Here is a 57,369-nt window from a genome sequence, read left to right on the forward strand (position 1 = left end):
CCGAGTGAACAATTGGATCAATCTTCAACATGTAGCCTTGGTCTTGGAGATCCTTCACCATTGCTTTACGGGCTTCGAAACGATCCATCCCTTCATATTTACCAGCATTCTCATTCATCGATGCATCTTCATTCATCGTATTGAGTTCTGGTAAGTTATGTCGCTTGCCGACCTTAAAGTCGTTTGGATCATGAGCTGGTGTAATCTTCACCATCCCAGTTCCAAAATCAGGGGTAACATAATCATCAGCAATGATTTCGATTTCCCGATCAACAAGAGGAACCCGAACGTGCTTACCGACCAAGTCCTTGTAACGTTCATCATGCGGATTAACTGCAACGGCTTCATCACCAAACATGGTTTCTGGCCGCGTCGTTGCAATTTCAATGTAATCCTTGCCATTGAAGGTCGTTCCGTCAGTAAATGGGTACTTGACGTGATAAAAGGCACCTTTATCATCTTTGTGGATAACTTCAATATCCGAAAGTGCTGTTCGGGCTTGCGGATCCCAATTAATAATGTAGGTCCCCCGGTAAATCAGCCCTTTATTATACAAGTCAACAAAGACTTTCCGGACAGCCTTGTTTAAGCCTTCGTCCAGGGTGAACCGTTCCCGATCGTAATCAACGGAAATGCCCATTTTAGCCCACTGTTTGTGAATAATGTCAGCATATTCGTCCTTCCAGTCCCAAACTTGTTGCACAAACTTTTCCCGTCCAAGGTCATATCGGGAAATACCCTGTTCACGTAACCGTGCTTCCACCTTCGCTTGAGTAGCAATCCCGGCGTGATCCATCCCTGGCAGCCACAAAACATCGTAGCCTTGCATCCGCTTCTGACGAATAATAATGTCTTGAAGCGTTGTATCCCAGGCATGGCCTAGGTGAAGCTTACCAGTGACGTTCGGCGGTGGAATAACAATGGAATATGGATGGGCCTTTTTATCGCCACTTGGCTTAAAGAAGCCATTTTCATCCCACCATTGATAACGCCCGTTTTCAACGGCGGCTGGATCAAATTTGGTTGACATTTCTTTCTTATCTGCCATAATCTAACTCCCTTTCATAATGGTAAACAAAAAGCCCGTCCTATAATAGGACGAGCTTACTCGCGGTACCACCTAAATTAAGATGTTGAAATAACACCTTCACTCTTCATTAGATAACGGGAATGACCCGGGCTAACCTACTACAAAAGTTCAATTAACCTGCTCGCGAGCTACTATCAAGATCACTGGACCCTTTCACCGACTAGCCCTCTCTGTAAATACGATCTCTCATTTCTCGGTCTCTGCTTTAATGCTGTTATCATACGCTACTTTGCCAAAAAGCGTCAAGCCTTTATCGCAACTTTTTTAGTTCGGCTAAAGCCGTCTCATAATCTGGCTCATCCGTTAGTTCATTGACAATTTCACGGTAGACAATTTTACCATCCTGGTCAATAACCCATACTGAGCGGGCGAGCACTCCTTCATCTGGAATTAACAAATTCATGGCATAGCCAAATGACTGCTCATGGTCCGAAACTAATTGGATATTTTTCACACCCTCAGCCGCACACCAATTTTGTTGTTCGGCAACTGGATTAGTAGAAATGGTCAAGAAATTAACTCCGGAAAAATCATCCATCTTTTGATTAAACTTTTTCGTTTGTAAGCTGCAAACTGACGTATTGATATCCGGAACAACGCTTAATAGGGTCGGCTTGCCAAACAGAAAACGGGTCTTGACCTTTTGGTTGTCACGATCAAACACCTTAAAGTGAGGTAATTCTTCACCAACGACTGGTGGATTACCAACTAACTGCCGTTTTTCACCATTAATTGTAATTTCCATGAAAGTTCACTCCTTTGTAGCTAACTAACTTGAATTATCAATAGTATACCAAAATTCCATTAGAATTCACTAACCAATCATATATAATTGATAGCCAAAGAGAGGAGTCATGAAAAATGCAAATTATCGCACTATGCCTGGTAGTTATTGTTGGGGTTGAACACCTGGGCATTATGCTTTTGGAAATGTTTGGCCGACCAACGCAACAGGCACGGGCCTTTGACCTCAACCTTGAGTTTATTGAACAAGCAGAAACCCAGGTAATGCTTAAAAACCAAGGGATTTATAACGGAATGTTAGGCTTGGCATTATTGATCAGTTTTTTGACTTTTAATGGCCGTTACTTACTGACAGTTCAATTACTATTTCTAGCCATTATTGTAATCGTCGCCTTATACGGCGGTTGTACCGCCACACGTAAAATCTGGTTAATTCAGATGTTACCGGCCCTTCTAGCAGCCATCGCTGTTAGTCTCTTGATTTAAAATGGATCCCCTTGCGGGAAAGCAACAATGGGCTCCAACATCCGGTAAAACCGAATGTTGGAGCCCATTGTTGTACTACGCTGTTCGTGTTACAGCGATCTTTCAGGGATTATGTTACAACCCCAATTATTAAATTTAAAGAAGTTCAGCAAAGACATCTTCGTTTTGATTCAAAAACTCTTCCCCTGCATGAATTCTCGTAATCTTAATTCCAGCTAAGGCGCGTTGCATCAAACCATCAATGTCTAAAACCTGTTCATACTTTTGTGCTCGATCAATGCGTGGCTTCGTTTTTGGTGAAGGCGGTGTGAAAACAGTACAACAATCCTCATAAGGAAGGATCGATAAATCGTAAGTATCGATTTCTTCAGCGATCTTAATAATTTCCGTTTTATCGTAAGACAAGACCGGACGGAGAACAGGTAGATTCGTGACCTCTTCAATCGTTCGCATACTTTCCATCGTTTGCGAAGCAACCTGCCCTAACGACTCACCATTAAAGATCGCCAGACCCTTCCGACGATTGGCTAGTTCCACCGCTAGACGCAACATGAACCGTCGCTGAACTGTCATCAAATAGCCTTCGGGAACCTTTTCCTTAACGGTTTCTTGAATCTCAGTAAATGGCACTTCGATAAAATTAATGCTTCCACAATAATTGGCTAACTTACCTGTCAACTCTTTTGCCTTTGCCAACGCTTGTTCACTAGTGTAGGGTGGACTATAAAAGTGAACCATTTCTAGTGAAACACCCCGTTTCATGGCCAAATAGGCAGCTACAGGAGAGTCAATTCCCCCAGAAAGCATCATCATTCCCTTGCCAGCGGTGCCAACCGGCAGGCCACCAGCACCTTTAATCACTTCACTACTGAGGTAGATTCCATCCAAACGAATCTCAACCCAAACAGTCACTGCAGGCTGATGAACATCAACCTTCAACAACTCAGGGAAGGCCTCTAATAAATCAGCCCCCAACTGACGGTTCATTTGAAAAGTATCCATTTCAAAATGATGGTCACTGCGTTTAGTTTCCACCTTAAAAGTTGTTGGTTTCGAAACTTGATCAGCAATTAATGCAGTCGCTGCCTTGACCACTGCAGAATAATCCTTAGCAACTTTGACCACCGGTGAAAAGGTTTGAATTCCAAAGACCATCTTTAAATGATCCATTACTTGGACACTATTCTCACCGTTGAGAATTACGTGCAGTCGATCGGCTTTGGGATGAACCTTAACGTTTGGGAATTGATGCAAGGCATCCCGAACATTGGTCCCTAAGCGCTCAATAAAATGGCGCTTATTATGTCCCTTGGTGGATAATTCACCATAACGGACCATAATTTCATCGTATTGCATAACAGCCTCCTAATCGATAATTTTCTTAAAACCAGCATAAAGTTCATCAAATACCTGGTTAAACTTTTCAGCCTCTGCGAGCGTATTTTGATCACCTAAGCTAATCCGGACAGCACATTCAGCCACGTTTTGTGGTACTTTCATTGCGGCTAGTGTGCTAGCTTCAGTATCCTTCTTTGATGAGCAGGCACTCGTCGTGGAGAGGTAAATTTCGTGTTCTTCAAACGCATGAACGACCGTTTCCCCACGAACCCCAACGATCGCAAAACACAACACATGAGCTGCAAAGCCATCATCAGCTTTTGAAAAAACTTTGACATGAGGAAATTCGCTCAGGTGCTGAATGATCTTTTCTTTAATCGTCTTTTCACGCTGTACCGTTGCCGCTTCATTTTCCTTCATTAAGCGAATTGCTTTAGCCATCGCGGCATCACCAGGAGTGTTTTCGGTACCACCCCGCAGCCCTTGTTCTTGGCCGCCACCATCAATTAGTGGGGCAATTTGCCGACTACTCTTTTTATAAACAAAGCCAGTGCCCCGGGGAGCATGAAACTTATGACCAGAAAAGGTTGCAAAATCAACGCGGTCGCTGAAGACAATATCATCCAATCCCTTACCAATTGCCTGAACCGCATCCACCATAAAGTGAATCCGGGGATGGTCTTTCAGAATTTCTCCGACCTCAGCAATCGGTTGAATTGTCCCAATTTCATTATTCACGGCCATAATGGAAACCAAAATGGTATCAGGACGAATGGCGGCCTTAACGTCTGCTGGATTAATGCGTCCTTCGTCATCCACTGGTAGATAAGTAACTTCAAACCCGAGTTGCTCTAATTGGTGCATTGAATTTCTAACCGCCGCATGTTCAACGGAACTCGTAATAATATGCTTACCAAATTCTCGTTTGGCCAGTGCAGTTCCTTTAATAACCCAATTATCACCTTCACTACCACCACTCGTGAAGATAATTTCTCCCGGTTTGACGTGGAAAAGTTGCGCGATTTGTTGACGTGACTGTTGAAGGAGGTTCCATGAAGTTTCACCCAGTTGATGTAAACTTGATGGATTCCCCCATATTTTTTGGCTCACAGTATCATACGTTTGTAACACTTCTGGGCTCACTTGGGTCGTCGCACTGTTGTCAAAATAAATCAACCTGTCGTCCTCCTCTAAAAATCAATAATCATCGTTCGATTATAACAGACTTAGCTTACTAATGGTAACTAAAAACGATTTACACCGTTTTTTATGGTGCAAATCGTGACTAACTATTTTTGACACTTTGATAGTAGTCCTGCTCGATTCGTTTGAACGAACCTGCTTCAGCCTCTTCCAGGGCTGTCCCAATTGTTTCCAAAGCCGTTGAATACTCGTTCCTTTCAAACAAATCCTGGGCCTTTTGGATTGCCTTATCAATCGTCTCGTTATCAGTGCTCAAGCGGTTGGCATATTGGATCAGCCGTTCCGTCAACGCTGCACTGTCGCGCAGGTTATCCGTTTTCTCCTGCAGATTTTCTAAATCATCCTGAACAATCAGCAATTGTTTAGTAATATCTTCCATATTAATTTGTGGTTGATTCATCGCTTCAGAAAGCTTACTAATTTCATCACTTACAACAAAGAAATAATCCAAATAATCTTGTGGAATACCGGGAAGATTCAAAGCTTCTACATGCCGTTTAATGGTCCGAATTTCTGTGATAAATTTTTGCAATGCCTTACGGGCCCGTGTCTCATCAGTCTGCAACCCTGCAACGCCATCATTAACACTCTGTTGTTGCTTCTCTATTTCCGTAAGGTTCTCTTCTAGTTCTTGATAGTGTGCGCGGATCACACTATAAACTGCCGTCTGCTCCTTAATCGATTGAGTGTCATCCTGACATTGTTTGGCAATTTCTTTCAATTGTTCATCTAATTGCCGAGTATCTGCAATTTCGTCATTATTCAATGTATAACTATTACTCAACCGCTGTAATTCAGTCATTAGAATCATGTTTTGCTTTTGAGCATGTTCCAGATGTGAACTGATCTTTGGCTGATCCTTAAGTACGTAAGGCTTTGCATCAATTTCCTGTTGCATGACCTCGTAAAGATGATCAATTTTTGCCGCTAACTCTTTATTGGCTGCTTTAACGGGTTGGGGATTCAGATTAGCCAATTTTTTTAAAGCCATTTGTCGTTCTGACTCTAGATCATCAATCTGTTGTTCCAAATTCTCTTCAGTAAAGTGATAATGAGCCTTAACTAAATCTGCATAACCAGACTTCAATTCCTTTAATTGATCCGGAAAGATGGCATAAAGCGGCCGATATAATTCAGGAATTTCATCAATCATGGTTTGGAAATCACTTGTTTGTTCCTGTAAATCATTCAACAGTTCCTGGGCCGCCTCATGATCACCCTCATGGGTAACTTCGGAAAAATGTTCATACTTTTTTTCTAAGTTAACGAGGCGTTGCTGTAGTTCTTTTTGGCTCTCCCCATAATCAAATGCCTTTTCATCCAAGATTCGGCCAAATTTATTATATTGTTGTCGTAATTCTTTAATTGCGTTCGTTTGTGTTTCCACTGCTTGATTAAGTTGATCAATACTAGCTTCCAACTGCCGTTGAATTGTTAGCAAATGATCAACTAATTGACGCAAGTCATTAACATCAGAACTGGTATTGAGCACATTTTTGCTATGAAGATTACTTTGGATCTGCTTGACTAATTTTTCAGCCTTTTGATAGTCAGGCATAAACTGTTTATCATACTGCTCGCGAAGACTGGTGAACTTTTTTAATGATTCACCCATTAAACCTTCCAGTCGTTCAGATGACAATTCCTCTTCTAATTTAGTCTGCTCTAACGTTTTAATTTGCTGGTCTAACCCTTTCACCAGTGTCTGCACCCGCCGCTGATAGAAAAAGATCACCACCAGGACAATCAAAGCAATGACAAGAATTCCAATTAAAATTTGCAACATATCAAAAACCTACCTCAACCCAGATTAATTCAGAATGAATTTTCAAATTTTATTATAGCATAAAAGACATTATGGAACTGTTTGTTCTTTATTACTAGGTAAAAAAGATTTTGCCGACATTTTCAAAAATTCACAATCTCTCATTGACTACGCATTAGTATTTATAGTAAGATATTTCTTGTGTAAAATAATGCAGCAGTGAGGAGCAAGCTCGTCAACATAGTAATGCCATCATGGTGTTTCTAGTAACCCAGCTGCGAGGGCGAACGATCCAATTACTATGCACGAATGTGACCTTACAATCGGCTTATTTTACTCCAACAAATTATATTGGAGGAATTTATTTATGTCTCGTTATACTGGTCCAAGTTGGCGTTTATCACGTCGTCTTGGTGTTTCACTTTCAGGTACTGGTAAGGAATTAGCTCGTCGGCCATACGCTCCTGGTGACCATGGAAATGATCGTCGTGGCAGCTTATCCGAATACGGTACGCAACTTCGTGAAAAGCAAAAGCTGCGTTTCATGTATGGTTTGACTGAGCGTCAATTCCGGAACCTCTTCAAGCGCGCTGGTAAGATCAAGGAAGGTACTCACGGTACTAACTTCATGGTTCTGCTTGAACGTCGTCTTGACAACATGGTTTACCGTTTAGGTTTGGCAACTACTCGTCGTCAAGCTCGTCAATTAGTAAACCACGGTCACATCACTGTTGATGGCAAGCGTGTTGACATTCCATCATACGAAGTCGCCGTTGGCCAAGTAATTGGTGTTCGTGAAAAGTCCAAGGATTTAGACATCATCAAGAACGCTGTAGATGCAGTTGTGGCTCGTCCTTCATACGTTGACTTTGATGCCGACAAACTTGAAGGTAAGTTGGTTCGTCTTCCAGCACGTGAAGATATGAACGCTGACATCGACGAATCACTTGTCGTCGAATTCTACCACACCCTGTAATATCAAATATATTACATCCAAAGATCGGGATCCTTTCCCGATCTTTTTTGTTACAATTGTTCTAGTACTTCAAAGGAGGTCGGCTTGTATGGCAGATAATAAATCAAATATTGACCAAAGAATTCAAAATAGTGTTTATGGGACACCCAAAATCAAACCTGATGAACAGCGGCGCTATATGGGAACTTTCCGTGAACGAGTTTGGCTGACCATCACGGTCGCCGAAGCAAAACAACGTGACTGGTCCAACGAATTGCAAACAGAACTAACGGCTCATCCTGATAGTTTAGTAATTATTAACGGCAATATTAGTGATCAATTTACTCGGCCATACTTAATGGTGGCAAACACCACTAGCACCCAGTTTACAATCAAAACCGGTGCTGAAACTAAAACGGCTGATGACAACTTCGCGGTTGTGGTGACTGACCATAAGGCCGTCTACCAATCACCAGTTGATGTCGCCAAAAAATACGGCCACTCCCAACCAGCTTCTGACGAAACCAGCACCCCGACCCAACCATCATTTTTCAAACGACTTTTTCATTTAAAATAATAAGGAGGATTCACTTTGGAACCACTAGCGTACCGAATGCGGCCTCGAAATCTCGCAGAAGTTGTTGGTCAACAACACCTCGTTGGCGAGGGAAAAATCATTTGGCGAATGGTCAAGGCAAAAATGCTTTCATCAATGATTTTGTATGGGCCACCAGGAACTGGTAAAACTAGCATTGCGAGTGCCATCGCTGGCTCAACTAAGTATGCCTTTCGTAAATTAAACGCTGCCACTGATTCAAAGAATGATCTCCAGGTGGTTGCCGAAGAAGCAAAGATGAGTGGCACCGTGATCCTTTTATTAGACGAAATTCACCGCTTAGATAAGGCGAAGCAAGATTTCCTTTTACCCCATCTAGAAAGTGGCAAAATCGTGTTGATTGGTGCCACAACAGAAAATCCATATATTAATATTAACCCGGCGATTCGCAGCCGAACCCAGATCTTTGAGGTCCACCCTTTGTCGATTGACGATATGAAAATCGCTATCGACCGGGCAATTATTGATCCAGAGCGGGGGCTCGGCAATTTGCCGATTTCAATCGATGATGACGCAAAAACCCAACTGGTGACCGCTACTAATGGCGACCTCCGGAGCGCCTTAAACGGACTGGAATTAGCGGCTAAATCCACACCACAAAGCGCAGCGGGAAAAATTCACCTAACCCTCCCGATTATTGAGGAAAGCGTTCAAAAGCGCAACCTTGTCGCTGACAAAAATGGCGATGGCCATTATGATACCGTTTCTGCCTTTCAGAAATCAATTCGTGGCAGCGACGTCGATGCTGCCTTGCATTATCTCGCACGATTGATCGATGCTGGCGATCTGCCAAGCATCGCTAGGCGGCTCAGCGTTATTGCCTATGAAGATGTTGGTCTCGCAAATCCGCCGGCATGTGCTCGGACGATTTTGGCCATTCAAGCAGCCGAACGACTTGGCTTCCCGGAGGGGCGAATTCCCCTGGCAAATGCAGTAATTGAACTTTGTCTGTCGCCCAAGTCAAATTCTGCCATGTCAGCAATTGATGCCGCTCTGGATCGTCTCCATCAGGGCCATTATGGGAATATCCCCAACCACCTGAAGGATGCGCATTATAAGGGCGCTAGTCAATTGGGACATGGTAACAACTACCAGTACCCACACGACTTTCCTGAAGATTGGGTCCGCCAGCAATACCTTCCAGACCCAATCAAAAATGACCGCTACTACCAGCCAAAGGATAACGGTAAATTTGAGGCCGCTTATGGTCGGCAATACCGCGCTCTTTTGAAAGCACAACGTCACCCAAAGTGATTGCAGATTGGTGATCATTATGCTACGATTTACTTAGGGAAATTCTGTTGTGTACGCTTTGTCCATCTCGCAGGTTTGCCTTACAACCATTTGTATCGGGATCAATGTTAGTATTGTGGACAACATGCCTTTTCACTCGGTAGTTGAAAGTAATACGCTAGATCCCACCTGTCTTAACTACAGGTCAACACTGTCGGATAAATAACGGCATAAACGGAGTTTTCTTTTAATTGATTATTAATGGGATGTCAGTTGCTGGCATCCTTTTTTGTTTTACGGATGCTTCTAAAATGGTGTAGAATGATAGTATCAATGTACAGGAGGTTGTTATCATGGTTGTACAACAATACCGGCGGATCCTGGTTCCAGTTGATGGATCTGAAGAAGCCGAATTAGCTTTTAAAAAGTCTGTGGCGGTTGCCAAGCGAAATGGTTCAGAAACCGAATTACACCTACTCCACGTAATCGATACCCGGGCTTTCCAAAACATTTCTAGTTTTGACAGTTCAATGGTTGAACAAGTTACTAAAACTGCTAAGGAAACGTTAGATGAATACATCGACTACGCTAAGAAGCAAGGCGTTGACCACGTCAGCTACACGATCGAATATGGTGCCCCAAAGACCATCATTGCTCGTGATGTTCCGAAAAAATTAAACGCTGACCTAATTATGATCGGGGCCACTGGTTTAAATGCCGTTGAACGGATCTTAATTGGTTCTGTCACCGAATTTGTTACTCGGACTGCCGTTTGTGATGTCATGGTCATCCGGACGAATCTTGACAATCAACCAGTCCCAGTTTCCAAGAAAAAATAACTAAAACTGCAAACGCAAAAGAAGCGCAACTACTGGGGTTGCGCTTCTTTTGCGTTTTATGTTCAGTTAGTCTAACCAATTTTCTCTGTTAATTCACGATCATCCGCTGCAATGGCGACATCACGGGCAATTTGCAAGGATTCACTAGCTGCTTGACGTTGACCACCAACAATTTGGGCCTGGGAAATCAAGTAATAGTAGTTGTCTAATAAGAAGAAAGATTCGTTTTCACGGCAGATCTTAATCCCGCGCTTAGCCATTTCAATGGCATCTTTCCATTGCTTCAAATTGATATACAATTCAGCAATATTACGGTAAATCACTTGCCACTGCCGTTGGCCACCAGTCATTTGCTTCTCATCAATCAGATCCACAGCCCGTTGAACAAATTTCAGAGCTCGAGCCCGATTACGCAACTTTTCGTAAGCCATTGCCATGCCCACTGTCGTCAACGCCCAATAGATATTCGCACTCATGGTGGAGAACTGCGTTAAAATTAATTCAAAATTGAAAATTGCTTCATCAACCTGGTCGGTTTTAACTTGGTACATCCCTACTAAGTAGTAATAACGCTGCTTATCAAACTCGTTTTCAAGGTTTTTGACGCGAATTTTCGCGAGCATCTGTTTAGCCGTGTCAAACTCCTCATGAACAATTGCATTCTCAATTTGATCAAACGTATTCGTCATCGAATTGTCATCGTCTTCGACAATGTCACTAACGTTAATGTCCAACCGTGCACAAATGGCGGTCAAAATATTCATTTTAGGAATCCGATCCTGCTTTTCCATCAAACTAATCGTTGCTTGAGTACAAATACCTACAGATAAGGCAGTTTGCGATAAGCCACGTTTACGTCGAATATTACGTAGTTTTTCACCCTTTAGTTTCATAGTACCCTTCCTCACATTAAATTATCTTGCGATTACTTTTCAAGTAATCTGTAATCAGTAGATTTCATATAAATGCCATATTAGTCCCTGAAATAGTGAACCATTTAATTAACCATTTTTAATTTTATAACTTTACTTGCGATTTGTTAACCCTATTTTTGATATTTAATCTTTTAATATTAAAAAATCAAATGATAAGTGTTAGCGACCGACAATTATTAAAAATTAAGACTACGATTATATATAATGATAATCGTAGTCTTAATTTTTAATAATTTTAATCATCTGTTAATGATATTCTTTTTTCCCAACGTGTTCCTCACCTAACTCTTTAAATGAGTACTTAATCTTAGAACGCCGGTTAAACTCGTCAATCCCTAGTTGAATTAACTTGTCAATTAACTCGGAATATTGGATCCCAGAAACACTCCACATTTGTGGGTACAGACTAATGTTAGTAAATCCTGGCAACGTATTTGGTTCGCCCAGATATGGCACATCGTTTTCATCAACTAAGAAGTCAATCCGTGCTAAGCCTTTCATATCAAGTGCTTTATAAGCCTTCAGAGCCATGTTGGTGATTTCCTCAGTTAACTTCTCTGGCAAGATTACTGGTAAGTCAAACACCACTCCAGAGGCGTCAACAAACTTGTTTTCATAATCGTAAAAGGCGTCACCCTTTGGCACGCGGACCCCACCTAATTTGGAGGCAATTGGCTTTTCATTCCCCAAAATAGAAATCTCTACTTCCCGGGGGTTAACAATTGCTTGTTCAACCAAGACTTTATAATCGTAAACAAATGCATCCTTGAGCGCTGCGCGGTACTCTTCCTCATTCGTAACCTTATGAATTCCTACCGATGAACCTTGCTTAGCCGGTTTAACAAAGACAGTGGAGCCAAGTTCATTCACAATAGCGTCCCAAGTATACTGAGCTTGATTTTCAGGAGTTACCAAGACGTAAGGGGTGTTCCGAACCCCTGCTAAATCCAGAATCCGCTTAGTATAGTCCTTGTCAAATGAAAGTGCACTGGCCGTGATTCCAGAACCAACATACGGTTTTTTTAACAACCGGAATAGGCCTTGAACCGTGCCATCTTCACCCAAATTACCATGAATAACGGGGAAGAAAAAGTCAATTGGTCCAGCACTCTGCAACGCTGCTAATGGTGCTAACGGAGAATCTAAATCCATTTTGGCATAAGCTTCTTTGACCACTTGGTCTTCTGGCTCACCATCAAAAATGCGCTGAGAATCTTCATTGTTGAGCAAAATACCGTCTTTAGTGAACATAAAGACCTTAACATTGTATTTGTCTCTATTCATCCCATCATAAATATTGTGGGCGGAGCGCTTTGAAACATCATGCTCTGATGAATTGCCACCAAAGAGTAATGCCACGTTCAGCTTCTTTGCTGTCATAAAAAATACCACCTATTAATTTAATTAATTTCAACCGAGTACATTTCTGTACGTACACCGAAACATAAGTATAACATATTTCAATAAAACTTTGCTATGTCTTATGAAAGATTTAATGTAGTGTTACGGACTGACGGACCTTTTTGGGTAAATCACCATTTAAAAGCAAACTTTGTATTAAGTGGCGGTAATTAAAGAGCCCAAACCATTTTTCTTTAGCAAACAGATCAAAATCGTTAAATTGGTCCCGCCAATTGTTGATTTCTGCAATAAAGTAATTTTGATAAATCTCATGTTGGTTGAATAATTTCACCAAAAATTGGGCAATACTTTCATTTTCCCCCATTGCTAGTAAACCTTCTGATTGACGATAACTTTCCACGAGAGTCGTCATTAAGAAAATTTTATCACCCCGAACCAACTCTTCGTGTTCACATAGTTCAGAAAATAACCTTGCTAGGCGATCAAATAAATGGACCCAGCCAACCCCATTGACATAGGCACGCGTATCTTTTTCAAAAACCGCCATTAATGCCACAACATCAACCAATTGATTTAAGTCTTCGCGTGTCAGATAAAAATACCCAGAGCGATCTGCAACTAGGGTTAGAGTTAACAAAGCCAGGGCTTCTGAGCGACCAAACGCTGCTTGATTAGTTGGCTCATCAATATGGTCCAACAACACCTCGGGTTGACTAAAATAATGATAGAGTTGCTGTAATTGCTCATCGGAAATTAAATTGTTTTCGCAAGCAACTTGTAAACAGGAAGTTAACAGCTGCCGAAGCGTAAAATCATCTGAGGTATGTCCATCCATAATCATGTTTGCTAATTCATCCGTAAACGCCGGATGCTTTTGAGTATCCGCGCTGGTTACAAAATCGAAAATTTGGGCCCCTTGACGATTATCTAAATTATTAATGGTAACGGGAGTCGCCTTCTGACGATCATACTCCGGAAATGGGATCAACTGGTGAACTTGTTGAAAGGCTTCTAAATAAATTTCCCCGCGGGTAAGCTGTTGATGAAGAGTTTGTAATTGGTGATAAACAGGTATAAAATCTTGATTCACGATTTCCTCCCCTTTCCAAACTAAAGGCTCCAAAACAATGAAAATGGCCTCAAGCGATCGAATTAGACGAATGCTTGGGACCATTTTTATCTTGTTAGCCCGTTACTCTATTAACGAAATTAATGTGTTACTAATTCCAAAATCCAATCCTGGGATGTCAGATCCTGGCTATTCAAACCCGCTACTGCTTGATTAACCGCAATCACCTGACCGTCCACTGGTGCCTTGCTGGTACCAATCCACTTGGCGGCCTCGATACTAATACACGGCATTCCCGCCTGTAGCTGTGCGCCAACATCTGGAAGATCTAAAAAGTAAATTGGTCCTAACTTGTCTAATTCCTCTTGTGGTAATTTTAACATGATCTTCTGACCACTTTTAACTACTTTCCAGGGATTTTCAAATTGCACCATTGATTAATCCTCTAGTGAAACTCTTGGTTACTGCTGAACATATATGAATGATGGTGGTAGCGCATTGACATAATCATCCCGATCCCGATCAAGTTTCCGATCAAAGAAGATCCCCCGGAAGAGATAAACGGTAACGGAATCCCAGTCAACGGTAACAAACCAATATTCATCCCGATATTTTCAAAAACGTGGAACAGGATCATCATAATAACCCCCGTTGACACATAGGCATAAAATTCATTTTTAGTATCAAAAGTTACCCTGATCATCAGGTAAATGAGCAACAGGTAAATTAAAATTAATAAAATACTACCTAAGAACCCAAAGTTTTCACCAATTACCGAGAAAATCATATCTGATTCACGAACTGGGACATAAACGTGGGAATTGTTAAAACCAGTTCCCGTAATGCCCCCTGAACCGACGGCCTTAATACTTTGCCATAATTGATAACCCTGATTAGTAGTATCCTTGGAAGGATTTAACCAGGTATCAACCCGTTCAAATTGGTAAGCTTGGAAACCAATTTGCTCTAAAATATGACGACCGACAGTACTTGTCACCATCGCTAATGCACCACCACCAACAACTGCACCACCAATCGCAACAGGAGCAAGAATTCGCCAAGTAACCCCTGAAACCAGTAACATCCCAGCGAAAATGGCGACGAAGACCAACGAGGTCCCGAAGTCATTTTGGAATTTTAAGGAAACCAGAATCGGTAACAACCACAGTATCATAGTGCCGATCAAATTCCAGTCATTACGAACTGAATGGACACTATACTCACTATTGTGAGTAGTAATCACCCTTCCCATCATCAAAATGTAGGCTGGCTTCATAATTTCAGAAGGCTGAAAAGTAAAGGGACCAATTGCAAACCAACTTTTGGCACCCGTGCTGGCATAATACGAACGACTGTAGAAAATTAGGATGGCGTACATTAAGAAGATCCCAATCCAATAAATAATTGGTGCAATTTTCCATAGTTGTTCTGAATCAAATTGCATAATCACGATCACCAAAATCGTCCCAATCACGTACCACGCCAATTGAGTCACCACTTGGCGAACTACACTAACCTGTTGGGTATCATGCGTCCCGGCAACATAGATTGAAGCCAGACCGATTAACGCTAACAAGAGGACACAAAAAACAATGCCCCAGTCGATCCGTGACTCAACGTCTTCGCTTTGCGAACGCTGCATAAAGCGACAACTTCCTTTCTATCTGAATCACCAACTAATGTTGGTGCAAATGATATTGTTGAAGAATGATCTCCAGTCCTTCTTCTTGAGATTGAGCGTTAAACCGCTGGTTGCCATCGAACAGGGTTGCCTGAAAACGACTGTCAACTGCGATCACTTCGCCAATGAGACGTTTACCAATAAAAATTTGTTGGAGTGGTTGATTGTTTCTTTCGAGATCTTTGACATTAACCTCAATATTTTTTTCTTTCTTTGACACTTTTTCACCTTTACCTATTCAGATAACTTTTAAAAGTAAAGTGAAGAGGAACTGGGTCGAAGCCGCCCTTTGCAAACGGATGGCAGCGTAGTATTCTCGCAAACCCCAGTAAGGCCCCCTTCATTCCAAACCGTTGCAATGCTTGAACCATGTATTCCGAACATGTCGGTTCATACCGACACACCTTGAATGGTCGGCGAATTGATATATTGTGTTGATAACAACGAATCAGTTGAATTAATGTATCAACCATTATTTTCGCCGAGAAAACCAGCTGGTTTTCGCACCCTTTTCACTGGCATTCTTCTGCATTCTTTCAAGCATTTCTCCGGCACCTTTCGCAACGTTATCCAGTGGATCTTGAGAAACCACGACCGGAACCCTTAAGTTTTCGCTAAACAATTGGTCAATGCCATTCAATAATGAAGTACCACCAGTCAGTATAATTCCGCGATCGATAATATCGCTTGCTAGTTCAGGTGGGACAGTTTCCAAAACAGAAATTGCCGCTTTCACAATTTGTTGTAAAGTATCGTGAAGGGCCTCTTCAATTTCGTTTTCATCCGTTTCAATTTGACGTGGCATCCCGCTCGTAACATCGCGGCCACGAACATCCAGTTTCTTTGGATCGTCAACGGGTAAAGCAGTTCCTAACTTAATTTTGATTTGTTCAGCTGTATGTTCACCAATCACTAAACCATGCTTATCTTTAATGTAATTGGCAATATCAGCATTGAGCTTATCACCGGCCATTCGGATTGATTGACTGGTAACAATGTCTCCCAACGAAAGGACGGCGATGTCACAAGTTCCACCACCCATATCGATTACCATGTTACCGCTGGGTTTAAAAATATCTAAACCTGCCCCAATGGCCGCCACTTTGGGTTCGTATTCTAAGTAAACCTTGGCACCACCAGATTGTTCAGCCGCCTGAATAATCGCCTTGCGTTCGATTTCGGTAATATTAGTTGGTGCGCAAATCATGATATTAGGCTTTGACATGACCCCTTTTACACTCAGTTTACCAATGAAGTATGAAAGCATTTCTTGGGTAACGTCAAAATCTGAAATGACACCATTTTTCAGTGGGCGAATGGCGCGAATGTTACTTGGGGTTCGGCCAACCATCCGGTAAGCCTCAGAACCTACTGCTAACACCTTGTTGGTATTAGTATCAATCGCAACAACAGATGGTTCATTTAAGACAATCCCCTTGCCCTGAACATAAATGAGGACATTCGCTGTTCCAAGATCAATTCCGATATCTTTTGCCATAATTTTCTCCTTCGTCTTGAATAAATCGTTTGATATTATACCACAACCAGTTTACCAGTGCGTGACGATCTCTACCGTGCACAACACTCAGTCAAAACTCAATTGCATTTTTGCTCCTAATTCAATTAACCGATCAATCAAATGCATAAAACTCCCTCCAGCAACTTCAGCGGGATTAATGGTCGTCACCTGTTGGGCGACCAATGCATTCATCAATGCAAGTAAACCCATAACTGATGAGTTGGTGTTAATTTCCCGAGGAAAGTCCGTGACCGGTCCATCAATTGTTAATCGATCATCACCATAATTCAATTGTTGATGATGATCAGCGAAGACACAGCCCACCATGTTGAGTTGATTGGCCGTAAAACCATGAATGGTCGTTTGGCCTTGCGCGCTCATTTGTAGAGCAATAAGCCCCATCTTCACGTAATCATCAACTTGACTATAGAAATCTGTGGCAATGTCAATTGGTAACAATAGTTTGGTACCGATTACCCGGATTCCGTTATGCTGAACCACGACTGTGTTACCCATGGCCTCAAGGTGATGAATTAACGCTATCTGGTGTTCCTGACGAGCACCGCGAACCAAGATGTCACCAGCAGTCAATGCTGCCGAAATCATGTATATTCCTGCTTCTTCTTGATCATCTAAAGCATAATAATCTGTTGAGTGCAAAAAGGTAACGCCTTGAACCCGAATTGTGGAGGTTCCGGCGCCATGAACCCGTGCACCCATTTTATTAAGTACTTTGGCGAGCTCAACTACGGCCGGATCATGGGACGGATTTTGCAATACAGAAATTCCTTGTGCCATCGTTGTGGCCATCATCAATGCTAATGTGATGATCAAATCGGAGCCAGCTAAGTCCACTTGGGTGCCAGTTAATCTTTCAGCATTAATTTGGGCTCCCTCATTATCCAACTCAACAGTTGCACCGAATTGCTTAAAAAGCGTACAAAGTTGATTAATTTGCGTTTCGTATTCAGGATTAACGCCGTTATCAACCAACTGAACCCGATGGCATCGCGCCAAAATGGCTCCTGCGGCCAATAACAATTGACCACTAATTTTAGTTGTCTCAATCGTCGGCGTGGCATCCATTTTCAGAACCCGCATATGACGATCATAATTAATGACAACATTTAATGATTGTAAGAGCTGGTTCATCGCAATTACATTGGTAGTTGCGGGTACATTATCGATAATTACAGTTCCCTGAGTCGACAAGAGACTAGCAGCTTGAATTGCCATGATTGTCTGCTGATCACCGCTGAGCTCAACGTCACCAGTTAACGATTGATGCCCCTTCACTACTAACTTAGTCATACTATCCTCCTTAATCTAGCGAACCATGTTCATCATTCCACGTAACACCACAAAAAATTCTGCAAAAAACGTTCCACAAGCCCATCCAATGGCAATCGATAATAGAACGATCATCACCGGTAAACCACGCGGTGGGTGACGGAAAAAAGTATCAATGTGAAAAGATTGCAGTGCACGAAATGTAATAAAAATAAACATTAATTGGCAGATTAAGACGAATACTGATTGAGTTCCGTTGTATTGCATTTGTGCGCCTCCTAAACCGTTTCATCATAACATATGATTAACCTTCAATCTTGAATCTGCATCTAAGTTTAAGATTAAATTAAAGGTAAAAAAAGAAGCTGAGAAATAATTCTCAGCTTCTGTTGTTTAACGTTCATTGGAAACACGCAACCGATTAACCGCCCGTGCAAGGTGAACCTGCGCCCGAGATAATTCATCGGGGTCATTCACTTCCCGTGCATGCTTAATCGATTGTTCAGCACGTTCCTTAGCATTCTGTGCCCGTTGAACATCAATATTTGCTTGCAATTCAGCACTATCGGCAATTATTTCGGCATCCTTGCCGTTAAATTTTACATAACCACCATTAACGGCGACAAACGTATCATGGTCACCCGTATCAGCATGTAAAACTTTTAATTCACCGATCTTTAACGCAGCAATCAATGGAAGGTGATCAGCCATTAATCCTAATTCACCAGTTTGCGTGGTAACGATTAACATCGTACTCTCCGCATCATAAACGGTGCCATCAGGAGTGATAATGCTAACGTGGAAAGTTGCATCAGCCATGAGCATCCCTCCTAATCCTTAACTGCTGAGTCTTCTTGCATCTTCTTGGCCTTTGCCTTAACGTCGTCAATATTACCAACCAAACGGAAGGCTTCTTCAGGAAGGTCATCATACTTTCCTTCAAGAATTTCTTTAAAGTCCTTCACGGTTTCCTTCAAAGGAACATAAGCTCCTGGAGTCCCCGTAAATTGTTCAGCAACACTAAAGCTTTGTGATAAGAAGTTTTGAATCCGTCGTGCACGAGCAACAATTGTCTTTTCTTCGTCGGACAATTCATCCATCCCTAAGATTGAGATGATGTCTTGGAGTTCCCGATAACGTTGTAAGACGTGTTGAACTTGCGTGGCAACTTCGTAGTGTTCCTTACCAACAATTTCTGGAGTTAAAGCAGTTGAAGTTGAAGCCAATGGGTCAACCGCCGGGTAAATCCCAATTTGGGTCAACCGCCGTTCCAGGTTAGTCGTGGCATCCAAGTGAGCAAAAGTGGTTGCAGGAGCAGGGTCGGTGTAGTCATCGGCCGGAACATAAACCGCTTGAATTGAGGTAATGGACCCCTTCTTGGTTGATGTAATCCGTTCCTGCAACTGACCCATTTCAGTAGCCAACGTTGGTTGATAACCAACGGCTGATGGAATCCGCCCTAACAGGGCAGAAACTTCGGAACCAGCTTGGGTAAACCGGAAAATGTTGTCGATAAATAGCAACACATCTTGGCCCTTAACATCACGGAAGTATTCCGCAATTGTCAACCCAGTCAAGGCCACCCGCATCCGGGCACCAGGTGGTTCGTTCATTTGACCATAGACCATGGCCGTCTTATCAAGAACACCGGAACCCTTCATTTCGTAGTACATGTCGTTCCCTTCACGACTACGTTCACCAACACCGGTGAAAACGGAAATCCCATTGTGTCCTTGGGCAATATTATGAATTAATTCTTGAATTAAAACGGTTTTCCCAACTCCGGCACCACCAAACAGACCAATCTTACCCCCACGAACGTAAGGAGCTAACAAGTCAATAACCTTAATCCCAGTTTCAAGGATTTCGGTTTCATTGTTTAAATCATCATATTTTGGTGCATCCCTGTGAATTGGCATTCGTTGTGCATCAGGTCCAAATTCAGGACCTCCATCGATTGGTTCACCTAAGACGTTAAACACCCGTCCGAGAGTATCGTCACCCACTGGTACACTAATTGACGCACCTGTGTTTTCGACATCCATACCACGTGTCAGACCATCAGTACCGTCCATGGCAATTGTTCTAACAACTCCATCACCCAATTCCAGGGCAACTTCGACTGTTAAAGTTTTGTCATCAGCTTCCTGAATCTTCAAAGCAGTATTGATCTCTGGGAGTTTTTCGTCTGCGGGAAATTCAACATCGACAACTGGTCCAATTACTTGGACAACTTTACCAGTAGTACTCATGTATTTCCTCCCCATTTACGAATTATTCTTGTGCTGTCATCCCACCAGTGATTTCAGTGATTTCGGTGGTAATGGCAGCTTGACGTGCTCGATTATATTGCAACTGCAAAGTTGAAATAATATCATCAGCATTATCAGAAGCGGACTTCATGGCGTTAGCACTCGAAGCGTGTTCAGACGTTTTAGCATCTAAGATTGCTCCATAGACTAAGCTATTAGCATATTGGGGAACCAATGAGCTAATCATGTCAATCAATCCTGGCTCGAGTTCGTATTCAGACTCAATATCATTGGTAACTGCTTTCTTAACTCGCGCATCTTCATGTTCTTCTAATGATTTAACGGAAATTGGTAAGAATAACTCCGTTCGGTCATGCGAAACCATTCGATTAACAAAATGGCTGTATGAGATATAGAGTTGATCATAAACATGGTCTTCAAACATTTGAACGGCCTTCTTAACAATCCCCTCAACTTCACGATATGTGGGCACGTCACTCACACCCGTGTCTTCAAAGACAACGTTCATGCCTTGCTTTTTGAAAAATTCTGTACCAGTTTTCCCAATCGTCAAGAACACTGTGTTGTCTTTGTTGAGGCCATTCTTTTTCATCATATCCAACGTAGATTTAATGACATTACTATTGTAACTGCCAACTAAACCACGATCTGATGTCATTACTAAAATACCGACCTTTTTTACCGGGCGTTCATCAAATAGCGAGCCAATATCCGCCGCTATTTTTTCTGTACTTTCCTTGTTTTTGAGAGTGGCAATATGAGATTTGACCAGGCTTGCCAAAATTGCCTTAACCTCATCCGCATAAACTTGATAGGTCTTGGTATGGTTTTGAACTTGGTTCAACTTTGCCGTAGAAACCATCTGCATCGCCGTTGTAATCTGCCGCGTGCTCCGCGTTGATTCCAACCGCCGTTTAACTGCAGCTAATGATGCTGGCACTAAATCTCACCATCCTTTCTTCAAACGTCAGTATTTAGTTTTCAGCCTCTTCTGTTGCATCTGCTTCATCATCTGCTGATGCTTGCTTCTTTTGGTCACTTGTTTCAAAAGTATCTTTGAAAGTACTAATTGCTTTGTCTAAATCGTCACCTTCTGGTAACTTCCCAGTAGACTTAATTTGATCATACAAATCTTGGTGGTTAGCACGCATGTAAGCCGCTAATTCACTTTCGAAACGTAAAATATCGTCAACAGGAAGGCTATCTAAGTAACCGTGTCCTAAAGCATACAAAGTAACCACTTGTTGTTCTACCGGTTGTGGTTGGTGTAAGCCTTGCTTTAACACTTCAACCGTCCGTTCACCACGAGCTAACTTGGCTTGGGTAGCGGCATCCAGGTCAGAACCGAATTGAGCAAACGAAGCCAATTCATTGTAAGAAGCAATATCCAAACGAAGTGTCCCAGAAACCTTCTTCATGGCCTTTACCTGAGCGTCACCACCAACCCGGGAAACGGAAGTCCCGGCATCAATGGCTGGCCGTTGACCAGCATAGAATGAGTCAGAATCCAAGAAAATTTGTCCATCAGTAATGGAAATAACGTTCGTTGGAATATAAGCAGAAACGTCACCCGCTTGGGTCTGAATGATTGGTAAGGCAGTCATGGAACCGCCACCCAAGTCATCAGACAGCCGTGCAGCACGTTCAAGCAACCGTGAGTGAGTATAGAAAATATCACCAGGGTAGGCTTCACGGCCAGGCGGCCGCCGCAAAATCAAGGACAATTCACGGTAAGCATCCGCTTGCTTGGAAAGATCATCATAAATGATCAAGACATCCTTGCCATTGTACATAAACTCTTCACCCATTGCGGCACCAGCATATGGTGCAATGTAAAGCAATGGAGCAGGGTTCGATGCGGAAGCAGACACAACAATTGTGTAATCTAGCGCACCATAACGACGAAGGGTTTCAACAGCAGAACGAACCGTTGATTCCTTTTGACCAATTGCGACATAAATACAAATCATGTCTTGGTCTTTTTGGTTAATAATTGTGTCAATCGCAATTGATGTCTTACCAGTTTTCCGGTCACCAATGATCAATTCACGTTGGCCCCGACCAATTGGTACCAAGGCATCAATAACTTTAATCCCGGTTTGGAGCGGTTCAGAAACACTCTTCCGTTCCATAACGTCCGGCGCTTTTCTTTCAATTGGACGTGACTTGTCAGTTTTAATATCACCAAGCCCGTCAATTGGGCGACCTAAGGGATCTACAACCCGGCCAAGCAAGGCATCACCAACAGGAACTTCCATGATTCGACCAGTTCGCTTCACTGTATCTCCTTCACGAATTCCTGTGTAATCACCTAAAACAACGATACCAACGTTGTTTGCTTCGAGGTTTTGGGCCATCCCATAGACGCCATTATCAAATTCGAGCAACTCACCAGCCATGGCATTTTCCAAGCCATCAGCCCGAGCAACACCATCACCTACGTAGGTTACAGTTCCAGTTTCTTCAACAGAAATCGAATCTTGGTAGTTGGCAAGTTGCTTTTTGATGAGTGAACTGATTTCCTCAGTTTTAATGCTCATACAAATCTCACCTCTTCAAGTACAAAACAACCTAATTCATCAGTAAACGACGCATTTGATCTAATTTGGTCTTTAAACTGCCATCTAATGTTTGACTGCCGACCTTCACAATCAATCCACCAATAATTTCAGGATCCACCGTCAAGTTCAAGTCAACATCATTGGCCCCCAAACGTTGGGCCAAGGCATTTGACAATTTAGTACGCCTATTTTCATCCAGTTGCACGGCAGAGACGACATCAGCATGAACCCGTTTGTGTGCTTGGTCATACTGTGTTTCAAACTCATCAATGATTGCAACCATTTCGTCCATCCGGCCATAGTCAAAGACCATCTGGATCAAATTGGAGACTAGCTGAGAGCTATCCTTTTTCAATTCGTTCACCAGGTCTTCTTTTTGGCTTTGACTTAAATTGGTTCCACTGAGGGCACGTTGTAACCCCGCGTTCTGTTTAAAAACAGTCCGCAGTGCAACGAGTTCTTGGTAAGTTTGTTCTAGTTGGTCGTCAGTATTTGCGAGGGCAAATAAGGCCTTCGCATACCGTTTGGCAACCGTCTTCTTATCAAGACTCATTTTTTACTCAACCCTTCAATATATGAATCAATTAACTCTTGTTGATCGTCAGCATTTAACTGCTTATGGATCAACTTAGCAGCAATCTCAAGAGATAGGTTTGCAACGTCATCTTTTGCGCCTTTCAGTGCCTCTTGACGTGCTTGTTCAGCGTCACGTTGTGCTTGTTCTTGAATTGACTGAGCGTTTTGGTGAGCTTCATCAACAATTTGGTCTCGTAAATGTTCACCATTCTTGCGCGCATCATCAACAATTTGGGTGGCTTCTTGCTTGGAACCATTTAATTCGGCTTGACGCTGTGCAGCGAGTTTAGCGGCCTCCTTACGATCCTTTGAAGCACTATCAATGTCATCTGCAATTTTGTTAGCACGCTTTTCCATCATTTGAGTAACTGGTTTCCAAGCAAAGTGCCATACCAAAAGTGCCAAAATAATAAATGAAATTAGGTAGAATAGCATATCACCCATGTACAAACTATTTGATTCAGCAAGAACTAGCATTCATGACACCTCCTTTCCTATTCTTTAAATCATTTTGAATGGTTACTACTTGTTCATCACCAAGAAAGCAACAACGATCGCCAGAATTGGAACCCCTTCGATCAAACCAACACCAATGAACATCGTCGTCCGTAATTGACTAGCGATTTGTGGTTGGCGAGCCATTGAATCAATAGTGTGAGAAATAACTAAACCATTTCCGTAACCAGTAGCGAGCGCTGCACAAGCGGCAGCGATACCAGCAGCAATTGCACCCATTTTGGAGTACCTCCTTATAATCCTATATATCTAATCCCCAGAAACCTTCCGAGAAATATAAACCGTAGTTAATGTTACAAAGACATAAGCTTGGATTGAACCAATAAACACTGAGAATCCTTGCCAAATCATTTCAACTGGCAGACTAGCAATGATTGTTGGCCATCCGTGCGAGAAAGCCATTTGACCGAGCAGTCCAAGCAGCAGTTCACCCGCATAAATGTTCCCGAAAATCCGCAAACCAAGAGTTAAGAAATTACTTACTTCTTCAATTAGATTAATTGGCAACATAATTGCACTTGGTGAAACAAAGCCTGCAAAATATCCTTTAACTCCCTTATTAATTAAACCTGCAAAATGAGATAGCACAATGACCATCAGTGAGAAGGTTAAGGTAATTACCGGATCGGCTGTCGGACTTTTAACCAGTTCGTGGCCGTTCCAACCAACTTGCAGGATCAACCCCAATTGGTTGGCAACAAAAATGAAAATAAACAAAATGAAAATAAAGTAGCTATACATGCCACCAATGTCGCGGTCCATTTGGCCACGGACGATTCCATTTGTAAATTCAATTAACCACTCTAAGACGTTTTGCCCACCTTTTGGTTTCATTTGAATATGTCGAGACAATCCAAATAAAAGAAAGAACACAATTGCACAAACTACTAGGCCTGAGATCATGTTAGTGATATTAAACGTCAAACCAAACAGGTTAAAAGTATAAGCATCACCGCCCATTTATATTCCACCTCTTTTCCTCATAACATAAAAATAAGGTCTGTAAGCTGGGCAACCCATGATGATCACTCAAATTACAGGCATTAATATAGCATCTTTTTTTGGAAATTTCAACGGCCTTTAAAGCGGTTTCGGCGTTGTTATATCAAGAAAAACGCACTTTTTAAACGTTTATAATCTAATTTTCATTTTGCCGTTCGCTCGCCGCCTCTTGGGGCAGGATTAAATTCAAAGCAATGCCCAAGACTGCGGCTACCGCTAAGCCTGAGAACTGGTATTGGCCAAGCTTTAAGTAGGCATTCCCGATTCCGATTACCAAGATTGCTGAGGCAATCATCAAGTTTCGTTTCTTATTGAAATCAATCTGGTCATCAATCATCACTCGCAGACCACTAGAAGCAATTGTTCCAAATAATAGGAATGAAATTCCCCCAATCACTGGCGAAGGAATCGTCTCAATCAACGCGCTTAATTTACCAACAAAACTAAAGAAAACAGCGAATAACGCAGCACCAGTGATCACATAAACACTATGGACTTTAGTGATTGCTAAGACACCAATATTTTCACCATAACTGGTTACTGGCGGGCCACCAACGAATCCGGCAATAATGGAAGCTGTCCCATCCCCCGCAAGCGTATGATTGAGGCCCGGATTCTTGAAGTAGTTGCGTTCAGTCAATTCATTCAGGACCATGATATGTCCCATATGTTCAGTCATTGTCACAAAGGCAATTGGTGCCATGCTTAGAATTGCTCCCCAATAGAATTGGGGGCTGTAGTTCAAAAATGGAATCTGAAATTGGGGTAAGCTAAACCAATGGGCACTCATAACCGGCCTAAAGTCTACAATGCCAAACAAAACGGCAACTCCATAGCCAAAGACAATTCCCATTAGGATTGGGATCAGTCCTAAAAAGCCTTTGAAGTACATATTAAAGGCAACAGTCAGCAACATTGTAATCATCGCCACCGCAAAAAATCTTAAATCATAATGGCCATTGTTGATTGTTGCATCCTTGGCAGCTGTACCAGCTAAAGAAAGACCAATCACCACAATTACCGGCCCAACAACAATTGGTGGTAGAATCCGATCAATCCATGCAGAACCAAAGAAGCTTACGATTAACGAAACAATTAAATAAACACACCCGACGGCAATCGTGCCTTGGGCAATTCCAGGATAACCAGTGGTTTTCATTAATGCCATCATCGGCACAACAAATGAAAAACTTGACCCCATGTATGCCGGAATTTTATGCTTGGTAATCAAAAGATAGATTAGCGTTCCAACCCCTGAACTAAATAACGCAATTCCTGGGTTCAGTCCCACTAAAATCGGCACCAACACGGTTGAGCCAAACATTGAAAACATGTGTTGTAATGATAAGCCAACCCATTGTGCTGGTTTTGGACGCTCATCGACATCGAGCACTACATCACGTCTTTTTGCCATTATGCTAGTCTCCCTTCAAAAAAATCCCTGGAACCACAAAGGTCCCAGGGATTACGCAAAATTTGCCTAGCATCGGCTAGCAATGATATTTTAACGCACCTTTGGGGCCTCTCTGGACCCAATTAAAGGTTTCTTTCAATTGCTTGTATCATACTGACTTTATCAGCGGTTGTCAACACCATTTTGATAATTCCAAATTACAAATTCAGTGGTCAAAGGCACAGTCACAATCACGCCAATAAAGGAGATTAACACGGTCACTACTTCCGCAACCAAAATTTTGTTATTAATAATAGTTGCCAAGGAGTAGTTAAGTCCGACAAACCAAATAAGCAGTGCCATCAAGTTACCTAAAAACCCCATCAATAGCGTATTGAGGGTTGTACTAATAATCTGTTGACCAATTTCACGACCGCTTTGCCGAAGCTCTGCTGAAGCAATTATGGAATCACTTTGGTGAGTAATTTCACTGACCCCACTAGCGATGGCAATTGCCGCTTCCGCTACTGCCCCAAGACAACTTAGAATGGTGGTCATGACCCCTAATTTAACATAATTAATTCCAATTAAAATCGACATTCCTTCCAGCTCACTACTATTTTCGGTACTAAAGCCGGTCGCTTGAACGAAATGTTCCATCACCTGAGTGACTACAATGATCAGCACCATTACAACTACCGCTGCCTCAAACGCACTCAGACTAATTTGTAAATCTTCAGTTCCTATAAAGATCGTTGTTGCTAAAATTAATAATCCCATAATCACCGTCACAATTAGTGGTTCAGCATGGAGAGCAACGAGGACCAAACTAATATAAAAATAAATAAAATTCAGGAGAAGACCCAAAAAGGATAGCCACCCCTGCTTACCACCAATGATGATCATGAGCACCAGCAAGACTAGCCCTAATCCGGTAATTGTTCCCACTTTGATCACTTCCTCGCTAGATAATACCCTGCAATCGCACTAATAATTGGCACAGTCATGACAATACCAATCCCGGACACCAGGCTCTGGGCAACTCCTAAGCTCATCGCCATCCGAAATATGTATCCCCACGAATTACCATTCCGCAACATCAAAACTGCGTTAGTAAGGGTTGAAAAAAGAAAAATCATTAGTAGAACATTTGCCAGGGGCCCCATCACCGTTTTGCCAACGTCGCGACCTGCCAAGAAAAGTGTGTGCCATTTGACATGCGGACGCAGATCTTTGATAGCAAATTGCGTTGCCAGGATATCACTAGCTTCGTCCATCACGGCTCCTAAACAACCAATGATGACTTCGCAGATGTAAAGGAGCCGATAATTTTGGGTCACGTATTGCATAGCTTCGTAATAGAGTCCCTTCTCCCCCGTAAGAGTGCTGACTAACAGAAAAATGAATACCGCAATGCCAACCCCAACAGTCGTCGCCAAAAGTGAAGCCCAGGTTTGGCGTCCCCACCCGAACGTTATTAACAACGTCATCAAGGCCATTAAAAAGGCGACGCTTGCAAAGATAACCACCATTTCCTGAGCTTGAGTCTGTAAATCAACCTTAATGGCGACGAAGAATAATCCAATATTAAGGATTGCGGTAAAAAACGCATTTAAACCTTTCCTGCCCAGCAAGCCGATCAATAATAGCAACACGACCAGGCAAAGGGCGACTACCGCAGAATCACGTTTTAATCCAGTAACGTTCCCTGTCAGACGTTGGCTTTTACCAGTAATTTGTGACAATAAAACGTGTTGACCAACACGGTAGCGTTGATCCATCCCGCCTGACTTCGTATAGGTATTGACCGCCGCAATTGTTTTACCACGGTAACGGCCATTCAACACCTTGATCCGGAGGCGCTGTTTAAATTGATAATCAACATTATTAAACTGATCCGTTGCTTTTTCACGGTTCACAACGGCCGCATGTTCAATCCGGCCAACCGGTTGTTGGTATAACTGCTGATTATTAAAAATAAGGGCAACGAGGCTGACGCCAATCATCAGTAACAACAGTGTCATCCGCTTAGACAGTTGCCACCAGTTTCTCAATTTCCACATTTTCAGATCTTCTTTCGCTTAATCATCACCATTGTACCCGATTTTTCAAAAGGCATTCTCATTTCAAAAGATCTTTACACAATCACAACCATTCGTGTTTTGCACTGAAATGTTTTAAAATAGCTTGTAACAGAATCTTGAATGAAGGAATGAAATGAATGGAAAAGTACCATCTATACGTTGTTCGACACGGCCGAACCTTCTTAAACAATTTCCATCGCCTCCAAGGGTGGATCGACTCCGAATTAACTGAATTAGGCCAGCAGCAAGCAATTGCCACTGGCCAGGGTCTCCGTCAAATCCCGTTTAAACTAGTAGTTTCATCAGACCTCCACCGGGCTGTCGAAACTCGTGACCTGATTGTCCAACAGCTAAACCAACAGCCGGCCAAAATTAGTACAGATAAAGCGTTTCGCGAGGTCTTTTTTTCCTCCTTTGAGGGGCTACCCGCAGACGAGGTTTTTCAAAAAATTTGCCAGCGTTATGGTTTTACTAGCCAGGACGATATCATTGCAAAAAAAGGCTTTGCAGAAGTGCGCAGGATCATGCAAGACGAGGATTTAACCCACCAAGCAGAACTCTACCCCGAGATTATCAACCGGTTCCGAACTGGTCTTTACCATATTACCCAAGCTGTTCCGCAGGGTGGCAATGTGTTGATTATTTCCCATGGGGCCTTTATTCGAACCATTGCTGATTTTTTGGGGACCAATATCATTAACAACTTCCCTAGTAACGCCGGAGTGACAGAGCTGGCCATGACGGTCCCAGGTGATGTTCGAATGATTGAATATAACCGGCAATTTTAAATAAAAAAGATTCAAGTTTTTCAACTTGAATCTTTTTTATTACTTAGTACCAAACAGGCGGTCACCGGCATCACCCAAGCCTGGCACAATGTAACCATCTTCATTTAAGTGATCATCCAAACCACAAGTGTAAAGGTCAACATCTGGGAATTTCTCCCGAACAGCTTTAACCCCTTCTGGAGCAGCAACTAAACAAGCAAACTTAATGTTCTTTTCAGCACAACCACGTTTCTTGAGAGCTTCGATCGCCATGATCGCGGAACCACCAGTTGCCAACATCGGATCAACCACAAATAGTTGTCGCTCTGTAATATCATTTGGCAACTTAACGAAGTATTCATGAGGTTTCAAAGTTTCTTCATCACGGTACATCCCAATAAAGCCAATTTTAGCTGCGGGAATTAGCTCGGTCATTCCATCAACCATTCCTAGCCCCGCACGGAGAATTGGTACAATTGCGACTTTCTTCCCTGCCAGTTCCTTTTTCGTAGTCTTGGCAATTGGTGTTTCGATTTCGACATCCTTTAATGGCATCGAACGGGAAACTTCATATGCCATCAAAGTGGCTAATTCCTTAACGGTTTCCCGAAAGGCTTTGGTACCAACATTTTTGTCGCGGATCATTGTTAATTTATGTTGAATTAATGGATGGTCTAAAACTTCAAACTTTCCCATGGTTAATACACTCCTTTATGTTTCTCAACCATTGTACCAAAAACTAGACCATTTGTTAGACCTTCGGACCATTTTATCTTATTTTTCTCTGGAAAGCGCGTCGATAAAATGAGCCCCACCCGCCGATTTATTCAAACGATTCATGTAGGCTAAGCCAAGTCCACTGGTAGGAAAAGCTTGGGTTACGATCGCTTTCACATTCTGTTCGTCATCAAAATGGCGTAATCCATCAAAAAGCCGTGCACTGGCATCATTAATACCGTTACCAAGGGAGAATGGTTCGGCATTACTTGGTAATTGAAGCCCCGTTAAAATATTTTGCTCCGCCATTACCCCGACTGGAAAGGCCTGTTGCTGAAGCCATCGCATAACAGCGGACCAGTCATCATCAGGATCAACAATGTAGACCTGGGCATTTGGCGCATAGTGTTTGTACTTCATTCCTGGTGCCTTTGGAGTTTCGTTTTTGCCAACGTGATGATGATTCAAATCAATTGAGCCAACGACACTTTCAATGTCGGCTTTAGTAACTGCACCTGGCCGCAAAATCACTGGTTGATTAGTTGACATATCAAGAACCGTGGATTCAACACCCACTTGAGTCGGCCCATCATCCAAAATGCCAAAAATTTTTCCTTTTAAGTCGTGGTAAACATGTTGAGCGGTCGTCGGACTGGGCTTCCCAGAAGTATTTGCTGATGGTCCCACCATTGGCACCCCGGCTTCTTTAATCAGCTCCAAAGTTGGCACCGAATTGGGAAAACGAAACGCCACTGTTGAAAGCCCACCAGTCACGGTCTTAGAAAGGGCCCCGGGGTTAATTTTCAAAATAATCGTTAAAGATCCCGGCCAAAATTGTGCCATCAGTTGACGTGCTTTATCTGGAATTTCAGCCGCATACTGTTCAACCATTGCCACGGACGCAACGTGAACAATTAGAGGATTATCGCTTGGGCGTCCCTTAGCCTGATAAACCCTCTTAACCGCTGTTTCATTAGTTGCATCGGCTCCTAATCCATAAACCGTTTCTGTTGGAAACGCCACTAACTCTCCTGCTCTAAGGGCGGCAGCAGCCTCTTGAATTTGATCTTTTTGAAAAATTTTAGTTTCCATGCTCTTCACCTTGATTATTTATCAAAATTCCATGCTTTAATCATCCGCATCCGGTCAGCCAAATCATGTTTGGTTTGAATCGTTGCCGTTGGTTGCAATCGGTAAAATAGGCGTTGAATCGATTCTTCTTGATCATAGCCCGTCTCCCCAAATAATACACCATCAGGATTTAAATGCGCATCAATTTCGTGAAAAAGACGATGGTAAAATCCAAGCCCGTTTTCCGAAGCAAACAGCGCCAACGGTGGTTCGTACTTAACCACCGCCGGATCTATCACATCTAATGCATTTGGTGATACATAAGGTGGGTTGGTCACAATTAAATCAAACCGTTCACCCGTTAATTCAGCAAAAAGGTCACTTGTTACTTGCCGGAGGTTGGTTCCATGCAATCGTTGATTAGCAGTAGCCACACGCAAAGCACTTGCCGAAATGTCACTTAAAGTGACCTGCCAGCGAGGGCGTTCTAAAGCCAACGTAATCCCGATCACTCCACTACCGGTCCCCAAATCCAACACTTTTAGGGGCTTTTTCTCTGGCATCTCAGCCAACACCCACTCGATTAAATCCTCAGTCTCAACTTCTGGAATGAGCACGTCACTGTTTACAACAAAAGTTCGGCCAAAAAATGGGGCCTTTCCCACAACATACTGGGTGGGCTCATCTTTGGCAATCCGAAGAATCGCTGCTTGATAACGTTGTTTTTCGTCATCAGACATTATTTCCCGATTATGCATCAACAGGTCAGCATCACTCCACCCATGGATCATCATCAAAACAAAACGTGGCGCATTGGGATCCCGATTAAGCTTTTTTAAAAAAGAAGAAGCCCATCGCTGGGCTTGAAAGTATGTCCAATTACTCATTCCGTAATTGCTCCAATTTCTTAGTTTGGTCTGCGATAATTAAGGCTTCGATGATTTCATCCAAATCACCATCCATAATCTTATCAAGCTTATTCAAAGTCAAACCAATCCGGTGGTCAGTCACCCGGTTTTGGGGGTAGTTGTAGGTACGGATCCGTTCAGACCGATCACCCGTACCGATGGCATCTTTCCGCTTTTGGTCGTACGCACTCTGTTCTTTTTGTTGGTAGTAATCGTAGACCCGGGCCTTCAAAATCCGCATCGCCTTCGCACGGTTTTGCTGTTGTGAACGTTCATCTTGCATGGCCACAACAATTCCTGTTGGCAAGTGTGTCATTCGCACGGCAGAAGACGTCTTGTTGATGTGTTGTCCACCAGCACCAGATGAACGGTAAACGTCCACCCGAATGTCCTTAGGATCCAAATCAATTTCGACATCTTCAGCCTCAGGCATCACGCCAACGGTCGCCGTCGAGGTGTGGACCCGACCTGCCGATTCAGTGACTGGCACCCGTTGAACACGGTGCGCTCCATTTTCAAACTTTAATTTGGAGTACACCTTATCACCAGTAATCATGAGCACGATTTCTTTAAAACCACCAACCTCGGTTTCAGTTTTGTCAACCACTTCAACGTTCCAGCCTTGGTTTTCAGCATAGTGCAAATACATATTGTAGAGGTCACCAGCAAATAAGCTGGCTTCGTCACCACCAGCAGCCCCACGAATTTCCATGATAATGTTTTTATCATCATTAGGGTCTTTGGGAATCAAAAGGACCTCTAACTCTTGAGCCAGTTTCTCCTGTTCGTCCTTTGAAGAAGCTAGTTCTTCCTTGGTCATTTCGATGAGTTCATCATCCTTGGTATCCCGCAGAAGGTCCTCATCATCCTTGATGGTTTGGGTTACTTTTTGGTATTGGTGATACTTCTCGACGGTTTCACGGAGACTTCCTTCTTCTTTGGAAAGCTTCATGAACCTTTGACTGTCAGCAATGACTTCTGGATCACTGATCAATTCATTTAATTCATCATAGCGGTCAGCAACCGCTTGTAATTTATCAAAGATTTCTTCCATTTCCATTAGTCATTCTCCTGTTCGCGATTTAATTCGGGGTGAAAATAGTGTTTACGGCAAACTGGGTAGTATGATTCATTACCCCCTACCTGAATTTGGTCACCCTCATACACCGGCTGACCGTCATGAATCCGTAAGTTCATAATGGCTTTGCGTGGGCAGAACCAGCAGATTGTTTTCATTTCCTCAATTTTGTCTGCATAAAGTAGTAAATACTTTGAGCCTTCAAATAATTCGTTTTTAAAATCGTTTTTGAGTCCAAAGGTCATAACAGGAATATTGAGTTCATCAACAATCTTCGTCAATTGCATCACATGCTGCTTAGTCAGGAATTGGGCCTCATCTATCAACACACAGTAAATTCGGTGCTGAGTCAGTTTTTCCTGCACCAATTGATAGATATCTGTATCATTCATAATTGGCGTCACCCGCCGTTTGAGGCCGATGCGACTAGCAATAATGCCTCGACCTGACCGTGTATCAACCCCACTAGTGAGCAATTCGACAGGTTTATTTTGCTCTTCATAATTATGAGCCACTTTTAAAATATCAATTGATTTTCCGGAATTCATCGCGCCATATTTAAAAAATAACTGCGCCAATATTTTCACCTTTTTCTCATGAAATAGTACTGTTCAATTATAGCGGAAAAGACCAGCTTTTTGAATAGGTAATCTTGACAAAGCACTTTCGACTGGCACTTACATTTTCTTTAAGGGAAATCGGGACGCTTTCTTTTTATAACAAGAACGTTTAAAATGGTGACTTATAAAAGTATATTGTGGAAGGAAAAAATAACATGTCAATTCGAAGCTCATTTGCAGAATTTGCAGGACGATCCAGTTATTGGTTCTTACATAATGTTTTTCATGGGGGAAGTTCATTACCAGGAAAAATCACCCTCAAGCTGGATCCAAATATTCTGAGTGAATTTGCCAAAAAGTATGATTTGGTGATTATTACCGGTACCAATGGAAAAACTCTCACCACTGCGTTAAGTGTCCGGGTTGCCCGTGAAAAATACCAAGACGTTGTCACAAATCCTTCAGGATCCAACATGGAGCAAGGAATTGTCACTGCATTTATCACTGCCCCACGGGCTAAGCAAAAGGGGTTGGCAATCCTGGAAGTGGACGAAGCAAATGTCCGGATGGTCACCAAACACATCCGGCCGATTGCAATTGTCATGACGAACCTTTTCCGTGACCAAATGGATCGGTACGGTGAAATTTACACAACCTATGACAAAATTTTAGCAGGGGTGAAGCTTGCTCCACAGGCTACCATTATTGCTAACGGTGACGAACAAATCTTTAACACCAAGGATTTACCAAACCCCGTGATTTATTACGGTTTTGCCAATGACCATCAAGATGATTTGCGGGCACCAGCTAACACTGACGGCTTGCTATGTCCGAAGTGTCAACACATTCTTCATTTCCATAACCTCACTTATGCCAGTCTTGGTGAGTATTTCTGTCCTCATTGTGGTTTTCACCGTCCAGAATTAACGTACAAAGTCACAGCTTTAGGCAATATGACGCCAACCTCCTCTAAATTTGAGATCGATGGTCACCAGTTTGAAATTGGTGTTGGAGGGCTTTACAACATCTACAATGCTCTGGCAGCCTATTCGCTGGGCCGTTTCCTTGGCATTACCCCAGAACAAATTCAGCACGCTTTTGAAGCTGATGAACATGTTTTTGGGCGGCAGGAAATCATTGATGTCGATGGTAAAAGGGTCACCCTGGTTCTCGTTAAAAATCCAGTCGGCCTCAATCAAGTGATCGATATGGTGTTGACTGAGCCCCAACCATTTAGCTTCGGCTTTTTATTAAACGCTAACTATGCTGACGGAATTGACACCAGTTGGATTTGGGATGGGAACTTTGAAAAATTAAATGATTCACGAATTAAGGCCTTCTTTACCGGTGGTGAACGTTACAAAGATATTTCAACCCGTTTAAAGATGGCTGGCATTGACCAACTGCAAGAGGAACCAAACCTGACCAAAGTGATTGACCTGATCAAAGAATTACCAACGGACAACGTCTACCTGCTTTCAAGTTATACTGCAATGCTCCAACTTAGAAAAGAATTATCTGAACGCAAGTACATTCAAGGAGGCATGGATTAATGGCAAAATATCATTTACATGTTGCACATCTCTATGGTGACCTGATGAATACCTATGGTGATATCGGCAATATTATTGCTCTCAAATATTATGGTCGCCAGATGGATACCGAAATCACTGCCGAAGTCGTCAGCATTGATGACGATTTTGACCCGACCCGTTTTGACATTGCTGTATTTGGTGGTGGTCAAGATTTTGAACAATCGGTAATTTCCAAAGATATTCCCAAAAAACGGGCTGGAATGGAACAATTTATTAATGACGGAAAACCATTTCTTGCCATTTGTGGTGGCTTCCAACTTTTGGGTAAATACTATGTCGATGCCAACGGAGACAAAATCCCTGGCGCCGGCATCCTCAGTCACTACACCGTAACTCAAAGCAATCAGCGTTCCGCCATGCAAAACCAAACTCGCTTTATCGGGGACATTATGATCAAAAATGAAGAAACCGGTGACCTGTATCACGGTTTTGAAAATCACAATGGGCGCACTTTCTTAGGTGACGATGAAAAGCCTCTCGGCATTGTCCAACAAGGACATGGCAATAACGGTGAAGATCAAACAGAGGGAGCAATTTACAAGCATACTTATTGTTCCTACTTCCATGGTCCAATTTTAACCCGGAATGGCAAGCTTGCTAAACGAATGCTGCTAGAGGCATTACATAATAAATACCCAAATGCCGATCTTGCTCAGCAGAAATCCCTAGAAATCAAGCCAACTTTCTAGGAGGTCAACGCAATGTCATCGATTTTTGTGACCATTATTACCGTCATTTTTATTGCTGAATCTTTTTGGGAATTTCGCCTCTTCAGTTTTCTAACCAATCAGGCGACCAAAATTCAAAATACAAGTGAACGCGAAAAGTTAGCCCGGGCGCTAAAACTTGACCGGCGCTGGAACTGGGCATCCTGGATTTTGATTTTTATCATTTTCATTACCCCATCCGCCACTTACCTGCCACTAGTATCACTCCTCTGCTTACTAGAAACTCTGATGGTAATGCGTTTGGACCGTGTTAAACGGCGTTATTTCAATTAATTAAAGCAGTGGCCTGTGAGGGATAACCCTCACAGGCCACTGCTTTTTATTGATCTTTTTCCATTAAATAATTAGCCATAATTCGTCCCCGGTAATTAAGGTAATCATCATTATCAGCACGGGGGTGAACCCGGTTGGAAAGAACAACCATGCCCTGATCAGTCTGCTGATCAAGAATGATCCAGGTCCCAGTAAATCCCGTATGACTAATAATCGGATGTTGGTCAGGTGTGCGGGCATGTAAAAGTTTCCAACCTAAGCCCCGATTATGGTCACCATGAAGTGGAGTTTGGTCATGAAACATCATCTCCACGGTCGACGTGGTCAAAATGTGGTCTAAGTTGGTTTCAAGCAATGCATGACTAAATTTTAATAAATCATCCAGCGTTGAAAACAAGCCAGCACTTCCACAATGCCGTTGCAAGATGTACCCCTTGGGATCGTGGGCTTGTCCCCGAATCAATCCTCGTTGATTCTGAACTTCGGTTGGAACACAATCCTGCCAGTGTGGGACGTACGTTGTCCGTGTCATGCCTAACGGACGAAAGACATGGCGCTGACTCAGTACCTGAATGGGTTGACCCCAGATTCGTTCCGCAATCAATCCTAAATAGATAAAGCCAATATCCGTATACAGAATATTTTTGTTGAGGTTGGAACCAATTTGCTCCATCGTTAATAAACTGGTCAATAATTGGTCTGCAGGTAGTTCGTTCCGGTGAGGAATATAACCTTCAATCGCCGCTGTGTGGGTAATCAAATTCCGAATCCGCACTTCTGAATTCTGAACTTCTGGCAAATATTGGCAGACCGAATCATCCAAATGGAGTGCCCCAGCTTGAAGCAAAATAGCAATCACCGGCACTGTGCCAATCACCTTCGTCAATGATGCTAAATCATATTGCATTCCGTCACGGAGCGGGATTTTTTGAGGAACTACCTCGGCCATCCCTACAACCCGCTTAATCATGTGGGAACCATCAAAAATTGCATAGCTGACGCCAGGAACAATCTGCTCAGTAACCATTTGATTGAGTAATCGGATCGTTTGTCGGTACTTATCCTGCATTTTCCGCTCGCTTCCTTATGATTCTGCTAACTGATTGCCAGCAAATTGACTGTTGTACAAGTCGGCGTAGAAGCCATTCTTGGCCATCAATGAGTCATGATTTCCCGTCTCAATAATGTGACCATGATTCATCACAATAATCTGGTCAGCATCCCGAATGGTTGAAAGCCGGTGGGCGACAACAAAGCTAGTCCGACCCTTTTGAATATCATTCATCGCATTCTGAATTAACGCTTCCGTTCGCGTATCCACGGAACTCGTTGCTTCATCCAAGATCAAAACATCTGGATTAGCAAGGAAAGCCCGCGCGATCGTCAGTAATTGCCGTTGCCCTTGAGAAATGTTCGAAGCCGTTTCATCCAAGACGGTGTTGTAACCATCGGGCAGCTCCCGAATGAAATTATCGGCATAGGCAAGTTTAGCAGCCTGATAAACTTCTTCATCGGTAGCGTCCATTCGACCATACTTAATGTTGTCAAAAATGGTTCCTGTAAAAAGCCACGTGTCTTGAAGAACCATTCCGACATGATGCCGTAGTTGCTCACGTGTCATGGAACGCGTATCGTGACCATCATAGTAAATGTGGCCACCATCAACATCATAAAATCGTTCAAGCAAGTTAATAATTGTGGTCTTCCCAGCACCAGTTGGACCAACGATGGCGACCATTTTATTCCGCGGGGCCTTTAAGTTGAAGTCCTCAATTAATGATTCGTTTTGATTGTAAGCAAATTGAACATGGTCAAATTCAATCGCTGGTTGCTCGCCTGAACGAGCTGGCGTGGTGGCTAATTCCGTATCCATATTAGGTTCATCCAGAACCTCAAAAATCCGTTCTGCCGACGCAATGGTTTGCTGGATCGTACTTGAAAGGTTGGCAATTTGAGTAATTGGTTGTGAGAATTGGTTAGAATACTGAAGGAAGGCTTGGACATTCCCTAAGGTGATTTGTCCGTGAGCCACCTGAATAGCTCCCACAACGGCGACTAGTAAGTAACCAACATTTCGGACAAAGTTCATACATGGGAAAATAAGGATTGAGAAGAATTGCGCTTTCCAGGCCGCTTGGTAGTAATTTTGGTTTTTCTTGGCAAATTCTTGTTCCTCGTCTTCTTCGTGGTTAAACACCCGGACAATGGTATGACCAGCATAGGTTTCTTCGACCTGATCATTAATTTGGCCGAGGGCAGCTTGTTGACGCGCAAATAATTTTTGGGCGGTTGGCGCCACAAAGCCAACAATCAGCAGGCTGAGCGGAATAATAATCAAGGCCACTAAAGTTAACTTCCAACTAATTGAAATCATCAAGGCCAGCACACCAACAAACGTGATTGTACTGGTAATAATCTGAATCATCCCTTGTTGCAACGTCCCAGCGATGTTATCCATATCATTAACCATCCGGCTCATAATGTCACCGTTGGAATGGGTATCGTAGTACTTAATCGGTACCAGCTTCATTTTTTCCTTCAAGTCCTGCCGCAGATTATAAACCACTTTTTGTGAAATCCGGGTCATCATCACTTGTTGGACAAAACTAAATAAGCCAGAGAAGACGTACAGCAAAATAACGACAATCGCAATGTGAAGAATCTTTTGGTAATCAATCGGTAGTGAGTGCAGGTGGACTCCCGCCTTCATCTCCCGATACCCCTTTAAAATTCCATCATAAATGGTTGTTGTCGCTTCACCAAGAATCTTTGGTGCCAAAATGGAGAGAATGACTGAACAAATGGCCATGACAATGGAAATGATCACTCCCCATTTCCAAGGTCCAAGGTATGAAATCAGTCGTTTGGTTGTTGGCCAAAAGTGGGTCGCTTTGTCCGGCTTGCCCCGCCGTGGTCCACGTCCATTATGCATGGTGATGCGCCTCCTTTTGAATTTGTGAGTTCAGAATTTGTTGGTAAGTCTTGTTTTCTGCCACTAGTTGTTGGTGATTACCTTGGCCAACGACCTTACCATCATCAAGGACAAGAATAAGGTCGGCATCAGCAACCGTCGAAATCCGTTGCGCAACGATCACCGTCACCGCTTTCTGCAATTCCGGATCTTGGTTCAATGCCATCCGTAATTTAGCATCAGTCTTAAAATCTAGTGCAGAGAACGAATCATCAAAAATGTAAACGGAGGCTGGTTTAATGATCGTCCGAGCAATCGCTAACCGTTGCCGTTGGCCGCCTGAGAAGTTACTACCATTTTGTTCTACAATGGCGTCTAACCCACCGGCTTCCTTGACAAAATCACTCGCCTGAGCGATGTCTAAAGCATGCCAAATTTGTTCATCAGTAGCATTTTCCAAGCCAAATTGCATGTTCGAACGAATCGTTCCAGAAAACAGAACCGCTTTCTGTTGTGTGATCGAAATCAGCTTATGCAAATCATGCTGTGATAACTGGTCAATCGGGTAACCATTCACTTTAATCTGGCCACTTTCAATATCAAATAACCGTGGAATTAAGTTCACTAAGGAAGACTTCCCGGAACCGGTTCCTCCAATGATGGCCAAGGTTTGGCCGGCATGAATCTTAAAGTCCAGATCCTTTAGCGCAAGATTTTCCGCACCGGTGTAACGGAAGTCGACGTGATCAAAGTCTAGTGAAGCCGGCGTTGATGGATCCACTGTCGTTGCCTTTTCCGGATCACTAATGATGTACGGCTGATCAAGGACCGCATTCACCCGTTTAGCAGAGGCCGATGCACGTGGGACAAAGACAAAGATCATGGATAGCATCATGAAACTCATCAAAATTTGGGTTGAATAAGTCATGAAAGCAATCAGATTTCCGACTTGCATACTCATTTGACCAATTAACTTAGCACCAAGCCAAATAATTCCGATATTTGTTAAGCTTAATACCAAAGTCATGATTGGAAACAGAAATGATACTAACGTAAACGCCTTAATCCCCGTATTGGTGTAGTCTTCGTTAGCTTTTTTAAACTTATTTTGTTCTGTTTCGTCCTGGTTAAATGCCCGAATAACACGGACACCAGTTAAGCCTTCTCGGAAAACCAGGTTAATCCGGTCAGTCTTTTGCTGGATACTCTTAAAGAGTGGAATGGCAAAATACATAATGGCAATGATGGCAATCGCCAAGACTGGCAAGGAAATCACGAACACCTTCGTCAAGCGTGGCTCACGATAGTATGCCAACACGATAGCAGCAACTAGCATAATTGGTGACTGAAGCATCATCCGCAAGATCTGCACCATTACATTTTGAATCTGCACAATATCGTTGGTGGATCGGGTAATGAGCGATGAATCACCAGACTTGCTCATTTCCTGACTCGAAAAATGCAGGATTTTTTTATAAATTTGGTCCCGGAGCTTCCGGCCAACTTTCATTGCTTGGGTTGAAGCGAAGTAGACGTTTACCGCTGCAGCAAGCAAACCAACGGCTGCCACAATTAGCATTTTGCCACCTTCAACCCAAATATAGGCAATATCTTGTTTTAAAACCCCTTTGTCAATCAAATCAGAAGTGATGGTTGGCAAATAGAGGTCGGCCGCCACCTGAAAGCAGAGAAAAATCACTGCCAGCAAGGTTGGTAACCATTCGAGATTTCGTTTTGCAATCTTGATCATTTCATCTTCACCTTACTTTTGATAGTGTTCTTGAAGACCAGCTGTCATTAACTTTCCAATCCGGATTAATGCCTGACAATCCTCAATCGTTAATTTATCCAATAATGCATCCATAAATTCTTGGCGTTCCGCGTCTAATTCTTGGTTCTTAAGTCGCCCCTGTTCAGTTAATGTTACAATCACCTGTCGCCGATCCTGCTCATCACGGTGACGGGTGATCAGACCATTCTTTTCCAAGCGCGTCAGGACTTGAGACAAGGAGCCAGGGCGCACATGCACTTGCTTCGCCAATTCATTTTGAAAATAATGATTATCATGGCGACCAAGTACGGCAATAATTTGTCCGCCACCCTGAAAATGACCAATTTGGTTGCGATTGCGCAATGCGACTTCATGGATCATCCTGGTGGTTTTCATTAATTCACGGAAAAGTTGTTGTTTTTTTCCCATTTAATCTCACCAACTTTCTACTGGTACCTAACCATTAGGTACCTAACGGTTTTCTATCATACTCTCTTCCCTTCCAATTTCAAGAAAAAAATGGGATATAGTATAATCTTTTTGTCAGGAGGATCATCTATGGAAACTTGGTTATTTTTAGCATTAGTTTTGATCATTGCTATCCTTGGTAAAAATACGTCTTTAATTGTGGCCACCATCGTTGTGCTGCTTTTAAAGGCACTGCCGTTTACTAATAAATGGTTGCCAATTATCCAAAACAAAGGAATTAATTGGGGAGTCACCATTATTTCAATTGCAATTTTAGTACCGATCGCGACCGGTGAAATTACTTTTCATGATTTAATTCACGTTTTTAAAACTCCCGCTGGGTGGATTGCGATTGCGATGGGAATCGCGGTTGCGATTTTGTCCAGATTCGGTGTTAATCAGCTGTCCGCTTCGCCACAAGTTACCGTCGCCTTAGTCTTCGGCACCATCATGGGTGTGGTGCTCTTCAAAGGAATTGCAGCCGGACCGGTGATTGCTAGCGGTTTAACCTACTGTCTCGTAACAATGCTGAATTTACATTTTTAACGAAAAAAGCTCCCCGCACTGCGGAGAGCTTTTTGGGTTTTAAATAATAATTAGTTGAATTGACCAGTAACTGGATCCATCTTCTGAACAGAATTGTTGTTAGTGTTGTAGTTGTAGAAACCAGTTAAGTTAGAAACATTTTGGTCTTGGTCCGAACCAGTGTTACGAACTTCAATCCGGTATTGGCCATTGCCTTGGTTTTGAACAATGTATTGATTTCCCTCGGCCTGTTGAACACCACTAGTAGCTAAGAAATTGTTCAAAACATCGTTGTCACTAACTTGTTGGCTTGCTTTCGTCGAGCTAGCAGACTTTGTAGCCGCGTAGCTGGAGCGAACTTGTGAACGAACAGCGGCTTGACTAATAGCTTGGCTACTAGAACTCTTAACACCAGTGGCTGAGTTTTGCACGCTCGCAACTTTAGCAGATGAACTTTGACTAGCAGCCGTTGTGGAAGTGTCACTGGCTTTGTTACTCTTATGATTCTTCTTAACGACCTTTGCAGATGAAGCTTTATTGCTTCTTGAAGACGATGTTGTTGCACTGCTAGAAGCACAACCTCCTAAGAGAAATGCCGACATCAACAAAACGGTGCCCGTCAATAATTTACCTTGTACGTTCTTCATAATTGTAACCCCCTTAACCAGTATTTTTAAAAAGTTATTCTTAATTGATTACAATTATATTGTAACGCATATGTAATGTTTTTGAAACAATTTTAAATCATTTGTAAAAACATTTTGAGATGAATATCGCAATTTCTGAGTGCTAAGCTGCAATCTCTCGATCAACGGTATAGAAAAAAGCCGTTAACTTTGGTTAACGGCTTTTGAAGTTGGGTATACTGGTCTCGAACCAGTAGATTACGGATTCAGAGTCCGCTGCCTTACCAGTTTGGCGAATACCCAAAAATAACAACACAGATATTATACAAAATTTCTGAATCAGACGCAAGAATTTTTATAATCAGTTCTCCCTTTTCAACAAAATTTGTTAGAATTAAAGAGTTAATGCGAAAGGAGAAAAATATGGCTAGTAATTCTGATGCGCTTTATTACGTTTTATCCAAAATTTACCACCATCCCGATTTAGTCATCGCGACAGTTCCTCAATATTCGAACGCGGTGACCATCACGATTTCTGACCGTTTAAAAGTCTCCGACCAGTCCTATTATTTTCCAGACCACAAATTAATGGTCAACCGACTGTCACCTGACTTCGTTGCAAAAAACGGTGATTTACTTGATTACTACTTTGATATGACCACTCAGGATAATCCAGGATATCACGATGTCTGGATGACGACTGGCCACGTTGAGGCTCAACATGCCTATTTAATTGAGCTCTCCTTTGAGTAAGCATTGACATACTATCAGATGGTTTAGTATACTTACTTAGTAAGTATTTTTGCCCGCTGGTCAAATTGGTTAAGACGTCGCCCTCTCAAGGCGGAGTTACGGGTTCGATCCCCGTGCGGGTGATTTTTTATACTCTCAAACATGTTTGTGAATGTCTTAAACCGCATGGTTAAGGCATTTTTATTTTTGCAACGGTTCAATATTCTCTTACCAACCATCCACCTCTTCTTATCAGTTCCCAAATAGCAAAGTGAGGTTATGCAAGAATTAGGTATCTTTGGCCCTGAAAAGCTTGATAATCCGGTTAGCTTTTATACTAAATTCACTGAGCAATTAACCTCCCCGTTAACTAAGTAAAATCGGCTCAGATTGTTGATTTACTCCCGTTGGTTGGCTATGCTTAATATATAGTATTTTAGCCTTGTCGTTACCGACTGTTCGAAAGAAGGAAAATCATGACAACTATCCAAGACAATTATTTAACCCTTGCTGACGGGCAGAAAATGCCTCAACAAGGGTTCGGAGTTTATAAATTAACTGACTCAGCAACCTTTACCCAAACGATTCAGGACGCCTACGAAGATGGTTATCGATTATTTGATACTGCTCAAATGTACGGCAATGAAGCTGACCTTGGCAAGGCCCTAAAATCCCTCAGCGTTGACCGGGATGACTATTTCATCACTACCAAGGTGGCCGAAAGCAACCAAGGCTATCAAAAGGCCATCGATTCAGTTAAGGAATCCTTGCAAAAACTACAACTTGACTATGTCAACTTATTGCTAGTTCATTGGCCAATCAATGGTCCTTTCTTTGAGACCTGGCGAGCCTTTGAGGAGATGAAAAAAGAAGGACTCACCAAATCAATTGGAGTCAGCAACTATGGGATGGTACACTTACAATACCTCGCTACCCAAGCCTCAGAAATGCCGGTTGTTGACCAGTTGGAATGCCACCCGTGGCTCTCTGAAAAACCAATGATCAAATTTAACAATGATCACCACATTGTGACCCAGGCTTGGGCACCGCTCGGTCGTGGCCGTATTTTTGAAGAACCAATCTTACAAGAAATCGCCAACAAGCACGTTAAATCTGCTGCGCAAATCATCTTACGTTGGCACCTGCAAAATGGAATTTCCTTTATTCCAAAATCTGCCCATGCACAACGAATCAAGGAAAATGCCGCTATTTACGACTTTGCATTAACTCCTGAAGAAATGGCTCAAATTGACTCTATTAATAAAAACCTGCGGATCAGCCAGGAGCCAGAACTCGTTTACGAATTCAACCAGCAATATCCACACTAAAGTTACAAAGCTTAAAACTTTGGCAAGATTATTGACGCCCCACCACTAAGTGGGGTATTTTTATCTACAAATTCTCTTAACTGGGATGTGATTATATTAAATTACGCAATCTTTTTAGATCCCTGTTTCTCTACCTAATCGTATTTGGCGGGTTCATGTGGTTCTATTCCAATAACCATCAATTCCGGCGGCAAACGGATAATGGCATCGCTTATCTACAAGCGACAGTTAAAGAAGTTAGTGATCAATTTAGCGGTAAAGCCTCGACAAGCAGTTCTTCAAATCAGGCTGCCAACCAACAATCCACGGTTAATAGCCAAACGGATAAAATTGATGGTCGTTGGACCAAACGAACCGCAACGATTTACATCAAGATGGATAACGCCACTTTACAACAGGCAATGGAAGAAGCTGTTACTGCTTGGAACAATACTGGTGCCTTTAAATTTACAATTGTTCACACTCGCAAAAACGCTGACATCGTTGCCACCAGTTCTAACAATGGTGGTGATCAAGCCGCTGGTTTAGCGCAAATGAACGAAAACACAGTAACTGGCTACTTTATTGATGGTCATATTTATCTCAACAAGGCCTACTTATTGAACCCTAGTTACGGCTATACCCACGAGCGAATCGTCAATACGGCTGAACATGAACTCGGTCACGCCATTGGCCTCAGTCACAATAGTGGTCAATCGGTTATGCAGTCATCTGGTTCATTCTTCTCGATTCAAAACACTGACGTGCAAGCCGTTAATAACATCTATAATAAAAATTCCGCTAAACAAAGTAGCTAATCAAAAAGCGGTCAGTTCCCGATTTTCGGAAACTGACCGTTTTACTTTCTATTCATCATCAACAAAATTAACAGCAGAATTAGCAGGCACAAACAATAGCCAACCGCTAACCAGGCAATAATTCGAACAAAGGGCAGCGGCTGCCACTCACCAATGATTTGCAGAACAATTGCCAAGACAAACCACACCACTAAGCGATTTTGCACCTGATGAATTAAAGGCCTTAAGTTACCTTTCATTGGCGTTTTCATTTAATTAGCTTTCAAAATTCTTTAATGCTAGCTTTCAAAATTCTTTAATGCTAACGCAAAGTTGCCGACGGTAGCAGAACTATTATTTTCGGCCAATGGCATTGTGATGTACCTTTCCAAAGGTCCACAATCTACATAGTTGTTCATCAATTTAGCAAATTCACGACGAACTTTCTTTAAGAATTCCTCGCTGGTTACCCCACCACCAAAAATAATTTTATCAGGGCGTAACATTAGCGTAGTGTCCAACGCCGCTTGTGCAACGTAATAGGCCATGATGTCCCAAACGGGATCAGTTAGCGGAACTACCCGGCCACTCTTTCCAAGCCGTGCATCAAAAGTTGGTCCTGAAACCAGGCCTTCCAAGCAATCACCATGATATGGACAAATACCTTTAAAGTCGAGATCATCAGGATGCCGCTTGACCCGAATATGCCCCATTTCTGGATGACCCATACTACCAATGAATTTACCATCAACTACCACACCGGCACCCACTCCGGTCCCAATGGTGTAGTAAACTAACGAGTCCAACTTTTGATTGAATAAGGTTGACAAAACATACTCCCCAAACGCCGAACCATTAACGTCAGTAGTCCAAAAAATGGGAATATTCAAAGCCTTTTCAAGGGTACCAACCACGTCCGTGTTACTCCACCCCTTCTTTGGAGTATCAGTGATATAGCCGTACTTAGGAGAATTATGCCGAATTTCAATTGGACCAAATGACGCCACTGACAGCGATTTTAATTCTGGATACTGTTTAAAATAATCAATCGACCTCTGTAAAGTCTCCTCTGGCGTCGTCGTTGGAAAAACTTTTAAGTCTTGAATCTGATAATCTTCATTTCCCACGGCACAGACAAACTTAGTACCGCCACCTTCAATACTACCTAGTAACATTACTAACACCTCTATTTGTAATCGTTTTCACCAACATTATCGCAGCTTCAGCTCTTATTGGCAACCGTTTACCAAAATTTCGCAAAAAAAGTGTCGTACAGCTCGATGAGTCTGCACGACACAAAGTATTGACAGCTAAATTATTGATTATCAGCCATTTCTTGACGAAGCTTGTCACCAATTTCTTCATAGCCAGGCTTGCCAAGCAAGCCAAACATGTTAGTCTTATATGCTTCAACACCTGGTTGGTTAAATGGGTTAATTCCGTTCAAGTATCCGGAAATCGCAATGGCAACTTCAAAGAAGTAAATTAGGTACCCAAGGGTATATTCATCTTCCTTGTCAATGTGCACCGTCATCACTGGCACACCACCAGTAGTGTGGGCAGCAACCACCGCTTCATAAGCCTTGGTGTTAACCCAGTCCATGTTCTTACCTTGCAAGTATTCCAATCCATCAAGATTACTCTTGGCATCTGGAATCGTCATATCGTGGTTTGGTTCATCTAATTTAACAACGGTTTCCATCAAGAAGCGCCGGCCTTCTTGAATGTATTGACCGAGTGAGTGCAAGTCAGTCGTAAAGTTGGCACTAGATGGATAAATTCCCTTTTGGTCCTTTCCTTCAGATTCACCAGCTAGTTGCTTCCACCATTCTGCCAGCATGGTCATATTCGGTTCGTAGTTTTCCAGAAGTTCAGTTTCGTAACCCTTCCGGTAAAGGATGTTCCGGTAAGCAGCATATTGATAAGCTTCATTCTTAGTTAAATCAGGATCCGTATAGGTGTGTTCAGCCGCTGCGGCCCCTTCCATCAACTTATCAATATCGGCTCCAGAAGCAGCGATTGGTAATAGACCAACTGCACTCAACACTGAGTAACGGCCACCGACACCGTCAGGAATCACGAAGGTTTCCCAACCAGCATCGTCTGCTTCGCTCTTTAAGGCGCCACGCTTGGCATCGGTAGTAGCGTAAATCCGTTGATTGGCTTCTTCTTCACCATACTTATCAATCAACTTTTGCTTAAAGATTCGGAAAGCGATTGATGGTTCAGTCGTTGTTCCTGACTTTGAAATGACGTTCACGGAGAAGTCACGGTCACCGATTAATTGAATCAAATCATAAACATATGAAGAGCTCAAGGAATTACCGGCAAAGAGCACTAATGGTGCCTTCCGGTCTGCGGCAGATTGTGCTTGATAAAAGCTATTGTGTAAGAAATCAATGGCCATCCGCGCACCTAAGTAGGAACCGCCAATTCCAATTACGACCAAAATATCAGAATCGTCTTTGATCTTGTCGGCAGCTTTTTTGATCCGCGCAAATTCTTCCTTATCGTAGTCACTTGGCAAATGTAGCCAATCACGGAAATCAGCGCCAGCACCGGTTCCATTCCGGAGCTCAGCATCTGCTGCATTCACCATTGCTTGCATTTCTCCGAGTTCATTTTCGTGAACAAACTTCTTTAAAGCACTACTATCAAATGAAACATGTGCCATTTAGATAACCTCTTTCTGATAAATCAATTTTTTCTTCACACTCCAAATCATATCTGTTTATGAATGCCTTTTCAATATCTAAAATTAAAAAACACGAATTATTCTGATTTTCTTTACGATTACGCTTATTTCTTCAGATTGTTAATCATGCTATACTAATAGGCACGAGTAAATTTGTGAGGAAAAAAGATGATCTTAAAAATAGTTCTGGGCCTGGTCCTAGTTTGTATCTTATGGTTAGCATATGAAATCATTCGCCACGCCAAATCCGATCCTACAAGCCGGGTCTTCAAATTTAATGTGGTTGGTTTCCTGATTGGGGTAGTTACTGACTTTGGTGATACCTTAGGAATCGGGAGTTTTGGAACCACGCCACCGCTCTACCGGCTGACCCATTACATGCCCGATGAACGCTACTTGCCTGGTACCCTGAATGCCATCCAAGCCATCCCAACCATGATGGAATCGTTCTTCTTTATTACCGCAGTCCCGGTCGAGCTGCCAACCCTCATTCCCATGGTAGTCGCTGCGGTACTGGGCTCTTACGCCGGAAGTCGCGTCGTGGCACGTTGGGAAACCACTATTATCCAAAAAGTGATGGCGATCGCCCTGACCATCACCTCACTATTAATGTTAGCAAACAAAATGGGGTGGATTGGCCTGCTTGCGACTCATAATAATTCATACGGCCTGCATGGTTGGCTACTCGTGATTGGCATTGTTGGTAACTTTATCTTTGGGATTTTGATGTCAGCGGGGGTCGGTCTGTATGCCCCATGTATGGTTTTAGTCTACCTTCTCGGGATGAAGCCAATTGCAGCGTTTCCAATTATGATGCTCTCCTGTGCACTATTAATGCCGGCTGCTAGCTACAATTTTATTCGCGAAGACCGGGTATCTTACCGTGGTGTTTTTGGTTTCATCATCGGGGGAATCCTTGGTGTTTACGTTGCAGCAACATTCGTCAAAAGTTTGCCAATGCATATCCTGACCTGGTTGATCGTCGCGGTTTGTTTGTGGACAGCTTACCAACTTTACCGTTCCGCCAAAATTACCCAAAAACAAATTTAGAAACAATCAAGGGGCTGTGACATAACCCCTCTAACCTAGCTGTAATACGAACAACGCAGTACAACAATAGGGCTCCAACATCCGGTAAAACCGAATGCTGGAGCCCTATTGTTGCTTTCCCGCAAGGGGAGGACTAGCTACGCCCCCTCTTTTTTACGTATATCTTAAGCAAACACAGTGGCAACGGCACCAATCACAACTAATACTAAACCAATCATCGTGTAACGCATTTCAAATGATGACTTGCTTTCGTGCAGGAAGTAAATACCACCAAGCGTCGAGATGATGACGTTCATTTGGCTAAAGATAAATGCAACCGTGATTCCAATTGCCCGAGCACCAAAGATGTAGCTAAGTCCGGCAACACCCCACAACAATCCAGACAGGATGTTAGCATACTGACCACGTTGCTTAAATACCTTTGGCCCCTCTGTAATAAGTTGGTAAATTGTGACCCCAATCAAGATTCCCATTGTTTCTGGCAAATAAATGGCGATTGAATCCGTGTGGGCCAAAACCGGAAATTGTGGAAAGGCAGAATAGATCACATAACCAATCGTCGTCAGCAGCAAAAAGATCACGTCCTTAGCAGTGACTGACTTGCCAGATGACCGATCAGTAATCGAGGTCAACATCGCCCCAACGACAACGAAGGCTAAGGCAATGAAACCAATCGCGATTTCTTTAGTACCCCGCCATTCATGAAAGATGCAAACACCAACTAGTGTATTACCAATCAATTGGAAAGCCGTGGAAAGCGGCATGGTGTTGGAAACCCCAATTTTCTTCATGGAAGCAAATTGGCCAAACTGACCGATAGACCAGCAAGCCCCAGATACAATGGCAACAATAAATGGTACTAGATCAATGGATGGACGCATGAGTAGCATGCTAATAACTGAAACAATCAATGCCCCCAATCCAATACCAAAGACTTGATTACTGGACGAGCCTCCAACCTTGGTCGAAATTAGTGGCATGATCCCCCAGCAAACAGCTGGAATTAAGGCAATTAAGTATCCCATAGTTCATTCAACTCCCGTTTCTCAAATTAAATAACTGTTTTAGGATACAATGAAAGCGCTCAATTGACAAGCGCTTTCATAAAATTTATTCAGTTTTTTGATGATCAGTTGACCGATCAGGGAAAAAGATGGTGAAAGTCGTACCGTGGTTGACTTTACTCTTCACCGTGATTTTTCCGTTATGCAATCTGACTAATTGACGAACGAGTGACAAACCAATTCCAGACTCACCATATTGGGTATTCATCCGTGAACGATCCGCTTTATAGAATCGTTGCCAAATATTTTTTAATTGCTCATCACTCATCCCAATCCCATTATCGGTTACTGAAAATTGGGCTCCCTTTGGAAGACGTTCACCAGTAACCTTAATGGTACCATTTTTAGTAAATTGAATGGCGTTTTGAATGATGTTAAACATGATTTGGACAAAGCGGTCCATGTCCGCATAGGTCCGGAGGGGGTGCGGTGATTTCACAATAATCTCGTCACCCTGTTCTTTAGCATTTGGTTCCAACTGGTCCTTTAAATTCCCCAGAACTTCACTAGCATCAAAGATTTGACGATCCATCCGAATTTGGTTAGTTCGGATCTTTTCATAGTTCAAATTATCATTGACCAACCGAATTAAGCGCTTAGTATCTTTTTGCATTAATTCGATACTGTGTTGGCGATCCTCTTCAGGAATTGCGTCAAAAGCCAATCCCTCGAGTAGACCATTGATGGTCGTCAAAGGGGTCCGCATTTCGTGGGCGGCGTCTGCCAAAAATTCTTTGCGCCGTTCCTCTTGAGCCTTGATTTCCTCTTGTGAAGCCTGCAGGGAATCTGTCATCTTATTAAAACTATCACTGAGTTCATCTAATTCATCTCGATGGCCAGTTTGTAAGTGAATATCATAATTCCCTTCAGCAATTTCGTTCGCCGCATTCTTCATCTTATCAATCCGTTTCTTGAGTGACTGGGCAAACAAGAAACTAATCGTCAAGGCCACAATAAAAGCTGCCGCAAAGGCAATCAACATCTGTTGGAAAATATGTTCATAAATTTGCCGCGCTGTTGATGAAAAGGTACTGATGTTCACCACCGCCACCAATTTATGGTTAAAAAAGTACGGCTTGATGATCCCAATCATCTGCGGAATCGGCATATTCTGGTGATTTTTCTGTAATACTTGGGTATTCGGGTAGGCAATCCGCTTCTTAATCATCTTACCCTGTCGTAATTTTTTCCAATCCGCCTTACTGATTTGCGCCGTATAACCCTGACTATTGTCATACCGGGTCTGCCCCTTAGCATCCAACACCGCAAAGTAGACGTGCTGACGTGATAACAATTTCGACTTCGAATCAATGGCTTGCTGTTGAAAGCCGACAATTTGATTCGTTTTTTTATTAATAATAACTTCATCGTCTTGGATTAAGCTATCTGCATACTGTCCCAATTGAAACCAAGTTTGATGATACATTGTTTGATCCGTGACCCGAACAAAGGAAATCACCAAGATCGTTCCCAGGACGACAATCACTGTCACGTAGCCCAGAATTTGCCGCCAAATTAGTTTCATTGCTATTGGACCTCACTATCATCAAACTTGTAACCAACGCCCCACACCGTTTGAATCACTTTGGGTCCGACCTGTTCAATCTTTTGACGGAGCTTTTTGATGTGCGCATCGACCGTTCGTTCATCACCGTAATATTCGTAATTCCATACCAATTGTAGTAATTGTTCACGACTAAAGACCTGCTTGGGCTTGGAAGCCAACGTTTTGAGCAGGTCAAATTCCTTCGGTGTTAAATCTTTGATTGGCTGGTCATTTAAGTACGCTTCGCGCGTCTTGGTATTTAATTTAAAGTGGGCAGTTCGAATATCGAAGTCATCGGCCGCATCATTAGTAGCTGCCTGAGGAGCCCCCATCTGGGAACGACGGTGTAAGGCCTTAATTCGGGCAATTAAGGTCAATGGACTAAATGGCTTCGTGACATAATCATCCGCCCCCATTTCAAGTCCTAAAACTTGGTCACTTTCCGAATCACGCGCGGTCAGCATAATCATCGGGATGGTTGGCGAAACGCGGCGGATTTCCGCGGCCACCTGCATACCATCCATTTTCGGTAAATTGAGATCCAGTAATACTAAATCGTAATCTTGGCCTTCATCCTTAAACACTTCGACAGCTTGTTCCCCATCATATGCGAACTCGACATCCCATTGTTCCTTTTTAAAAAACATCGACATCATTTCGCATACCGAGCGATTGTCTTCCACCATTAAAATTTTCACGATGCAACCCCCGTTTTTAAGTATTTGTTTCTACCTTATAATTATTTTTCAACAAAGTCTATGAAGATTTTTTGAAATTTTTGAAATTTGACAAGATTATTGGTATAATATTTCTACATGTTTTGGGGATGTTTTTGGATTCGACGGGTATAGGTTGAGTCTTAACTGCACTTCGAAGGTTGCGTCTTCGTAAAAACGCTCAGTTTTAAATTATAACTGCAAACAATAATTCAAACTCTTACGCATACGCTGCCTAACCGGTAAGCATGTGTAAATCCGGCCGGGTTCGTCCACGGTTCGTTTCCGGGTTTCATATTTAGTGGACTTACGTTACTAATTTCCGTTTGTAATTAGTAAAAGAGATTGATCAAGCTAGTTTGCTATGATGGCCTCGATTAGCGGCGGGTTAGCAGGCGAAATTTAAATAGTTAATCTATGAGTGTAGAGGTTAGGATGGCAATATGCTCGGACGTGGGTTCGATCCCCACCATCTCCATAATCAAAGCCCGTAATACGTTGCTAAATCAACGTATTACGGGCTTTTTAACTCTATGCATACAACGCTCGACCAATTCACACAGTCGAGCGTTGTATGACTTTATAAATACTTACTACCCTCACGGATCGACAATGGTGCCATTGCGTCACGATGGGTTGTAATAAATTGCTGCACCCAACGCGGGTTCGTTTTTGAATAGTCACGAAGGGCCCACCCAATGGCCTTATTAATGAAAAATTCACGACGATCTAAGTTGTTTTCAATTACCTTCGCGAGCAAGTCAATATCCATTTTATCTTTACGGAGTAACTGGTGTTCAATTGCCACTCGACGAACCCAGATATCTGGATCCAGTGACCACTGAAGCATTAACTTGCCAACCCGCCGATCGTGTAACCCCACCTCACCAATCGGTTTAATAAGGCTGTCAATCGTATCCCACCACTGCTTGCTCCGCACAAATTTTTCAATCCGTGGAAGGTCATCAAACGTTACGAATTGTTTGAGGGTGATTAAATAATCACACACGACATATTGAAACTCCCGGTGGGGTTCTGCCCAAGCTTGGTTTAAAAATTGCCAATCAATTTTCTCCCGCTTTTTCTCTGCTAATAGTTCTCGACGGTAGACGCGCTGCCGAGTTGCACTTTGGCATCCATAAAAGTGAAACTGACCTTTCAAATACGCCGCCATTTGTTTGGCCAACTCTGGATTAGCTACTGCCGCAAACCGTTCCTTTAATTCTCTAACCTGCAAAATTTTTCTCCAATCAAATCTCTAGAATGCTCACCCATTATCGGTGAATTTGATGCTTTCGTCAACTTGCCCTTGTTTAGAATCATGCTAAAATAGTAGTGAAATTTAACCGTGAAGGGAGCTCTTTTTATGTCAGTTAAACCAGAATTAGCACAAGACGTTTGGAAAGATGCCGGAAAAAACGTTTTGTTCACCACCTTTGAACTCAAACGTGAGGATCAAGCCAAGGATCAGGAAGCGATTCAGGACTTTGTCGATCGTTATCAGGCCATTATCCGTTCAATGCGGATTCGCGCGGATGGTGAAAACTTACGAACTGCGCTTGGCTTTAGCAATGCCGCTTGGGATTACCTCTTCCCGGATGCACCAAAGCCAAAGGAACTGGAAACCTACAACACACTAAAGGGGCCAAAGTACACAATGCCCGCTAGCAAAGGCGATATCTTTATCCACCTGCGTGCAGATAGCGAAGCTGTGCTATATGAAATGATGAGTCAAATTCGCCTCTTTCTCAAGGACTTTACAACTGTCGTTGATGAAACCAAGGGTTTCCGTTACTTTGAAGGACGTGCCATTATCGGTTTTATTGACGGCACCGAAAATCCCCAAATGGAAGATGCCGCTGATTATGCCATCATTGGCGATGAAGATTCATTCTTTGAAAATGGCTCTTACGCCTTTGCACAAAAATGGCACCATAACATGGATATTTGGAATCATTTGACCACGGAGACACAGGAAAAGGCCGTTGGGCGCAAGAAGTTCTCCGACCTCGAACTAGAAGATGAAGACAAATTCAAGAATGCCCATAATGTGACTTCGCAAGCTACCATCAATGGTGTCGAACAAAAAATTGTCCGGATGAACGTACCTTATTCTGATCCTGCTAGTGATAATACGGGAACTTACTTTATCGGTTATGCCCGTCACTGGACGGTCACTAAGACCATGTTGCAAAATATGCTTGACCAAAATGACTACCTCTTGTCATTCTCTGACATTCTGTCCGGTCAAGTCTACTTTATTCCTTCACGACCTTTATTAGATAAAATTGCTGACGGCGAATTAAATTAATTTCCCACAAAAACAATGGGGCCCAGTGAAATTGGTGATCATCATCAATTTCACTGGGCTTTTCTACTTTTCCCCAATCGGTTGTTTGGGTAATTCGTCCTTGTTAACTAATTCCGCATATTCTGTCGTTGCCCGGTCTAAGTCATCAAGTTCGTAAACGGTAAACGGCTCGCAATATTGCACCCCCAAATGGATACTCAAAACCTCAAATTGGCGCAATAATTCTTTGAGAGTATATTTGTATTTACCCGCTGTCGTAAAATCGTAGGATGGTTCAGAATAGGCAACAGTAACCATTAATTCTTTTCCGTGAAGAATCTCACCACCTTGTGGTCCCGAATGTAACCAGTAGTCATCAAGAACTTGCTCTTTCCATGACTGAACCAGTGCCGGCGCACTGTACCATTTCAACGGGAATTGGAAAATAATTCGATTAGCGCTTTCTAAAACATGCCGCTCCTTTTCTACATCAATCGGCAAATCATGATACAGTGCATACATATCTCGAACATCAACATTCCGGTTCTGCTGGGCAGCTTTAACGAGGCGCTTATTAACCAATGAATGGTCCATATCAGGATGAAATAATAAAATAACAGTTTTCATGACCAAAATACCTCCTGCCCAGAACGGCTTTTATAGTAATAATAGCATGAAAAAAAAGTAGGGCTCAACGATCTTTTAGATCGCACCCTACTTTGCAATTCATCGTTAAATTTTAGTACCAACCATTTGCCATCCAAAATTGTTGTGCGGCAGTCCAGGATCCGTAGCGGTTAGCAACATATTGATCAGCAACCTTTTCTTGGTTTTCTGGGGAAAGGTCACCATTAAGGTAGGCAAGGCTCAATTGGTATTTACCATAGTACTGACCATTTTGTGCCGTGTATTGTCCACGTGATTCGTGATAAGCAATCCAGTCCTTAGCAGCTTGGTCAGCGGCAGATAAGTTAGAAGAGCTATTAGTTGATGGAGTGTAGTCCGTTTGTTCAACCTTAGCGGTACTCTTCGTCTGCTTATTGCTCGAACTCTTAATCACTAATTTTTGACCGACATGAATCGTATTGATGTCTTGGAGATTGTTCTTTTGGGCAATCGTGTCAACGTCCACATTATTGAACTTGGCAGCAATTGAAGTTAGGGTGTCTCCATTTTGAACGGTGTAAGTCGTGTCAGCATGTGCAATTGCAGTAGTTGCAATGACTCCCAAAGTAGCTGCACCAAGAGTTGCACTCATCTTCAATAGATTCTTGTTTAACATAAAGTATAAACCATCCTTTACAAAATCTTTCTTTATCAACGATGTATATCATACAAGCGTGATATTACTAGTTGATTGCAATCATTTTGCTTTTTACGACGGTCGCTAAAAATTTTGTAACATTCTGTAATAATTGGCATAAATCACCTATAAATCTTTTATTATTTCGTTAGCTTTCGCCCATTCTATTGGGAAAAGGATATTTCAAATTTTTATTAGTGAATAACTACACAATCTTCACAAAAATAACTAAAAAAGTTGCCTTTTTCTTGAAAATTAAGGCAACTTTTACTATTTTTTACTCGAATATTACAATAAGGTTGCAAATTTTTTCTCAAGGTAATCTGCGACCCCATCTTCATCATTACTGGTAGTTAAATGATCTGCGACAGCTTTAACCTCTGGTAAACCATTCGCCATCACGACGCCGTCACCAGCAGCTTTAATCATTCCCAGGTCATTATCAGCATCCCCAAAGGTCATTAAATTACTAAAATCAAGTCCAAAGTGATCTAATAAATGTTTTAACCCGGTGGCTTTATCGACGCCCTTTGGTAGATACTCCAAAATATGTGGTTGTGACTGGACAACCGTAAAGTATTCTCGTAACTCAACAGGGATTGTTGGGATGATCTTTTTCAGGCGTTCAGCCGGAATTGCCATTACCATCTTTGCATATGGATGGTCGCCCTGTGGTAATTCAGCGAATTTTGCGTCCACGAACTCAATATGCTTAACCGTACCTTTATACAAGCCCCGCGGCATATCCATAATTTCATAAACCCGATTAAAGTCTAAAACATCTAATGAGTAATCATGTTCATGCGCAAAATCAAACACCAATTTCAGGTCAGCAGCTTTGAGTCCCATTGAAAACAACGGTTGCTTAGTAACGTTGTTAACCACGAGCCCACCATTGAAATTAATGGTAAAATCATCCGGCGCTGTTAAACCGAGCTGTTCGATGTAATTCCAAATGGCGTTGATCGGCCGCCCTGTACAGAGGACAACCTTAATTCCTGCCTGGTGGAGCTGGCGTAAAATTTTTTCATTTCTTGGACTAATCTCCTTATCGCTATTCAGTAAGGTATTATCCAAATCTAACGCAATCATCTTAATCATTTTAATCATTAAATTTCACCTACTTGAGAATACTTTTGACGATCAATCTGGTAAATTGTACATTCCCGTTGTCATTCATATGAACGTTATCGTCAGCAAACCAGTTTGAATGGGAAGCACTTTGCTGATTCCAATCAACCACGTGGATGTTTGAATGCTTTTTGGCGGCCTGTTTAATCTGGTTATTCACGGTCTTTTCCCATGATTTAGTCGGCACATGGGCAGTGATCCAGTAAATTT

At 42.5% G+C, this 57,369-nt stretch carries 62 protein-coding genes, 2 tRNA genes, 2 other RNA genes and 1 other annotated feature (2 of these 67 running past the window's edge); of the genes, 18 read left to right on the plus strand and 48 right to left on the minus strand.

Annotated elements, in window-relative coordinates; all coding sequences use genetic code 11:
• Together NFR43_RS05445 and tpx are read right to left on the minus strand one after the other, a co-directional pair.
• Positions 1-1,048: the 5' portion of a valine--tRNA ligase gene (locus NFR43_RS05445; RefSeq protein WP_275087104.1), read on the minus strand. It extends 1,613 nt beyond the left edge of the window; only the first 1,048 of its 2,661 coding nucleotides appear in the window; its start codon is at positions 1,046-1,048; its stop codon lies off the left edge, out of view.
• Positions 1,049-1,091: 43 nt separating this feature from the next.
• Positions 1,092-1,300, minus strand: a binding site (T-box leader).
• A 40-nt stretch (positions 1,301-1,340) separates the two neighbouring features.
• Positions 1,341-1,835 (minus strand): thiol peroxidase, encoded by a 495-nt coding sequence (gene tpx / locus NFR43_RS05450; RefSeq protein ID WP_251547232.1) that lies wholly within the window; start codon positions 1,833-1,835, stop codon positions 1,341-1,343.
• 116 nt (positions 1,836-1,951) lie between these two features.
• Here tpx and NFR43_RS05455 point away from each other — a divergent pair, with 116 nt between their 5' ends.
• A complete protein-coding gene (locus tag NFR43_RS05455) occupies positions 1,952-2,320 on the plus strand; it encodes a DUF1304 domain-containing protein (RefSeq protein ID WP_251547234.1) in 369 nt (122 codons plus the stop codon).
• A gap of 135 nt (positions 2,321-2,455) precedes the next feature.
• Here the strand turns inward: NFR43_RS05455 and thiI are convergent, their stop codons facing one another.
• The 3 genes from thiI to ezrA all read right to left on the minus strand — a co-directional run bounded on the left by thiI (position 2,456) and on the right by ezrA (position 6,647).
• Positions 2,456-3,676 carry a tRNA uracil 4-sulfurtransferase ThiI gene (gene thiI, locus NFR43_RS05460; RefSeq protein ID WP_251547236.1) on the minus strand — a complete coding sequence of 407 codons (1,221 nt, stop codon included), beginning with the start codon at positions 3,674-3,676 and terminating at the stop codon, positions 2,456-2,458.
• 9 nt (positions 3,677-3,685) lie between these two features.
• A complete protein-coding gene (locus tag NFR43_RS05465) occupies positions 3,686-4,834 on the minus strand; it encodes a cysteine desulfurase family protein (protein WP_251547238.1) in 1,149 nt (382 codons plus the stop codon).
• Between the two features lie 109 nt (positions 4,835-4,943).
• A complete protein-coding gene (ezrA, locus tag NFR43_RS05470) occupies positions 4,944-6,647 on the minus strand; it encodes a septation ring formation regulator EzrA (protein WP_251547240.1) in 1,704 nt (567 codons plus the stop codon).
• 346 nt (positions 6,648-6,993) lie between these two features.
• On the opposite strand from ezrA, the gene rpsD reads away from it, so the two are divergent.
• The 5 genes from rpsD (at position 6,994) to NFR43_RS05495 (ending at position 10,269) form a co-directional block, all read left to right on the plus strand.
• Positions 6,994-7,602 (plus strand): 30S ribosomal protein S4, encoded by a 609-nt coding sequence (gene rpsD, locus NFR43_RS05475; protein WP_251547248.1) that lies wholly within the window; start codon positions 6,994-6,996, stop codon positions 7,600-7,602.
• 88 nt (positions 7,603-7,690) lie between these two features.
• Positions 7,691-8,158, plus strand: a complete 468-nt coding sequence (locus tag NFR43_RS05480) for a YueI family protein (RefSeq protein WP_251547250.1) — start codon at positions 7,691-7,693, stop codon at positions 8,156-8,158.
• 36 nt (positions 8,159-8,194) lie between these two features.
• A complete protein-coding gene (locus NFR43_RS05485) occupies positions 8,195-9,451 on the plus strand; it encodes a replication-associated recombination protein A (protein WP_251547598.1) in 1,257 nt (418 codons plus the stop codon).
• Positions 9,452-9,489: 38 nt separating this feature from the next.
• Positions 9,490-9,675, plus strand: a non-coding RNA gene (gene ssrS, locus NFR43_RS05490) — 6S RNA.
• Positions 9,676-9,783: 108 nt separating this feature from the next.
• Complete coding sequence (locus tag NFR43_RS05495) at positions 9,784-10,269, plus strand: universal stress protein (protein WP_251547252.1); 486 nt, start codon at positions 9,784-9,786, stop codon at positions 10,267-10,269.
• Between the two features lie 71 nt (positions 10,270-10,340).
• On the opposite strand, the gene NFR43_RS05500 is transcribed toward NFR43_RS05495, so the two are convergent.
• The 21 genes from NFR43_RS05500 to NFR43_RS05600 all read right to left on the minus strand — a co-directional run bounded on the left by NFR43_RS05500 (position 10,341) and on the right by NFR43_RS05600 (position 28,509).
• Positions 10,341-11,162 carry a helix-turn-helix domain-containing protein gene (locus NFR43_RS05500; protein ID WP_251547253.1) on the minus strand — a complete coding sequence of 274 codons (822 nt, stop codon included), beginning with the start codon at positions 11,160-11,162 and terminating at the stop codon, positions 10,341-10,343.
• Positions 11,163-11,450: 288 nt separating this feature from the next.
• Complete coding sequence (locus NFR43_RS05505; protein WP_251547255.1) at positions 11,451-12,584, minus strand: D-alanine--D-alanine ligase family protein; 1,134 nt, start codon at positions 12,582-12,584, stop codon at positions 11,451-11,453.
• Between the two features lie 112 nt (positions 12,585-12,696).
• Complete coding sequence (locus NFR43_RS05510) at positions 12,697-13,656, minus strand: DUF2785 domain-containing protein (protein ID WP_251547257.1); 960 nt, start codon at positions 13,654-13,656, stop codon at positions 12,697-12,699.
• Between the two features lie 119 nt (positions 13,657-13,775).
• Positions 13,776-14,069 (minus strand): glycine cleavage system protein H, encoded by a 294-nt coding sequence (locus NFR43_RS05515; protein ID WP_251547259.1) that lies wholly within the window; start codon positions 14,067-14,069, stop codon positions 13,776-13,778.
• Positions 14,070-14,080: 11 nt separating this feature from the next.
• Positions 14,081-15,277, minus strand: a complete 1,197-nt coding sequence (locus NFR43_RS05520) for an FtsW/RodA/SpoVE family cell cycle protein (protein ID WP_251547261.1) — start codon at positions 15,275-15,277, stop codon at positions 14,081-14,083.
• A 34-nt stretch (positions 15,278-15,311) separates the two neighbouring features.
• A complete protein-coding gene (locus NFR43_RS05525; protein ID WP_251547263.1) occupies positions 15,312-15,536 on the minus strand; it encodes a DUF2969 domain-containing protein in 225 nt (74 codons plus the stop codon).
• A gap of 10 nt (positions 15,537-15,546) precedes the next feature.
• Positions 15,547-15,789, minus strand: a complete 243-nt coding sequence (yidD, locus tag NFR43_RS05530; RefSeq protein ID WP_251547265.1) for a membrane protein insertion efficiency factor YidD — start codon at positions 15,787-15,789, stop codon at positions 15,547-15,549.
• On the minus strand, positions 15,789-16,814 hold the full coding sequence (gene mreB, locus NFR43_RS05535; protein WP_251547267.1) for a rod shape-determining protein: 1,026 nt from the start codon (positions 16,812-16,814) through the stop codon (positions 15,789-15,791). The genes yidD and mreB overlap by 1 nt, the downstream gene beginning before the upstream one ends.
• A gap of 87 nt (positions 16,815-16,901) precedes the next feature.
• On the minus strand, positions 16,902-18,146 hold the full coding sequence (locus NFR43_RS05540; RefSeq protein WP_251547269.1) for a hypothetical protein: 1,245 nt from the start codon (positions 18,144-18,146) through the stop codon (positions 16,902-16,904).
• A gap of 15 nt (positions 18,147-18,161) precedes the next feature.
• Positions 18,162-18,392: a DUF1146 domain-containing protein gene (locus NFR43_RS05545; RefSeq protein WP_251547271.1), complete on the minus strand. Its 231-nt coding sequence runs from the start codon at positions 18,390-18,392 to the stop codon at positions 18,162-18,164.
• A 126-nt stretch (positions 18,393-18,518) separates the two neighbouring features.
• Positions 18,519-18,944, minus strand: coding sequence for a F0F1 ATP synthase subunit epsilon (locus NFR43_RS05550; RefSeq protein ID WP_251547273.1), 426 nt, complete (start codon positions 18,942-18,944; stop codon positions 18,519-18,521).
• 11 nt (positions 18,945-18,955) lie between these two features.
• Positions 18,956-20,377, minus strand: coding sequence for a F0F1 ATP synthase subunit beta (atpD, locus tag NFR43_RS05555; protein WP_251547276.1), 1,422 nt, complete (start codon positions 20,375-20,377; stop codon positions 18,956-18,958).
• Between the two features lie 22 nt (positions 20,378-20,399).
• Positions 20,400-21,338 carry a F0F1 ATP synthase subunit gamma gene (locus NFR43_RS05560; protein ID WP_251547278.1) on the minus strand — a complete coding sequence of 313 codons (939 nt, stop codon included), beginning with the start codon at positions 21,336-21,338 and terminating at the stop codon, positions 20,400-20,402.
• 34 nt (positions 21,339-21,372) lie between these two features.
• Positions 21,373-22,938, minus strand: a complete 1,566-nt coding sequence (gene atpA, locus NFR43_RS05565) for a F0F1 ATP synthase subunit alpha (protein ID WP_251547281.1) — start codon at positions 22,936-22,938, stop codon at positions 21,373-21,375.
• Positions 22,939-22,969: 31 nt separating this feature from the next.
• Positions 22,970-23,512 (minus strand): ATP synthase F1 subunit delta, encoded by a 543-nt coding sequence (atpH, locus tag NFR43_RS05570; protein ID WP_251547283.1) that lies wholly within the window; start codon positions 23,510-23,512, stop codon positions 22,970-22,972.
• A complete protein-coding gene (gene atpF / locus NFR43_RS05575) occupies positions 23,509-24,012 on the minus strand; it encodes a F0F1 ATP synthase subunit B (RefSeq protein WP_251547285.1) in 504 nt (167 codons plus the stop codon). Before atpF ends, atpH begins: the two co-directional genes overlap by 4 nt.
• Positions 24,013-24,057: 45 nt before the next feature.
• Positions 24,058-24,270: a F0F1 ATP synthase subunit C gene (gene atpE / locus NFR43_RS05580; RefSeq protein ID WP_251547287.1), complete on the minus strand. Its 213-nt coding sequence runs from the start codon at positions 24,268-24,270 to the stop codon at positions 24,058-24,060.
• Positions 24,271-24,300: 30 nt separating this feature from the next.
• The gene (gene atpB / locus NFR43_RS05585; protein ID WP_251547289.1) at positions 24,301-25,011 is read right to left on the minus strand and encodes a F0F1 ATP synthase subunit A; all 711 of its coding nucleotides are present in this window, start codon (positions 25,009-25,011) and stop codon (positions 24,301-24,303) included.
• 178 nt (positions 25,012-25,189) lie between these two features.
• The gene (locus tag NFR43_RS05590; RefSeq protein ID WP_251547291.1) at positions 25,190-26,467 is read right to left on the minus strand and encodes a solute carrier family 23 protein; all 1,278 of its coding nucleotides are present in this window, start codon (positions 26,465-26,467) and stop codon (positions 25,190-25,192) included.
• Between the two features lie 162 nt (positions 26,468-26,629).
• Positions 26,630-27,394 (minus strand): YibE/F family protein, encoded by a 765-nt coding sequence (locus NFR43_RS05595; protein ID WP_251547293.1) that lies wholly within the window; start codon positions 27,392-27,394, stop codon positions 26,630-26,632.
• 5 nt (positions 27,395-27,399) lie between these two features.
• Positions 27,400-28,509: a YibE/F family protein gene (locus NFR43_RS05600; protein ID WP_251547295.1), complete on the minus strand. Its 1,110-nt coding sequence runs from the start codon at positions 28,507-28,509 to the stop codon at positions 27,400-27,402.
• 158 nt (positions 28,510-28,667) lie between these two features.
• On the opposite strand from NFR43_RS05600, the gene NFR43_RS05605 reads away from it, so the two are divergent.
• Positions 28,668-29,318 (plus strand): histidine phosphatase family protein, encoded by a 651-nt coding sequence (locus NFR43_RS05605; RefSeq protein WP_251547297.1) that lies wholly within the window; start codon positions 28,668-28,670, stop codon positions 29,316-29,318.
• A 39-nt stretch (positions 29,319-29,357) separates the two neighbouring features.
• Here the strand turns inward: NFR43_RS05605 and upp are convergent, their stop codons facing one another.
• From upp to NFR43_RS05630, 5 genes are all read right to left on the minus strand, one after another.
• Positions 29,358-29,993, minus strand: coding sequence for a uracil phosphoribosyltransferase (gene upp / locus NFR43_RS05610; protein WP_251547299.1), 636 nt, complete (start codon positions 29,991-29,993; stop codon positions 29,358-29,360).
• Between the two features lie 78 nt (positions 29,994-30,071).
• On the minus strand, positions 30,072-31,106 hold the full coding sequence (locus NFR43_RS05615; protein WP_251547301.1) for an L-threonylcarbamoyladenylate synthase: 1,035 nt from the start codon (positions 31,104-31,106) through the stop codon (positions 30,072-30,074).
• Between the two features lie 14 nt (positions 31,107-31,120).
• Positions 31,121-31,972, minus strand: a complete 852-nt coding sequence (gene prmC, locus NFR43_RS05620) for a peptide chain release factor N(5)-glutamine methyltransferase (RefSeq protein WP_251547303.1) — start codon at positions 31,970-31,972, stop codon at positions 31,121-31,123.
• Positions 31,965-33,047 carry a peptide chain release factor 1 gene (gene prfA / locus NFR43_RS05625; protein WP_251547600.1) on the minus strand — a complete coding sequence of 361 codons (1,083 nt, stop codon included), beginning with the start codon at positions 33,045-33,047 and terminating at the stop codon, positions 31,965-31,967. The genes prmC and prfA overlap by 8 nt, the downstream gene beginning before the upstream one ends.
• Positions 33,048-33,052: 5 nt before the next feature.
• On the minus strand, positions 33,053-33,649 hold the full coding sequence (locus NFR43_RS05630) for a thymidine kinase (RefSeq protein ID WP_251547305.1): 597 nt from the start codon (positions 33,647-33,649) through the stop codon (positions 33,053-33,055).
• A gap of 197 nt (positions 33,650-33,846) precedes the next feature.
• On the opposite strand from NFR43_RS05630, the gene NFR43_RS05635 reads away from it, so the two are divergent.
• The 3 genes from NFR43_RS05635 to NFR43_RS05645 are packed head-to-tail and all read left to right on the plus strand — an operon-like array spanning position 33,847 to position 36,227.
• Positions 33,847-35,184 (plus strand): Mur ligase family protein, encoded by a 1,338-nt coding sequence (locus tag NFR43_RS05635; RefSeq protein WP_251547308.1) that lies wholly within the window; start codon positions 33,847-33,849, stop codon positions 35,182-35,184.
• Entirely contained in the window at positions 35,184-35,915 is a 732-nt protein-coding gene (locus NFR43_RS05640; RefSeq protein WP_251547309.1) for a type 1 glutamine amidotransferase, read from the plus strand. The genes NFR43_RS05635 and NFR43_RS05640 overlap by 1 nt, the downstream gene beginning before the upstream one ends.
• Positions 35,916-35,927: 12 nt before the next feature.
• A complete protein-coding gene (locus tag NFR43_RS05645) occupies positions 35,928-36,227 on the plus strand; it encodes a hypothetical protein (protein ID WP_251547310.1) in 300 nt (99 codons plus the stop codon).
• A 46-nt stretch (positions 36,228-36,273) separates the two neighbouring features.
• Here the strand turns inward: NFR43_RS05645 and NFR43_RS05650 are convergent, their stop codons facing one another.
• Genes NFR43_RS05650 through NFR43_RS05665 form a run of 4 tightly spaced genes read right to left on the minus strand, consistent with a single transcriptional unit; the run spans position 36,274 to position 41,338 of the window.
• Complete coding sequence (locus NFR43_RS05650) at positions 36,274-37,296, minus strand: serine hydrolase domain-containing protein (protein WP_251547311.1); 1,023 nt, start codon at positions 37,294-37,296, stop codon at positions 36,274-36,276.
• Between the two features lie 15 nt (positions 37,297-37,311).
• Positions 37,312-39,159, minus strand: a complete 1,848-nt coding sequence (locus NFR43_RS05655) for an ABC transporter ATP-binding protein (protein WP_251547312.1) — start codon at positions 39,157-39,159, stop codon at positions 37,312-37,314.
• On the minus strand, positions 39,152-40,888 hold the full coding sequence (locus tag NFR43_RS05660; protein WP_251547313.1) for an ABC transporter ATP-binding protein: 1,737 nt from the start codon (positions 40,886-40,888) through the stop codon (positions 39,152-39,154). The genes NFR43_RS05655 and NFR43_RS05660 overlap by 8 nt, the downstream gene beginning before the upstream one ends.
• 12 nt (positions 40,889-40,900) lie before the next feature.
• Positions 40,901-41,338, minus strand: a complete 438-nt coding sequence (locus NFR43_RS05665; protein WP_251547314.1) for a MarR family winged helix-turn-helix transcriptional regulator — start codon at positions 41,336-41,338, stop codon at positions 40,901-40,903.
• Positions 41,339-41,467: 129 nt separating this feature from the next.
• Between NFR43_RS05665 and NFR43_RS05670 the strand changes: the two genes are divergently transcribed.
• On the plus strand, positions 41,468-41,923 hold the full coding sequence (locus NFR43_RS05670; protein WP_251547315.1) for a DUF441 domain-containing protein: 456 nt from the start codon (positions 41,468-41,470) through the stop codon (positions 41,921-41,923).
• Between the two features lie 50 nt (positions 41,924-41,973).
• Here the strand turns inward: NFR43_RS05670 and NFR43_RS05675 are convergent, their stop codons facing one another.
• Together NFR43_RS05675 and NFR43_RS05680 are read right to left on the minus strand one after the other, a co-directional pair.
• Complete coding sequence (locus tag NFR43_RS05675) at positions 41,974-42,549, minus strand: hypothetical protein (protein ID WP_251547316.1); 576 nt, start codon at positions 42,547-42,549, stop codon at positions 41,974-41,976.
• 209 nt (positions 42,550-42,758) lie between these two features.
• Positions 42,759-42,831, minus strand: a tRNA-Gln gene (locus NFR43_RS05680).
• 120 nt (positions 42,832-42,951) lie between these two features.
• Here NFR43_RS05680 and NFR43_RS05685 point away from each other — a divergent pair.
• From NFR43_RS05685 to NFR43_RS05700, 4 genes are all read left to right on the plus strand, one after another.
• On the plus strand, positions 42,952-43,281 hold the full coding sequence (locus NFR43_RS05685; RefSeq protein ID WP_251547317.1) for a hypothetical protein: 330 nt from the start codon (positions 42,952-42,954) through the stop codon (positions 43,279-43,281).
• A 50-nt stretch (positions 43,282-43,331) separates the two neighbouring features.
• Positions 43,332-43,404 (plus strand) — tRNA-Glu (locus NFR43_RS05690).
• 332 nt (positions 43,405-43,736) lie between these two features.
• A complete protein-coding gene (locus tag NFR43_RS05695; protein WP_251547318.1) occupies positions 43,737-44,588 on the plus strand; it encodes an aldo/keto reductase in 852 nt (283 codons plus the stop codon).
• 155 nt (positions 44,589-44,743) lie between these two features.
• Positions 44,744-45,385 (plus strand): matrixin family metalloprotease, encoded by a 642-nt coding sequence (locus NFR43_RS05700; RefSeq protein WP_251547320.1) that lies wholly within the window; start codon positions 44,744-44,746, stop codon positions 45,383-45,385.
• Positions 45,386-45,426: 41 nt separating this feature from the next.
• Here NFR43_RS05700 and NFR43_RS05705 read toward each other — a convergent pair whose 3' ends face one another.
• From NFR43_RS05705 to NFR43_RS05715, 3 genes are all read right to left on the minus strand, one after another.
• Positions 45,427-45,636, minus strand: a complete 210-nt coding sequence (locus NFR43_RS05705) for a hypothetical protein (RefSeq protein WP_251547328.1) — start codon at positions 45,634-45,636, stop codon at positions 45,427-45,429.
• 27 nt (positions 45,637-45,663) lie between these two features.
• Positions 45,664-46,539: a fructokinase ScrK gene (gene scrK, locus NFR43_RS05710; protein ID WP_251547330.1), complete on the minus strand. Its 876-nt coding sequence runs from the start codon at positions 46,537-46,539 to the stop codon at positions 45,664-45,666.
• 140 nt (positions 46,540-46,679) lie between these two features.
• A complete protein-coding gene (locus tag NFR43_RS05715) occupies positions 46,680-48,038 on the minus strand; it encodes a glucose-6-phosphate isomerase (RefSeq protein ID WP_251547332.1) in 1,359 nt (452 codons plus the stop codon).
• 189 nt (positions 48,039-48,227) lie between these two features.
• Between NFR43_RS05715 and NFR43_RS05720 the strand changes: the two genes are divergently transcribed.
• Positions 48,228-49,109, plus strand: a complete 882-nt coding sequence (locus NFR43_RS05720) for a sulfite exporter TauE/SafE family protein (protein WP_251547334.1) — start codon at positions 48,228-48,230, stop codon at positions 49,107-49,109.
• Between the two features lie 164 nt (positions 49,110-49,273).
• Here the strand turns inward: NFR43_RS05720 and NFR43_RS05725 are convergent, their stop codons facing one another.
• From NFR43_RS05725 to NFR43_RS05735, 3 genes are all read right to left on the minus strand, one after another.
• A complete protein-coding gene (locus tag NFR43_RS05725) occupies positions 49,274-50,134 on the minus strand; it encodes a GRP family sugar transporter (RefSeq protein ID WP_251547336.1) in 861 nt (286 codons plus the stop codon).
• 85 nt (positions 50,135-50,219) lie between these two features.
• Positions 50,220-51,698: a sensor histidine kinase gene (locus tag NFR43_RS05730; RefSeq protein ID WP_251547338.1), complete on the minus strand. Its 1,479-nt coding sequence runs from the start codon at positions 51,696-51,698 to the stop codon at positions 50,220-50,222.
• A 2-nt stretch (positions 51,699-51,700) separates the two neighbouring features.
• Complete coding sequence (locus tag NFR43_RS05735) at positions 51,701-52,417, minus strand: response regulator transcription factor (RefSeq protein ID WP_251547340.1); 717 nt, start codon at positions 52,415-52,417, stop codon at positions 51,701-51,703.
• Between the two features lie 124 nt (positions 52,418-52,541).
• Between NFR43_RS05735 and ssrA the strand changes: the two genes are divergently transcribed.
• Positions 52,542-52,916, plus strand: a transfer-messenger RNA (tmRNA) gene (gene ssrA, locus NFR43_RS05740).
• Between the two features lie 99 nt (positions 52,917-53,015).
• Here ssrA and NFR43_RS05745 read toward each other — a convergent pair.
• On the minus strand, positions 53,016-53,672 hold the full coding sequence (locus tag NFR43_RS05745; protein ID WP_251547342.1) for a DNA alkylation repair protein: 657 nt from the start codon (positions 53,670-53,672) through the stop codon (positions 53,016-53,018).
• A gap of 129 nt (positions 53,673-53,801) precedes the next feature.
• Here NFR43_RS05745 and NFR43_RS05750 point away from each other — a divergent pair, with 129 nt between their 5' ends.
• Positions 53,802-54,746: a Dyp-type peroxidase gene (locus tag NFR43_RS05750; RefSeq protein WP_251547344.1), complete on the plus strand. Its 945-nt coding sequence runs from the start codon at positions 53,802-53,804 to the stop codon at positions 54,744-54,746.
• A 63-nt stretch (positions 54,747-54,809) separates the two neighbouring features.
• Here the strand turns inward: NFR43_RS05750 and NFR43_RS05755 are convergent, their stop codons facing one another.
• From NFR43_RS05755 to NFR43_RS05770, 4 genes are all read right to left on the minus strand, one after another.
• Positions 54,810-55,352: an NAD(P)H-dependent oxidoreductase gene (locus NFR43_RS05755; RefSeq protein WP_251547346.1), complete on the minus strand. Its 543-nt coding sequence runs from the start codon at positions 55,350-55,352 to the stop codon at positions 54,810-54,812.
• A 112-nt stretch (positions 55,353-55,464) separates the two neighbouring features.
• Entirely contained in the window at positions 55,465-56,007 is a 543-nt protein-coding gene (gene apf / locus NFR43_RS05760; protein WP_251547348.1) for an aggregation-promoting factor, read from the minus strand.
• A 309-nt stretch (positions 56,008-56,316) separates the two neighbouring features.
• Positions 56,317-57,129, minus strand: a complete 813-nt coding sequence (locus NFR43_RS05765) for a Cof-type HAD-IIB family hydrolase (RefSeq protein WP_251547602.1) — start codon at positions 57,127-57,129, stop codon at positions 56,317-56,319.
• A 19-nt stretch (positions 57,130-57,148) separates the two neighbouring features.
• Positions 57,149-57,369, minus strand: partial view of an acyltransferase family protein gene (locus NFR43_RS05770; protein ID WP_251547350.1) — the 3' portion only. 1,633 nt of this gene lie beyond the right edge of the window; 221 of the gene's 1,854 nt are visible here — the last part of the coding sequence; its start codon lies off the right edge, out of view; the stop codon is at positions 57,149-57,151.

It is taken from the genome of Limosilactobacillus caecicola (assembly GCF_943192935.1).
GTDB classification, from domain to species: domain Bacteria; phylum Bacillota; class Bacilli; order Lactobacillales; family Lactobacillaceae; genus Limosilactobacillus; species Limosilactobacillus caecicola.

Excerpts from the sequence above, each read along its gene's own strand:
- tpx (WP_251547232.1), bottom strand. The coding sequence starts at position 1,835 with ATGGAAATTACAATTAATGGTGAAAAACGGCAGTTAGTTGGTAATCCA.
- NFR43_RS05455 (WP_251547234.1), top strand. The coding sequence starts at position 1,952 with ATGCAAATTATCGCACTATGCCTGGTAGTTATTGTTGGGGTTGAACAC.
- thiI (WP_251547236.1), bottom strand. The coding sequence starts at position 3,676 with ATGCAATACGATGAAATTATGGTCCGTTATGGTGAATTATCCACCAAG.
- ezrA (WP_251547240.1), bottom strand. The coding sequence starts at position 6,647 with ATGTTGCAAATTTTAATTGGAATTCTTGTCATTGCTTTGATTGTCCTG.
- rpsD (WP_251547248.1), top strand. The coding sequence starts at position 6,994 with ATGTCTCGTTATACTGGTCCAAGTTGGCGTTTATCACGTCGTCTTGGT.
- NFR43_RS05480 (WP_251547250.1), top strand. The coding sequence starts at position 7,691 with ATGGCAGATAATAAATCAAATATTGACCAAAGAATTCAAAATAGTGTT.
- NFR43_RS05485 (WP_251547598.1), top strand. The coding sequence starts at position 8,195 with ATGCGGCCTCGAAATCTCGCAGAAGTTGTTGGTCAACAACACCTCGTT.
- NFR43_RS05495 (WP_251547252.1), top strand. The coding sequence starts at position 9,784 with ATGGTTGTACAACAATACCGGCGGATCCTGGTTCCAGTTGATGGATCT.
- NFR43_RS05500 (WP_251547253.1), bottom strand. The coding sequence starts at position 11,162 with ATGAAACTAAAGGGTGAAAAACTACGTAATATTCGACGTAAACGTGGC.
- NFR43_RS05505 (WP_251547255.1), bottom strand. The coding sequence starts at position 12,584 with ATGACAGCAAAGAAGCTGAACGTGGCATTACTCTTTGGTGGCAATTCA.
- NFR43_RS05515 (WP_251547259.1), bottom strand. The coding sequence starts at position 14,069 with ATGGTGCAATTTGAAAATCCCTGGAAAGTAGTTAAAAGTGGTCAGAAG.
- NFR43_RS05520 (WP_251547261.1), bottom strand. The coding sequence starts at position 15,277 with ATGCAGCGTTCGCAAAGCGAAGACGTTGAGTCACGGATCGACTGGGGC.
- yidD (WP_251547265.1), bottom strand. The coding sequence starts at position 15,789 with ATGGTTGATACATTAATTCAACTGATTCGTTGTTATCAACACAATATA.
- mreB (WP_251547267.1), bottom strand. The coding sequence starts at position 16,814 with ATGGCAAAAGATATCGGAATTGATCTTGGAACAGCGAATGTCCTCATT.
- NFR43_RS05540 (WP_251547269.1), bottom strand. The coding sequence starts at position 18,146 with ATGACTAAGTTAGTAGTGAAGGGGCATCAATCGTTAACTGGTGACGTT.
- NFR43_RS05545 (WP_251547271.1), bottom strand. The coding sequence starts at position 18,392 with ATGCAATACAACGGAACTCAATCAGTATTCGTCTTAATCTGCCAATTA.
- NFR43_RS05550 (WP_251547273.1), bottom strand. The coding sequence starts at position 18,944 with ATGGCTGATGCAACTTTCCACGTTAGCATTATCACTCCTGATGGCACC.
- atpD (WP_251547276.1), bottom strand. The coding sequence starts at position 20,377 with ATGAGTACTACTGGTAAAGTTGTCCAAGTAATTGGACCAGTTGTCGAT.
- atpA (WP_251547281.1), bottom strand. The coding sequence starts at position 22,938 with ATGAGCATTAAAACTGAGGAAATCAGTTCACTCATCAAAAAGCAACTT.
- atpH (WP_251547283.1), bottom strand. The coding sequence starts at position 23,512 with ATGAGTCTTGATAAGAAGACGGTTGCCAAACGGTATGCGAAGGCCTTA.
- atpF (WP_251547285.1), bottom strand. The coding sequence starts at position 24,012 with ATGCTAGTTCTTGCTGAATCAAATAGTTTGTACATGGGTGATATGCTA.
- atpE (WP_251547287.1), bottom strand. The coding sequence starts at position 24,270 with ATGGGTGCAATTGCTGCTGGTATCGCTGCCGCTTGTGCAGCGCTCGCT.
- atpB (WP_251547289.1), bottom strand. The coding sequence starts at position 25,011 with ATGGGCGGTGATGCTTATACTTTTAACCTGTTTGGTTTGACGTTTAAT.
- NFR43_RS05590 (WP_251547291.1), bottom strand. The coding sequence starts at position 26,467 with ATGGCAAAAAGACGTGATGTAGTGCTCGATGTCGATGAGCGTCCAAAA.
- NFR43_RS05600 (WP_251547295.1), bottom strand. The coding sequence starts at position 28,509 with ATGTGGAAATTGAGAAACTGGTGGCAACTGTCTAAGCGGATGACACTG.
- NFR43_RS05605 (WP_251547297.1), top strand. The coding sequence starts at position 28,668 with ATGGAAAAGTACCATCTATACGTTGTTCGACACGGCCGAACCTTCTTA.
- upp (WP_251547299.1), bottom strand. The coding sequence starts at position 29,993 with ATGGGAAAGTTTGAAGTTTTAGACCATCCATTAATTCAACATAAATTA.
- NFR43_RS05615 (WP_251547301.1), bottom strand. The coding sequence starts at position 31,106 with ATGGAAACTAAAATTTTTCAAAAAGATCAAATTCAAGAGGCTGCTGCC.
- prmC (WP_251547303.1), bottom strand. The coding sequence starts at position 31,972 with ATGAGTAATTGGACATACTTTCAAGCCCAGCGATGGGCTTCTTCTTTT.
- prfA (WP_251547600.1), bottom strand. The coding sequence starts at position 33,047 with ATGGAAGAAATCTTTGATAAATTACAAGCGGTTGCTGACCGCTATGAT.
- NFR43_RS05635 (WP_251547308.1), top strand. The coding sequence starts at position 33,847 with ATGTCAATTCGAAGCTCATTTGCAGAATTTGCAGGACGATCCAGTTAT.
- NFR43_RS05640 (WP_251547309.1), top strand. The coding sequence starts at position 35,184 with ATGGCAAAATATCATTTACATGTTGCACATCTCTATGGTGACCTGATG.
- NFR43_RS05645 (WP_251547310.1), top strand. The coding sequence starts at position 35,928 with ATGTCATCGATTTTTGTGACCATTATTACCGTCATTTTTATTGCTGAA.
- NFR43_RS05650 (WP_251547311.1), bottom strand. The coding sequence starts at position 37,296 with ATGCAGGATAAGTACCGACAAACGATCCGATTACTCAATCAAATGGTT.
- NFR43_RS05655 (WP_251547312.1), bottom strand. The coding sequence starts at position 39,159 with ATGCATAATGGACGTGGACCACGGCGGGGCAAGCCGGACAAAGCGACC.
- NFR43_RS05660 (WP_251547313.1), bottom strand. The coding sequence starts at position 40,888 with ATGATCAAGATTGCAAAACGAAATCTCGAATGGTTACCAACCTTGCTG.
- NFR43_RS05665 (WP_251547314.1), bottom strand. The coding sequence starts at position 41,338 with ATGGGAAAAAAACAACAACTTTTCCGTGAATTAATGAAAACCACCAGG.
- NFR43_RS05670 (WP_251547315.1), top strand. The coding sequence starts at position 41,468 with ATGGAAACTTGGTTATTTTTAGCATTAGTTTTGATCATTGCTATCCTT.
- NFR43_RS05675 (WP_251547316.1), bottom strand. The coding sequence starts at position 42,549 with ATGAAGAACGTACAAGGTAAATTATTGACGGGCACCGTTTTGTTGATG.
- NFR43_RS05685 (WP_251547317.1), top strand. The coding sequence starts at position 42,952 with ATGGCTAGTAATTCTGATGCGCTTTATTACGTTTTATCCAAAATTTAC.
- NFR43_RS05695 (WP_251547318.1), top strand. The coding sequence starts at position 43,737 with ATGACAACTATCCAAGACAATTATTTAACCCTTGCTGACGGGCAGAAA.
- NFR43_RS05700 (WP_251547320.1), top strand. The coding sequence starts at position 44,744 with ATGTGGTTCTATTCCAATAACCATCAATTCCGGCGGCAAACGGATAAT.
- NFR43_RS05705 (WP_251547328.1), bottom strand. The coding sequence starts at position 45,636 with ATGAAAACGCCAATGAAAGGTAACTTAAGGCCTTTAATTCATCAGGTG.
- scrK (WP_251547330.1), bottom strand. The coding sequence starts at position 46,539 with ATGTTACTAGGTAGTATTGAAGGTGGCGGTACTAAGTTTGTCTGTGCC.
- NFR43_RS05715 (WP_251547332.1), bottom strand. The coding sequence starts at position 48,038 with ATGGCACATGTTTCATTTGATAGTAGTGCTTTAAAGAAGTTTGTTCAC.
- NFR43_RS05720 (WP_251547334.1), top strand. The coding sequence starts at position 48,228 with ATGATCTTAAAAATAGTTCTGGGCCTGGTCCTAGTTTGTATCTTATGG.
- NFR43_RS05725 (WP_251547336.1), bottom strand. The coding sequence starts at position 50,134 with ATGGGATACTTAATTGCCTTAATTCCAGCTGTTTGCTGGGGGATCATG.
- NFR43_RS05730 (WP_251547338.1), bottom strand. The coding sequence starts at position 51,698 with ATGAAACTAATTTGGCGGCAAATTCTGGGCTACGTGACAGTGATTGTC.
- NFR43_RS05750 (WP_251547344.1), top strand. The coding sequence starts at position 53,802 with ATGTCAGTTAAACCAGAATTAGCACAAGACGTTTGGAAAGATGCCGGA.
- NFR43_RS05755 (WP_251547346.1), bottom strand. The coding sequence starts at position 55,352 with ATGAAAACTGTTATTTTATTATTTCATCCTGATATGGACCATTCATTG.
- apf (WP_251547348.1), bottom strand. The coding sequence starts at position 56,007 with ATGTTAAACAAGAATCTATTGAAGATGAGTGCAACTCTTGGTGCAGCT.
- NFR43_RS05765 (WP_251547602.1), bottom strand. The coding sequence starts at position 57,129 with ATGATTAAGATGATTGCGTTAGATTTGGATAATACCTTACTGAATAGC.